The sequence below is a fragment of the Nocardia jinanensis genome (genome assembly GCF_014645735.1).
GTDB lineage: Bacteria > Actinomycetota > Actinomycetes > Mycobacteriales > Mycobacteriaceae > Nocardia > Nocardia jinanensis.
Genome location: NZ_BMMH01000028.1, coordinates 1 through 57671 on the forward strand (window position 1 = coordinate 1; position 57671 = coordinate 57671).

The following is a 57671-nucleotide window of genomic DNA, read 5'->3' on the forward strand; positions in this document are numbered from 1 at the left end:
TCTGGCGCAAGACCGCTGAGGAGATCCTCGACTCCCTCGCCCGATATATCCAACGTATTTCAGGCGTGGAACACTAGCGCCGGGAATCCGTTGCGGTCGGCTGCCCGGCCCGCCCGAGCACCGTTCCCAGGTGGGTGGTGAGGATTTCCCCGAGATCGGCCAGCGCGGCGGTCTGCTCGGCGTCCAGACCCTCGAACACCAGTCGGCGCACCACATCCATATAGCCGGGCGCGGCCTCCACGACCTTCTGGTGGCCTTCCTCGGTGAGCAGGGCGAGCACACCGCGGCGCCCGGTGGCGGCCGTGCGGGTCGCCCACCCCATCCGTTCCAGTTTCGATACCACATGCGAGAGCCTGGATAGCGATGAATTAGCTCTTTGGGCGAGTTCGCTCATCTGCAGTCGGCGGTCCGGTGCTTCCGACAGTAGGGTGAGGACCCAGTACTCGAAATGAGTGACACCGGATTCTCGCTGGAGATCTGTGTCCAGAGCGCCCGGCAGGCGGTTCAGCAGTGCGACCACCGCGCGCCAGGCGCGTCCTTCGACCGGGTTCAGCCAATCCGTCACTAGTCCGCCTTTTCTCCACCCCGGCGACGATTGCGGCAGCGGTCGCTCGGCTATGAAGAGTTTGCCACGATTTCGCTCGGTCGTGTGGCATCTGGGAAACGAAGGTGAGTTCACTCACAGGGCCGCCGGACCGGCCGGTGGATCAGGCTCCGGTCTGCTCGCGCAGGAACTCCAGCGCCTTGTCCGCGTGCACATTCGCGCGCAGTTCACTGCTGATCACTGTGCGTATGTGGCGGTCGGTGCCGATCACGAAGGTATGCCGTTTCACCGGCATGAGCTTGCCCAGCAGCCCGCGCTTCACGCCGTACTGCTCGGCGACCGTGCCGTCGGCATCGGAGAGCAGCGGGTACTCCAGCCGTTGCGATCCCGCGAACCCGGCCTGCACGTCCACAGCGTCGGCACTGATTCCGGCGCAGCCGGCGCCGAGCGCGGCGAATTCGGCGGTGAGGTCACGGAAATGGCACGCCTCGGCGGTGCACACGGGTGTGTTGGCGGCGGGGTAGAAGAACAGGACGAGTGGCCCATCGGCCACCAGGGAATCGAGGGATCGCAGAGTGCCGGTCTGGTCCGGGAGTTCGAACGCCGGGGCGAGCTGGCCGATCTTCATACCCGGACAGTACCTGCGGCGGCGGATCGCGCGGGGTGCGCCGCGACGGCGGGGAACGGAGCTGGAATGATGGTGCGAATGCACGGCGCGCCCACGACTACCTCCCGCGAACGGTTCCTCGAACTCGCCGCCGAGCACCGGGTCGTCCCGGTGACCCGGAAGGTGCTGGCGGATTCGGAGACCCCGCTGTCGGCCTACCGCAAACTGGCCGGTGACCGAGCGGGCACCTTCCTGTTCGAATCGGCGGAGAACGGCCGATCGTGGTCGCGCTGGTCGTTCATCGGCGCGGGCAGCCCGTCCGCGCTCACCGCGGTGGACGGCGCCGCGACCTGGCTCGGCGCCACCCCCGCCGGTGCGCCCGCGGGCGGTGATCCGCTCGACGCGTTGCACGAGACCCTGGAGCTGCTGCGCACCGAACGGCTGCCCGGCCTGCCCCCGCTCACCGGTGGCATGGTCGGTTACCTCGGCTACGACGCGGTGCGCCGGATGGAACGGCTGCCCGAGCAGGCCATCGATGATCTGCGGCTGCCGGAGATGGTGCTGCTGCTGGCCACCGACCTGGCTGCGTTCGACCATCACGAGGGCGCGATCACCCTGATCGCGAACGCGGTGAACTGGAACGACACTTCCGAGAACGCCGACGCGGCCTATGACGACGCCGTGGCCCGGCTGGACCGGATGACCGCCGCGCTGGCCGCGCCCGCGGCCTCCACTGTCTCGGTGTTCGATCAGCCCGAACCGCAGTTCCGGCGGGCCCGCACGCCCGATGAGTTCGGAGCCGGGGTACGCCGCCTGGTCTCGGAGATCGAGGCGGGGGAGGCATTCCAGGTGGTGCTCTCACAGCGGTTCGAGATGGACTTCGGCGGCGCGCCCATCGACCTCTACCGGATGCTGCGCGCGGCCAATCCCAGCCCGTACATGTTCCTGCTGCACATCCCGGACGGGGCGGGCAATACCGCGTTCTCCATCGTCGGGTCCAGCCCGGAGGCGCTGGTGGCGGTGCAGGACGGGGTCGCGACCACTCATCCGATCGCGGGTACCCGGTGGCGCGGGGCCACCGAGGAGGACGATCTGCTGCTCGAGAAGGATCTGCTGGCCGACGAAAAGGAGAACGCCGAGCATCTGATGCTGGTCGATCTCGGCCGCAACGATCTGGGCCGGGTATGTGTACCGGGTACGGTGCGCGTCACCGAGTACCGGCACGTCGAGCGGTACAGCCATGTGATGCATCTGGTCTCCACGGTCACCGGGCGGCTGGCCCCGGGCAAGATCGCGCTCGACGCGGTCCGCGCCTGTTTCCCGGCGGGCACGCTCTCCGGCGCGCCGAAGGTCCGGGCGATGCAGTTGATCGAGGAACTCGAGCCCACTCGGCGCGGGGTGTACGGCGGGGTGGTCGGCTATCTCGATTTCGCCGGTGACGCCGATACCGCGATCGCCATCCGTACGGCCCTGTTGAAGGACGGAACCGCCTATGTACAGGCGGGCGCGGGGGTGGTGGCCGACTCCGAGGCCGAATACGAGGACACCGAATCCCGCAACAAGGCGATGGCGGTGCTGCGCGCGGTGGCCGCCGCCGAAACCGTGCGGGCCTTCGACGAGCAGTCCGAGGCCGATGATCAGGATCGGGAACCCGCTTCCGTCCCCGGAGGCAGCTCATGACGGCGTCGGGCGATCCCGCTTCCGACCCGGTGCGCGGTACCGGTCCCGACGGATCACCCGGCGGCGGCGCGGCCCCCCGCTCCTCGACCGGCGGCCCCCGGCCCGGTCCGGTGGACTGGGGTGACGAGGAACTACCCGCCGCCGAGACCGCCGGGCCCGCCCCGGGCAATCGGTATCCGGTGGCCGCGATCGTATTGCTGGCCGTGGCCGCGGTAGCGCTGTGGGGATCCTCGCGACTGAACTGGGTCACCGTGACCTCGGCGGACGGCCTCACCGAACCGCGCACCGACGAGTTGAACGGTGGCGTCTGGTTCGGTGCGCTGACACCATTGGCACTGGTTTTGCTGGCCGCCGTTGCCGCCGTCCTGGCCACTCGGGGCTGGGTCCGCCGGCTGGTGGGGATCCTGGTCGCGTTGATCGCCGCCGTGACCGCCGTACCGGCTCTGGCGCTGCTCACCGGTTCCGGAGCGACCGAAGAGCGGGCGGCCGCATTGGCCGAGCTACCCGGCCGGGCAGAGGTGCAGGAGCTGGTGACGGCGTCCGGTCCCGCCGTGCTCGCGCTGGCCGGTGCGCTGGCGGCGTTCGGCGCGGGCCTGCTGCTGACCCGGATGCCGGCGGGTGCAAGACGACTCTCCGGAAAGTACGACGCCCCGGCCACGCGCAAGGCCGCCGCGACCCGGGCTGTCCAGGAGGGCACAGTGGGCGGACCACTTCCGGAACGAGTGCTGTGGGACGCCCTGGACGCCGGTGCGGACCCGACCGACCCCGCGGATCCGGAGCCGGAATCGTCCGGCCACTCGCGGGACACGCCCGACCGTATATCGGACATGCCCGATACCCATTCCGGCATGTCCGGAAACATCGGTGGCGGGCGCGTGGCCGCCGAGAACCCGCCGGATACGGCCGGGAAAGCCGGGACGAAGGAATCCGGCGACGCCCCCTAGCAGGGCGGCCGGGGCGGGGTGACCCGCCCCCGGCGTCACGACGCCGCGCCCTTCCATTTACTCTTGTTCAGCATCGGTGAGACATCGCCTGGGGGAATCCTTCAGGCAGTAACTCGCGTCTCCCCAGAAAGGATTCGAGCCAGATGACGGTACTCGACTCGATTCTCGACGGGGTCCGCTCGGATGTAGCCGCTCGGGAAGCGGTGCTGGACTTCCCGGCGGTGAAGGCAGCGGCCGCCGCCGCGACGCCGCCGCTCGATGCGAAGGCAGCGCTTCTCGAAGACGGTATCGGCGTGATCGCCGAGGTCAAGCGGGCCAGCCCCTCCAAGGGGGCACTCGCCGAGATCATCGATCCGGCCAGCCTCGCCAAAGCCTACGAGGACGGTGGCGCCCGCGTGATCAGCGTGCTCACCGAGGGTCGCCGCTTCCACGGGTCGCTGGACGATCTCGACGCGGTCCGCGCCACGGTGAACATTCCGGTATTGCGCAAGGACTTCGTCGTGGGTCCGTACCAGATCCACGAGGCCCGGGCCCACGGCGCGGATGTGATCCTGCTGATCGTCGCGGCGCTGGAGCAGGACACCCTGTCCTCGCTCATCGATCGCACCGAATCGCTCGGGATGACCGCACTGGTCGAGGTGCACACCGAGGAAGAGGCCGATCGGGCACTCACCGCGGGTGCCACCGTCATCGGGGTCAACGCCCGCAACCTGAAAACCCTCGAGGTCGACCGGGACTGCTTCTCCCGCATCGCGCCGGGGCTGCCCACCGAGGTGATCCGGATCGCCGAATCCGGCGTTCGCGGCACCGCCGACCTGCTCGCCTACGCCGGTGCCGGCGCGGACGCGGTACTGGTCGGCGAGGGGCTGGTCACCAGTGGCGACCCTCGCGCGGCGGTATCCGAACTGGTCACCGCGGGCACGCACCCGTCCTGCCCCAAACCGGCCCGGCGGGGGCGATGATGGCCGGGGGCGGCCCGTCGTCCACCAGTACCCCGTTGCCGGCTGCCAGCCGGGGAGTGGCCCAGCGCAGCGACCACGAGCCCGATGAGGGCGGCCACTTCGGTGTCTACGGCGGTCGGCATGTGCCCGAGGCGCTGATGGCGGTGATCGAGGAGGTCACGGCCGAATACGACAAGGCACGGCTGGATCCCGACTTCCTGGCCGAACTGGACCGGTTGCAGCGGGACTACACCGGCCGGCCGTCGCCGGTTTTCGAATGCGTGAATCTGGCCGAGCGGGCCGGCGGCGCGCGGATCCTGCTGAAACGCGAGGATCTGAACCACACCGGTTCGCACAAGATCAACAATGTGCTGGGCCAGGCGCTGCTCGCCAAGCGGATGGGCAAGACCCGGATCATCGCGGAAACGGGCGCCGGTCAGCACGGCGTCGCCACCGCCACCGCGTGTGCGCTGCTGGGCCTGAAATGCATCGTCTACATGGGTGCGGTCGATACCGCGCGGCAGGCGCTGAACGTCGCCCGGATGCGGCTGCTGGGCGCCGAGGTCGTCTCGGTGACAGTGGGCTCGCAGACCCTCAAGGACGCGATCAACGAGGCACTGCGCGACTGGGTGACCAACGCCGACGACACCTACTACTGTTTCGGCACCGCCGCCGGGCCCCACCCCTTCCCGGTGATGGTCCGCGATTTCCAGCGGGTCGTCGGACTGGAGGCCCGCGCGCAGGTGCAGAGCCTGACCGGTCGGCTGCCCGACGCGGTCACCGCCTGTGTGGGCGGCGGCTCGAACGCCATCGGTATCTTCCACGCCTTCATCGACGATCCCGGGGTCCGGCTGATCGGCTACGAGGCCGCCGGCGACGGTGTGGACACCGGCCGCCACGCGGCCACTTTCGCCGGCGGTTCACCGGGTGCGTTCCAGGGCGCCTACTCGTACCTGCTGCAGGACGAGGACGGCCAGACCATCGAATCGCATTCCATCTCCGCCGGGCTGGACTATCCCGGAGTCGGCCCGGAGCACGCCTTCCTGAAGGATATCGGCCGCGCCGAGTATCTGCCGGTCACCGATACCGCCGCGATGGACGCCCTGCTGCTGCTGAGCCGCGCCGAAGGCATCATCCCGGCCATCGAATCGGCGCATGCGGTCGCGGGCGCGGTGGAACTGGGCCGCGAACTCGGCGAGGGCGCGATCATCCTGGTGAACCTGTCCGGTCGCGGTGACAAGGATATGGACACCGCCGCCCGCTGGTTCGGGCTTTTCGACGATCCGGACACCGGCAAGGAGAACGGTCAGTGAGTTCCGAGTCCCGCCTGGGTGCCACCTTCGCCGCCTGCCGGGCCGAGAACCGCGCCGCGCTCATCGGGTACCTGCCCGCCGGCTACCCGGATCTCGAGGGGTCGCGCCGGGCCGTGCGCGCGATGGTCGAATCCGGTTGCGATATCGTCGAAGTCGGGGTCGCCTACTCCGATCCGGTGATGGACGGGCCCACCATCCAGGCCGCGGCCGAACAGGCGCTGCGCGGCGGGGTCCGGGTGCGCGATGTGTTCTCCGTGGTCGAGGCCGTCACCGACGCGGGCGCGCAGGCGGTGGTCATGAGCTACTGGAATCCGGTGCTCAAATACGGTGTAGACCGTTTCGCCCGGGACCTGGCCGGCGCGGGCGGGGCCGGGATCATCACCCCGAATCTCATTCCGGACGAGGCCGGTGATTGGTTCGCCGCCTCGGATGCCCACTCGCTGGACCGCATCTTCCTGGTCGCCCCGTCCTCCACCGAGGAACGCCTGGCCGCCACTCTCGATGCCAGTACCGGATTCGTCTACGCCGCCTCCACCATGGGCGTCACCGGTGCCCGGGACGCCGTCTCGACCATGGCGCCCACGCTGTGCGCCCGCATCCGCGAGCACAGCGATATCCCGATCGGCGTGGGTCTGGGTGTGCGCTCCGGTGCGCAGGCCGCCGAGATCGCCGCTTACGCCGACGGCGTGATCGTCGGTTCGGCGCTGGTATCCGCGGCCGCCGAGGGGCTGGACGCGATCCGGGCGCTGACCGGTGAGCTGGCCGGCGGGGTCCGCGCGGCCACCGTCGCGTCCTGATCCGCGCCCGATCGAGGACACACGGGCGGAGCCCGTACTTGCTCGGATAACCATCTCGACTACGGTTGCCCCGTGACCGTTATCGCCGCACCGGATACCGTCGCGACCGCCGGAACTCCCGGCGGCGCCGTCCCGCACGCCGTCGATCTGCTGGCCTACCTGCCCAGCCCGCCGCAGGGCGTCTGGGATATCGGGCCTTTCCCGCTGCGGGCGTACGCGATCTGCATCATCATCGGCATCATCGTCGCCATCTGGTGGGGCGAGAAACGCTGGCAGAACCGCGGCGGTGAAGCCGGAACCGTGCTGGACGTCGCGGTCTTCGCCGTCCCGTTCGGGCTCATCGGCGGGCGTCTCTACCACGTCGCCACCGACTGGCAGAAATACTTCGGGGCCGACGGAAACCCGGTGGACGCGCTGAAGATCTATCAGGGTGGTCTCGGGATCTGGGGCGCGGTCTTCTTCGGCGCGATCGGCGCCTGGATCGCCTGCCGTATCTACAAGATCCCGTTGCCCGCGTTCGGCGACGCGATCGCCCCGCCGATTCTGCTGGCGCAGGCCATCGGGCGGCTCGGCAACTACTTCAACCAGGAACTGTACGGTCGCGACACCGATCTGCCCTGGGGTCTGGAGATCTATCTCCGATTCGATGATGCCGGCCGGCTCGACATGATGAACGGTGTGTCCTCCGGCGAGGTGCATTCGGTCGTGCATCCCACGTTCCTCTACGAACTGATCTGGAACGTGCTGGTGGTGATCGCACTGGTGCTGATCGACCGGCGCATGCGGATCGGCCACGGCCGGTTGTTCGCCCTGTACGTGGCCGGATACTGCTTCGGCCGTTTCTTCGTCGAACTCATGCGTGACGACGAGGCCACCCAGATCGCGGGGATCCGGATCAATTCGTTCACCTCCGGTCTGGTGTTCCTGGCGGCGGTCGCCTATGTCCTGTTGGCGACCAAGGGGCGCGAGACTCCCGAGCAGTTGAGCCCCGACGCGGGCCCCCGCCCGTGGCCCTGGCAGTTGGGCGCGTTGCGTGCGGCAGGTGCCGCCGGCGCGGGTGCGCCGGCATCCTCCGAGTCCGAGTCCGAAGGCGCCGTCGGCGAGGCGATCGAGGACGACGAATCCGGAAGCGCCGACAAACCTTCCGAGCCCGACGAGGAAACGCCCGGGAAATCCGCCGACGACGGATCGCCCACCTCGGACGCTGTCGCGGACTCCGGTGCGCCGGAGGGCAAGTCCGATTCCGGCGCCGGGACCCGCGCCGAGGAATCGGCGGATACCGAACCCGAATCATCGGATGATTCGGCGGTGGAGAAGGACGGCGCAACCGCCGAATCCACTGCTCCGCGAGGTAAATAGGACTCCGTTCGGCGGTCGGTGCGGGCGTCTGGCAGCATCTTGTCGGAGGGGAGGCGACATCCGGTTGTCCTCCGCTGCCGGGGGCACTCACCGAGGAGGAATCCATGACCGATCCGTACCAGCAGGGCGGACCACAGTACGGCCCACCCGGAACCGGGCCGGACCTGAGCAAATCGCCGGGCGCGCCGGGCTACCCGTCGCAGCCGCAACCGCAGCCCTATCAGTCGCAGCCGTATCCGTCGCAGCCGCAGCAGTACCCGCCGCAGGGCGCTCAGTACGGGGCCCCGTACGGGCAGCCGCAGCCCGGTTACGGCGCGCCGATGGGTCCGGGCGGGTACAACCCGATGGATCCCGAAGCTCCCTACGGCCGGGATATCAACGGCGTACCGTACTCGGACAAGCAGAAACTGACCGCCGGTCTGCTGCAGATCTTCCTGGGCGCGTTCGGCGCCGGCCGGTTCTATATCGGTGATACCGGTATCGCCGTGGCCCAGATCGCGGTCACCTGGCTCACCTGTGGTTTCGGTGGTATCTGGCCGCTCATCGACGGCATCATGATGCTCACGGGCAGCGTGCAGGACCCGCAGGGGCGCCCCCTGCGCGAGAACTGACACCGCGCATTCCGCGGACCCCCGGGGCGGCCCCTCGGGGGTCTTTTCGTTGTCGGCTGTACCGGCGCTCGTCGGGGCGGCCCGGGCGGCCCGGGGGCACGGAGCGCGCTCGCGCGCACCCGGAAGTTCATCGCGGGGTAACGGGGTGATCAACCAGGTGAACCACCATGATTCGGGCAGGCGTTCACTTCCGAGTCCCGCAGGCGTCCGGTCGCGGGCCGGGCGGAACGGGACAACCCGGCAGGATTAGGCTCGACACGTGATGCGACGGACGAAGATTGTGTGCACCCTCGGCCCGGCCACTGCCACCGAGGAACGTATTCGAGAGCTCGTCGAGAGTGGTATGGATGTCGCCCGGCTCAATTTCAGCCACGGCGAGCACTCCGACCACGCCGAAAACTACAAGAAGGTGCGGCAGGCCTGCGAGGATCTCAGCCGCGCCGTCGGCATACTCGCCGATCTGCAGGGCCCCAAGATCCGGCTGGGTCGCTTCGCCGAGGAACGGACCGTCTGGGCGACCGGTGAGACCGTTCGTATCACCGTCGACGATATCGTCGGCAGCCACGACCGGGTCTCCACCACCTACAAGCAGCTCGCCGCCGATGCCAAATCCGGCGACCGGCTGCTGGTCGACGACGGCAAGGTCGGCCTGGAAGTGATCCGCGTCGAGGGCAACGACGTGGTGTGCGAGGTCACCGAGGGCGGACCGGTCAGTAACAACAAGGGTGTTTCGCTGCCGGGTATGGACGTCTCGGTACCCGCGCTCTCCCAGAAGGACATCGAAGATCTGGAGTTCGCCCTCAACCTGGGCGTGGATTTCATCGCGCTGTCGTTCGTGCGGTCGCCGTCGGATATCGAACTCGTGCACGATGTGATGGACCGGGTCGGCCGCCGAGTGCCGGTGATCGGAAAGTTGGAGAAGCCGGAGGCCATCGACAACCTCGAGGCAGTGGTCCTGGCCTTCGACGCGGTCATGGTGGCCCGCGGCGACCTCGGTGTGGAACTGCCGCTCGAACAGGTGCCGATCGTGCAGAAACGTGCGATCCAGATGGCCCGGGAGAACGCGAAACCGGTCATCGTGGCCACCCAGATGCTCGAATCGATGATCGAGAACTCCCGGCCCACCCGCGCCGAGGCCTCGGATGTGGCGAACGCGGTGCTCGACGGCGCCGATGCGGTGATGCTGTCGGGGGAGACCTCCGTCGGCAAGTACCCGATCGAGACGGTCCGCACCATGGCCCGCATCGTGCACGCGGTGGAGAGCGAGTCGACCAATGTTCCCCCGCTGACCCATACGCCGCGTACGAAGCGCGGTGTCATTTCCTATGCGGCGCGCGATATCGGCGAGCGCCTCAACGCGAAGGCGCTGGTCGCGTTCACCCAGTCGGGCGATACGGTGCGCCGCTTGGCACGGCTGCACACTCCGCTGCCGCTGCTGGCGTTCACCCCCCTTCCGGAAGTGCGCAGCCAGCTGGCGCTCACCTGGGGTACCGAAACGTTCATCGTGCCCACCGTGGACAGCACCGACGCGATGATCCAGCAGGTCGATCAAGCGCTGCTGAGCATGAATCGGTACCGCAAAGGCGACCTCGTCGTCATCGTCGCGGGCTCTCCGCCCGGTACCGTCGGTTCCACCAACCTGATCCACGTGCACCGTATCGGCGAGGAGGACCACTGATGATCGAGGCCCGCGGGGTCGCCCGGTGAGCGCGCCGGTCGGCGAACCCGAGACCGCTAACCACTCCGATCTCGACACCCTGCTGGAACTGCTGGATCTCGACCAGATGTCCGAGGACGTCTTCCTCGGACATCATCCGGAGAAGGTGTCCAGCCGGACCTTCGGCGGCCAGCTGGTCTCTCAGGCGGTGATCGCGGCGGGACGTACTGCGGGACATCGCCCGATCCACGTGCTCAACGCCCACTTCGTACGCGGCGGCGATGTGAAGAAGCCGATCGAGTACCACGTGGAGCGGCATCGCGACGGGCGGGCGTTCGCCAACCGCACTGTCACCGCGCTCCAGGGCGGCCAGGAGCTGTTCGTCATGCTGGCGTCGTTCCAGGAGTGGGGCAAAGGTCTCGAGCACGCGCACGAGCGTCCCGAAGTCCCCGATCCGGAGACATTGCCACGGATCCAGGAGAGTTTCGCCGGGTTCGAGGACAAGCTCGAGATGTTCGTCAACGCTCCGCATCCGATCGATATGCGGTACACGAACGATCCCGCCTGGATTCTCAAGGGGACCGGGGAGAAACTCAACCACAATCGGGTGTGGATGCGTGCCGACGGAACTCTGCCCGACGATCCGCTGATCCATGTCGCCGCGCTGAGCTATTCCTCCGACACCACCGTGCTCGATTCGATCATCACCACGCACGGCCTCTCATGGGGCCTGGATCGGATCGTCGCCGCCACGGTGAACCATTCCATCTGGTTCCATCGGCCGTTCCGCTTCGACGACTGGGCTCTCTACTCCACCGAATCCCCGGTCGCCGCGGGATCTCGCGGACTGGCCACCGGCCGGTTCTACTCGCGCGAGGGCGACCTGCTGGCCACCACCGTGCAGGAGGGCGTGATCCGGCACTTCCCGGCCCGCCGCTGAGTCTGTGCCGGCTGCCGGATCAGAGTCGCTCCGGCAGCAGCGGCTCCATATCGAGATCGCTGCGCTGTTCGGCGCGGAAAGTGAACGGAGCGCCGGGGCCCAGTGTGTCCAGGCCCTGGAGCAGCCGGTGTTCGAATGCGGCCAGATAGCTGTCGGTGAGTTCGGCCGGGTCGCCGACCAGGCTCAGCGCGATCTCGAAGGTCGCGCGCCCCTGCGGTTCGGCTCCCGGATTCGCGATACGCCAGCGGTTGTCGAAATCCCGGTGTCGGGAATCGTCCTCGGCGATCGGCAGGGTGAAACGCCACGCGCAGATGTCACCGTCGCCCAGATGCTCGGCCAGTTCCGTTCTGACGGTGTCGACGAGATCTTCCAGGATTTCCGGTGTGACATAAACCTGAAGCGAAACATCCGAAATGCGTTTCGGCATGCCTGATTCCTGTCGTGTGTCGAACCTGCAACGGGATCGGATTCTTCGGATCGATGGTCCGGATGGCGAGTGTAGTGCCCTGAACGTGGAAAGTCAGGGCGCACGTAGTTATTCGTAACTTCCGGGCGGAATCGCGGGCGGATCGCGGGCGTGCGCGCTCGCCGTGCCCGGCACCACCCGGAAGCCGGCACCGCGCGGCCGACGGTCGGACCGGATCCCGGTCAGACCCGTATTCTTGCTTGTGTTCTCACGCGTACCAACCGGTGTGCTGGGCCGCGACCAGCGGCGAGAGCCGGGCCGTGGACGCGGCCGGCTGGACCACCAGCGGCGGCCGGCCCCGATGCCGATTCCCGGGCGTGGCGGCGGGAGCCAGGGCGACCAGCAGCGGAACCAGGGCATCGGCGATCTTGTCGCCGACTTCGCAGTACGCCTTGGCCGACAGCCCCACCGGGTCGGCGATGTTCTCCCGCCCGACCCGGGACAGGTTGTGCCGGTGGCGATGCAGGTCTGCCACGGTGCGGGCGCCGGTCACGCGGGCGATCCGGTGCGCCTCGAGCAACGTGAAGGTCCGCGAGTTCGAGCCGGCGGCCAGCTCGCGCACATCATCACGGATGTTCTCAGTCATGGTGAGTACGAGATCCGCGCGATCGATATGCTCGGGTTCGAGTTTGCGAGCACGGAAACTTCCGGGATTTCCACCGAGTCCGGTGATGGCCTCGGCCGCCCGCGGTTCCACCGGAAACCCGACCAGGGCACGGGTACCGGCGCTTTCCGCGGTGATGCCGGTGAGCCGGTATTCGACCGCGATGGAGCGGGTGAGCCGTTCGGCGATCACCGAACGGCACACGTTTCCATTGCAGACGAACAGGATGTGCATAGCGCAACCGTAATTCGCGCTGCCTGCGCGCAGCAGGGCTGTCTGTGCAATATCACAGCTCTCCGAGTGTTAATTCATCTGTGTGTAGCGTGCCGTACATTAATCCGGCCCGAATTTTCCCTGCGGTACGAAAAATGTTTCCGTGACCCGTCCCTGCTCGGGGGCAGGGAGAGCCGGCACGCGGGGAGCGGAATTCATCCGAGGCGATCCGGCCGGGATGTTCCGGGGCCGGCTCGGGGCCGAACCCTGAACTCCTTTTTCCGGTAGTCGCCCGCGACCTGTTCCCGGTTCACCCGGTCCGGGTGAACCGGGCGCCCGGTCTCGCAACATACGGTCGGGACGGATATGCCCGGAGAAGCTGTCGACCGAGGAAGAGGTATCCGCTGATGGCCGGTCCTGGTCTCGCCGGTTCGACGATGACGCCGCGGCATGCGCGCGCGGTGGCGCGAACGGCTTACCTGTGGGGCTGGCCGCTGGTGAACATACACAACCGGCGGGTTTTCCTGGAGCGCCTTCTCGCGCCGGGTCTGCTGTCCGGGATCGTGCCCGCCGGCCCGCCCGGAACGCTCGCGATGCTGCGCGACTACATCCGGCCCGAGGAGCGGGTCGTCGCGTGTCCCGATCGGGATGTGGTCCACGGGTTCGGGATCCTGGACGGGCAGTTGGAGCCCGTGGTGGTGCAGGTGCCCGAATTCGGCGACCGCTTCTGGGTGTACCAGGCGGTCGACCAGCGCACCGATTCCTTCGTCCGGCTCGGCAAGATGTACGGGACCGTGCCCGGTTTCTATCTGCTCGCGCACGAGTCGTGGGGCGGCGCCGTCCCTGCCGGGATCGCCGGCGTCTTCCGGTACGACACCCGCTCCGGCGTGGTGATCCCGCGTGTTTTCCTCGACGATACGGCCTCCGATCGTGCGGCGATCGAGCCGTTGGTGGACCGGATCTGTATGTATCCGCTATCGGAGTTCGACGGCACCGTGCAGGTCGTGGACTGGTCGGCACTGCCCCTCTTCGACGGCGGTTCCGCGACCGAGGGGCAGGGGGAGAGGCAATGGGTGAACCCGGAGAAGTACTTCTCCGTACTGGGTGAGGTGCTCGACGAGGTGCCACCACTGGCGGGGGAGGAGACTCTCTACGAACGGTTCCGGTCGATTCTCGCCGCGGCCGAGCGGGACCCCGATATCGCCGAGACGCTGCGGCAGACGGCCCTCGACACCGATGCTGTGGTGGGGGAGCTGTTCGAGTTCCGCAATATCGGTATCCCGGTGACCGGAAACTGGACCACCCAGCACAACGGGGCCGCGTTCGGTGCCGATTACCTGTCCCGGACCGCCATGGGGAAAGCCGATATCTTCGTGAACGCCCCGAACGAAACCGCCTGCTACTACCAGGATCTCGACGACGCCGGTGATCGCCTGCACGGTGTACGCACCTACACCGTGCACTTCCCCGCGGGAGAGCTGCCGCCGGTTCGCGGTTTCTGGTCGCTGACGGTCTACAACAAGCAGCATTTCTTCCATTCCAACGAGCTCGACCGGTATGCGCTGGGCAGCAAGAACCAGGACCTCACCTACGGTGACGACGGTTCGCTGACCCTTACCGTCGGTGGGGCCGGCCCCAGCGAGCCGGAGAAGCTGGCCAACTGGCTACCCGCTCCCGGTGACGAGTTCTCGCTCTACCTGCGCGCCTACTGGCCGGCCGCCGCCGCACTCGACGGCAGCTGGCAGCCCCCCGCGGTCATCCCGCAGCGCTGAGCGCCGCCGGCCCTTCTGCTACCTATGTAGACTACGGGCGTGCGAAAAACCCACTCGCTGGTCCGGGTCGCGGTGGCCCTGCTGGCCGAACCGGACGGGCGGCACTGGGGTTATGACCTCGGCCGCCGTTCCGGCGTCCGGTCCGGTGTCCTGTATCCGATGCTCACCCGGATGTTGGACGAGGGCTGGCTGACCGCCGGCTGGGAGGATCCCACCACCCTGACCGAACGGCGTCCGCCGCGGCGCTACTACGAACTGACCGAGCACGGGAAGCTGGAGCTGGCCGGCACGGTCCGCGCGGCCCGGGCCGACCGCCGATTCTCCGCACTCGACCTGGGGTGGGCGTGATGGTGACACTGCTGGACATCGTGGCCTCGTGGCAGGGCTTCACCGCGTTCCTGGTCGCGGTGGCGACCTTCGGTTTCTGTCCCGGCTTTATCCTGCGGATACTGGTGCGGATCTATCCGGCCGACGACCTCCGGCGCCGGGAACTTCCCGCCGAGCTGTACGCCGTACCCCGTCTCGTACGTCCCTTCTGGGTCGCCGAGCAGCTCGAGACGGTCCTGCACGAGGGCAGCGCGCTGCGGTATCGCGCCCGGCGGACCCGGGCTCTCGCGAAACGGCTCGCCGCCGACGGGCTCACCGCGCTGGACGCGGAAGCCCTGCGCGCGATCGAGGAATCCGGCGCGGCCGACGACGAGATGGTGTTCGTCGGTTTCGGAACCGGCGCCCTGCTGGCTCAGCGCGTCGGCGACCTGCGTCGCAGGGGTCCACAGACGATTTCGGAGCGGCTGCGGAACACGATCCGGTGGGCCCTGTTGTCCCGGCGCCGGAAGCACTACATCCGGGAGCTGCGATCCCGGTTGACCGCCCGGGTGGGGCCGCCGGTTTCTCTCATCGGCGCGGCCCCGAGAACTGCCGATCTGTCGTCGGTGCCGGTCCCGCATCGGGCTGTGTCCTCCGCGCGGTCGCGGCCCTGAGGCTCTGACCGGGGGTCGTGACTACGACGTCGGACCATCTTTCGCCGGAAAGGCGGCGGGGACCGGACGATGAGGCATGAGGCGATTGCGGACTCGCCGCGGATTTTATGAGGGAAAGAGGACGGCTCGAACCCGGAAATGCCGTCCGACCTTGGTGCCGAGTGTGGGACTCGAACCCACACGTCCTTTCGGACAACGGTTTTTGAGACCGTCGCGTCTGCCAGTTCCGCCAACTCGGCGCACCGGATGCACATAGTAGCCGTCGGCGGCCGGAACACCGAATCGCGGGGGTCGTAGTACCTGCGGAACCGTGTTACGCAGGGTATATGCAGCGCCGATCACCGTGAAAGGTAGTCTCTACACCACCCGATCGCGTGACGGCGGATCGACGGCCGTGCATCGGCTGAGATCCGCCGTCTGCGCTCTCGGGACGAGGCATCGGAACCAGAGGGGTCGTTTATGAGCACTAGTGCGAACGCCGCGGCGAAACGCGTGGTCGTCGCCGAGGACGAGGCGTTGATCCGGATGGATCTGGTCGAGATGCTGACCGAAGAGGGATACCAGGTGGTGGGGGAGGCCGGGGACGGTCAGCAGGCGGTGGACCTCGCGGTGGAGCACCGGCCGGATCTGGTGATCATGGATGTGAAGATGCCGCGCCGCGACGGGATCGACGCTGCCGCCGAGATCGCCTCCAAACGTGTTGCGCCCGTGGTCATCCTGACCGCGTTCAGTCAGCGCGATCTGGTGGAGCGGGCGCGCGACGCCGGTGCCATGGCCTATCTGGTGAAACCGTTCACCAAATCCGATCTGGTCCCGGCCATCGAGCTGGCGGCCAGCCGGTTCCACGAGATCACCGCGCTGGAGAGCGAAGTCGCGGGTCTTTCCGAGCGGCTGGAAACGCGCAAACTCGTCGAACGGGCCAAAGGTGTGCTCATGCAGACCCAGGGCCTCAGTGAACCGCAGGCCTTCAAATGGATTCAGCGCACCGCCATGGATCGGCGCACCACGATGAAGGCGGTGGCCGAGGTCGTGCTGGAGAACCTCGCCCCGCAGTAGACCCCGCGGCGCGGCGCATAGCGGCCTTAACGCCCCGGAAACACAAGCCGGAAAATAATTGCGACGACATCATCGGAGATGATCCGATTGTGACGCGGGATCAACATACCGGAGTTATGTTTCTCACGAGTCGGCGTGGTCGGCTTCCTCGGCCGGCCGAGGTTGATGAGGAACATAGGGGTAGATCGTGCTCGGTTCGATACGGCTGCCGGGTGTGCCCCGGCGCGGACGCACGGTACGCACAATACTGACTATCGGCGCCGCCGCCGCGCTGGTCCTGACCGGATGTGGCGACAAGACCGCCGGTGATACGGGAACGTCGGGAGCGGGTGGACTGTCCATCCAGCCGCTGCTGCAGATCGACGCGGCGGGTAAAGAAGTGCCGGCCGCCGATACCGCCGCCGCGGCCGATCCGGCCGGTAATGGTGCGGCCACCTGTCCACCCACCACCACCATCGCCATGGCCGGCGCGCTGACCGGCCCCGATGCGGCGCTGGGCATCAATATCGTCAACGGTGTGAAGCTGGCACTGGATCAGCACAACAAAGCCAATCCCGGCTGCCAGATCAAGCTGAAGGAATACGACACCGAGGGCGACCCGCAGAAGGCCAGTCAGGTCATCCCGCAGATCGTCAACGATCCGGCGGTGATCGGCCTGGTGGGCCCCGGATTCTCCGGCGAGACCAAGGCCACCGGCCAGATCCTCAGCGACGCCGGTCTGGTCGCGGTCACCTCGTCGGCCACCAACGCCACCCTCACCCAGAACGGCTGGAAGACCTTCTTCCGCGGCCTGGCCAACGATGACGTCCAGGGGCCGTCGGTGGCCGAGTACCTGGTCGGCACCGCCGGTTACAAGAAGGTCTGTGTGGTTCAGGACAACACCGATTACGGTGTCGGGCTGGCCCAGAGCATTACCGCCGGTCTCGGCGCGGCCGCGGATCCGGCCTGCGCCGCCAGTATCAAGAAGGGCGACAAGGACTTCTCCGCCACCGTCACCAAGATCTCCAGCGCGCAGCCGGACGCGATCTTCTACTCCGGCTACTACGCCGAGGCGGCGCCCCTGGTGCAGCAGCTGCGGTCCGGCGGGGTGGAGGCGACCTTCGTCTCCGCCGACGGCACCAACGATCCGCAGTTCGTCTCCCAGGCCGGCGGTTCGTCGGAGGGCGCGGTGCTCTCGTGCCCGTGTGGTCCGGCGCCGGACGAATTCGCCCAGACCTATGAGAAACTGCACGGCCAGGCACCGGGCGTGTACTCCGTGGAGGCCTACGATCTGGCCACCATCCTGGCGACCGGTATCGATGCCGGGAAGCTCACCCGCCCCGATCTGCTGGAATTCGTTCGCGGATACAACGGGGACGGTCTGGCCCGGCACTACCAGTGGAACGCGGACGGGGAACTGTCCTCGGCGTTGATCTGGGTCTACGAGGTCGGATAACGGACAGTCGGCGGTACGCGCACCGGCGGCGCCGGGAGCGCGTACCGCTCGCTGCTCGGGTGAGGGTCCGATGATGATGAGGGCGGATTACGTATGACAGCATCCTTGCCGGCCGCCGCGGCCGTTCTCGCGCAGGGATCGATCGATTTCAACTACGAAGGCGTGCTCGATCAGTTCTGGCGACTGACGGTCGACGGATTGTCCTACGGTGCGATCTATGCGCTGGTCGCGGTGGGATACACCCTGGTCTACGGGGTTTTGCGGCTGATCAACTTCGCACATTCCGAAGTGTTCATGCTCGGTATGTTCGGGCAGTACGTCGGTCTGATGCTGCTGGGCTTCGCGCCCAGCGGAAATGCCTACAGCCAGGGCGTGATCCTGACGGTGACCTATATGGGCCTGGCGTTGCTCTTCGGGATGGCGGTATCCGGCGCGGCCGCGGTCGGTTTGGAGCGTGCGGCGTACCGGCCGCTGCGCCGCCGTGGCGCCAAACCACTGACCTTCCTGATCACCGCGATCGGTATGTCGTTCGTGCTCCAGGAGTTCGTGCACTTCGTGCTGCCGAAACTGTGGCCGGACCTGGGCGGCACCAACGCACAGCAACCGATCATGCTGGTCGAGCCGACAGTGCAGTTCACCATCGGCGGTGCGGATGTCACCAATGTGACCCTGGTGATCGTGGTGTCGGCGGTGACGCTGGCGGTGCTGGCCGAAGTCGTCATCAACCGTACCCGGTTCGGGCGCGGTATCCGCGCGGTCGCCCAGGACCCCGATACCGCCACGCTGATGGGGGTTTCGCGGGAACGGGTCATCATGCTGACCTTCCTCATCGGCGGTCTGCTCGCCGGCGCCGCGGCGATGCTCTACGTGATGAAGATCCCCAACGCCATCATCTTCTCGGGCGGATTCGTGCTCGGTATCAAGGCGTTCAGCGCCGCCGTGCTCGGCGGTATCGGCAATCTGCGCGGTGCCCTGCTCGGCGGTCTGCTGCTGGGGCTGGTCGAGAACTACGGCCAGATGCTGTTCGGTACCGAATGGCGCGATGTGGTGGCGTTCGTGGTGCTGGTCCTGGTGCTGTTCTTCCGGCCTACCGGCATTCTCGGTGAAAGTCTCGGGAGGGCCCGCACATGAACACGGTGAAAGCCGAGAAGGCCGCGGGGCACGGTCTGGGCGATGAGATCCGCACCTGGTGGGCCGGGCTGAGCCGGCCCGCGCAATGGGCGGTGGGCATACCGGCGCTCGCGGCGCTGGCATTGCTGCCGCTGTTCCCGCCGCCGCTGCTGGATACTCCGGGGACCAGCTTCGGCGGGGTGATGGCCCAGTTCGCCATGTACGCGCTGATCGCCATCGGCCTGAACGTGGTGGTGGGGCAGGCGGGACTGCTGGACCTCGGTTACGTCGGCTTCTACGCGGTCGGTGCCTATACTGTGGGCCTGCTGACCAGCCCGAACAGTCCGTGGAATCAGACCGACGGCGGCTGGCTGAACTCCGACTGGGCGTGGCTGGCCTGTGTACCGCTGGCCATCATGGTGACCGCTGTATCCGGATTGATCCTCGGTTCGCCGACGCTGCGGCTGCGCGGGGATTACCTGGCCATCGTGACCCTCGGGTTCGGTGAGATCGTCCGATTGCTCGCCGACAACCTGGGTGAACTCACCAATGGCAGCCTCGGTCTCTCCGGAATCGCCTATCCGCACTTCGGGGAATCCGAGACTCGCCCGAACGGCGTGTTCTCGGCGGGCAATGTCGGTGCGCCCGGCAGTTCGAATCTCATCGACCGCGCCAACTCCGGCACCTGGTGGTACTGGGTCGGCATGCTCGCCGTGGTGGCGGTCCTGCTGGTGGTCGGCAACCTGGAACGCAGCCGGGTCGGCCGGGCGTGGGTGGCGATTCGCGAGGACGAGGACGCCGCCGAGATCATGGGCGTACCCACCTTCAAGTTCAAACTGTGGGCTTTTATGATCGGCGCCGGAATCGGCGGGCTGTCCGGTGCTCTGTTCGCCGGGCAGGTGCAGTTCATCAATCCGACCGGATTCAACATCATCAACTCGATGCTGTTCCTGTGCGCGGTGGTGATCGGCGGTCAGGGCAACAAACTCGGGGTGATCGTCGGGGCCTTCCTGGTGGTGTATCTGCCGAACCGGTTGATGTCGGTGGCCATCACCGATGACGAGACGACCGGCTATGTGCAGCTCGCGATCACCGTCGCCGTTTTCGCGGCGCTGCTGGTGGGCTGGCGGCTGCGCGCCCGGGCCCTGGCCGGTCCGTGGCGCTGGGTGTACCTCGCGGTGACCGTCCTGGCCGCGGTGTACGCCGTGCTACTGCTCAGCAGTGTGCTCATGTTCTACGCCGGTGGTGCGCAGAGCCTCGGCGATCTCAAATATCTGTACTTCGGTATCGCACTGGTGGTGATGATGATCCTGCGACCCCAGGGCCTGTTCCCGGTCCGGCAGAAATTGCTCGCCTACGGCCGGCAGATCGTCCGGGCCGTCCGCCGCCCCGCGGAGGCGGCGTCGTGACCGGGCCGAACGCGGGTGACGCGCTGTTCGACAACGAAGACCTGGCGGCCGGCTACACGGTCGAGCGCACGATCGAATCGGCCGGTGAGGTCGATGTGACCGCTGTCGATCCGGCGCTGGCCGACGCGGCGACCGTGGCCGAGGTGGTGGCCGCGCACCGGGAGATATACACCGAGGTCGGGGCCCCACTGTTGCGTACCGAGGACCTCACGGTGAAGTTCGGTGGACTCACCGCCCTCGACACAGTGAGCTTCGAGATCCGGCGCGGGGAGATCCTGGGTCTCATCGGGCCCAACGGCGCCGGTAAGACGACCTGCTTCAACGCGATCACCGGGGTGTACCGGCCCGCGGCGGGCACGGTGTACTTCGACGGCACACCGCTCACCAAGAGCAAACGCAATGCGATCACCCGGCTGGGTATCGCCCGGACCTTCCAGAACGTCCGGCTCTTCGGTGAGATGACCGCACTGGAGAACGTGGTCGTGGGCACCGACGCCCGGCACCGGACCTCGGTACCGGGGGCGGTCCTGCGGACGCGGCGGCATCGCCGGGAGGAACGTGACGCGATCGAACGCGGGATGGCATTACTGGAGTTCGTCGGGATCGCCCCGCGGGCGGTGGAGAAGGCCCGCAATCTTTCCTACGGCGATCAGCGGCGACTCGAGATCGCGCGGGCGCTGGCGACCGAACCGAAGCTGCTGTGCCTCGACGAACCGGCCGCCGGGTTCAATCCGAGTGAGAAATCCGCGCTCATGGACCTGATCCGCAAGATTCGCGACGACGGGTTCACCGTTCTGCTGATCGAGCACGATATGCGGTTGGTGATGGGGGTGACCGATCGGATCGTGGTTCTGGAATTCGGCCGTAAGATCGCCGACGGCCTGCCCGAGCAGATCCGGACCGATCCGGCCGTCATCGCCGCGTACCTGGGCGTACCGGACGACGAACTCACCTCGGCGGACCTCTCGGCGTCCACCGCCGCGCTGCGCGCGCAGAAGGACGCGGCGCGGGACGCCGGCGACGGATCGGAGGAGCGGGGATGAGCACAGCACCGGACCGGTTCGCGAAGGATATCGACAGCGAGCCCTTGCTCGAGGTCACCGATATGGTCGTGAACTACGGCAGGATCCAAGCCCTGCACGGTATTTCGCTCCGCGTGGCGCCGGGGGAACTGGTGACCCTGCTGGGCGCCAACGGCGCCGGTAAGACCACCACCATGCGCGCCCTGTCGGGACTGCTGCCGTTGACCCGGGGACAGATCCGGTTCGAGGGCGGCGATATCAGCCGGTTGAAGGCGCACGAGCGCGTCGTCGCCGGACTGGTGCAGGCACCCGAGGGCCGGGGTGTGTTCCCGGGGATGACCGTGCAGGAGAACCTCGATATGGGGTGTTATGCCCGGCCCTTCGCGAAGAAGACCGACTACACGGCCGCCCTGGACCGGGTCTTCGAACTGTTCCCGCGGCTGCTGGAGCGGCGCAAGCAGGTCGGGGGCACGCTGTCGGGCGGTGAACAGCAGATGCTCGCCATCGGGCGGGCGCTGATGGCCCGCCCGCGGCTGCTGCTGCTGGACGAGCCCTCCATGGGGCTGGCGCCGATGGTCATCCAGCAGATCTTCCGGATCATCGCCGAGATCAACGCCACCGGCACCACGGTGCTGCTGGTGGAGCAGAACGCCCGGCAGGCCCTGGCGCGCAGCGATCGCGCCTACATCATGGAGACCGGGGAGGTCACCAAGACCGGACGCGGTCGCGAACTGCTCGACGATCCGGCGGTGCAGGCGGCCTATCTGGGCGTGGGCTGAGGTCGGCCCGGTACGGGTGTGCGCGGGTGTCGGTGGAGGTCCCTAGACTCTCGGGGTGTGACCTCTCCGACCACTGCGCAGCCGACGCCCTCTGCCTCCGCCGCTCCCGGTTCCTCGGGTGAACGGCCCACGCTGCTGCTACTGGACGGGCATTCACTGGCCTACCGGGCCTTCTTCGCGCTTCCCGCGGAGAATTTCCAGACGGTCACCGGGCAGACCACCAATGCGGTGTACGGGTTCACCGCCATGCTCATCAACCTGTTGCGCGACGAGAAACCCACTCATGTGGCGGCGGCCTTCGACGTCTCCCGGCAGACCTTCCGGGTCGAGGCCTACCCGGAGTACAAGGCCAACCGATCCAAGACCCCCGACGAATTCCGCGGGCAGGTCGAGCTCACCAAAGAGGTCCTGGGCGCGCTCGGCATCCCGGTGATGGCGATCGAGGGATACGAGGCCGACGACGTTATCGCCACCATCACCAACCAGGCCGTACCGCAGGGTTACCGGGTGCTCGTGGTCACCGGCGACCGCGACTCGATCCAGCTGGTCTGCGACGACGTGACGGTGCTGTATCCCCGCAAGGGCGTCTCCGATCTCACCCGGTTCACTCCCGAGGAGGTGGAGAAGAAATACGGTCTCACCCCGACCCAGTACCCCGATTACGCCGCGCTGCGCGGCGATCCGAGTGACAACCTCCCCGGTATCCCCGGTGTGGGAGAGAAGACCGCCGCCAAATGGATTCGTGAGTACGGGGATCTGAACACCCTCGTCGACAAGGTCGACGAGGTCCGCGGCAAGGTCGGCGACGCGCTGCGCGCCAATCTGAGCAGTGTGATCCTCAACCGGCAGCTCACCGAGATGGTCCGCGACGTCCCGCTGCCCTACACCCCCGATCAGCTCGCCCAGGGTGCCTGGAACCGGGAGCGGATCCATCAGCTGTTCGACGATCTGGAATTCCGGGTCCTGCGCGACCGGCTGTTCGAGACCCTGGCCCCGCCGACCGTGGAAGCCGAATCGGGTTTCGAGATCAGCGGGCAGGCACTGGAACCGGGCAGTGTCGCGGACTGGCTCGACGAGCATGCGAAATCCGGCGCACGGCACGGGCTTTCCCTGGCCGGTACCGGTACGCCCGCGGCGGGTGACGTGCGCGCACTCGCCATCGCCGCCGCGGACGGCGAATCCGGCTATATCGATATCACGGGCCTCACCGCCGAGGACGAATCGGCACTCGGCGCCTGGCTCACCGATCCGGCGCACCGTAAAGCCCTGCACGAGGCCAAGAGTGCCTTGCACGCGCTGCGTGGTCGCGGCTGGACTTTGGGCGGGCTGAGCAGCGATACCGCCCTGGCCGCGTATCTGGTCCGGCCCGGACAGCGCAGTTTCAACCTCGACGATCTGTCGTTGCGGTACCTGCACCGGGAGCTGCGCACCGAAACCGAGGCGGCGCCGCAGCTGTCGCTGCTGGACGCCGAGGACGCGGTCGACGCCGAACTCGCCCAGAACGAGATGTTGCGGGCCCGCGCGGTAGCCGATCTGGCCGACGCGCTGGACGAGGAACTCGCGAAGATCGAATCCACCCCGCTGCTCGACGAGATGGAGTTGCCGCTGCTCGGAGTGCTGGCCGAACTCGAGGACGCCGGTATCGCCGTCGATACCGATCAGCTCGGGGAACTGCAGCGGCAGTTCGCGGACAAGGTCGCCGAGGCCGCGAACGCCGCCTACGACGTGATCGGCAAGCAGATCAATCTCGGGTCCCCGAAACAGCTGCAGGTGGTGCTGTTCGACGAACTCGATATGCCCAAGACCAAACGCACCAAAACCGGCTACACCACCGACGCGGACGCGCTCGAATCCCTGTACGAGAAGACCGAGCATCCCTTCCTGCAGCATCTGCTCGCACACCGGGACGCCACTCGCCTCAAGGTCACCGTGGACGGTCTGCTGAAATCCGTCGCCGACGACGGCCGGATCCACACCACTTTCAACCAGACCATCGCGGCCACCGGGCGGCTGTCGTCCACCGAGCCGAATCTGCAGAACATCCCCATCCGCACCGATACCGGCCGGATGATCCGCGACACCTTCGTGGTGGGCCCGGGCTACGAATCGCTGCTGACCGCCGACTACAGCCAGATCGAAATGCGGATCATGGCCCACCTGTCCGGCGACGAGGGTTTGATCGAGGCCTTCAACTCCGGCGAGGACCTGCACAGTTTCGTCGCCTCCAAAGCGTTCGATATCCCGATTTCCGAGGTCTCCCCGGAGGTGCGCCGCCGGATCAAAGCCATGTCCTACGGCCTGGCGTACGGCTTGAGCTCCTATGGTCTCTCCGCCCAGCTGAAGATCAGTACCCAGGAGGCGAAGGAGCAGATGGACGTCTACTTCGCCCGATTCGGCGGTATCCGCGACTATCTGCACGCTGTCGTGGAACAGGCCCGCAAGGTCGGGTACACCCAGACCCTCTTCGGCCGCCGCCGCTATCTGCCCGACCTCGACCACAGCAACCGCCAGCGCCGCGAGTCCGCCGAGCGGATGGCGCTCAACGCCCCGATCCAGGGCACCGCCGCCGATATCATCAAGGTCGCGATGATCAATGTGCACACCGCCTTGACGGAATCGGGGCTGCGTTCGCGGATGCTGCTGCAGATCCATGACGAACTCGTCTTCGAAGTCGCGCCGGGTGAGCGCGAACAGTTGCAGGACCTGGCCCGGGAGCAGATGGCCTCGGCCATCGAATTGTCGGTGCCGCTGAGCGTTTCGGTCGGGGTCGGGCGCAGCTGGGACGCGGCGGCCCACTGAGAATCCGCGATCGGCTCGGGGTATCGCGCTGAGGTGTGGCCTATCGAGGAGTTGGGCGGCCGGATTTCTCAGCGGACGCGCAGCGTCGTGGCCGTCGTCGGGCTGTGCGCTTTCGGCCCGCCCCGCCGGTGGGACGGATGTTCGGCATGTCGAGGGCGGTCGGTTCGCTTCGGCCGGAATACTCTGTGGCGGTGGTCGGCCCGGGCGCCTGTGGCAAAGGTCCGGGCCCGGTCGATCCGTGGATGGATTTTCCGGGTGGTCGCCGGATTCGCTCGGTTGTTCCTAGCCGATCCGGAGACTCTGAGCCGATTCGGAACCATGGGGCGTCTGGCCGGGAGTTCGGGTGGAATGTCCGTTTGGCGTGAACCGTGGGTCCGATAGGGGCTTCGATCGGGCCGGAGTATCACAGGGACAGGGATATATCCGGCGCGTGGACACCGCCGCGCGAATGCGGAGGTGTTTATGATGCTCGGCAAGTACTGCGCGTCGACTGTCGGCGAATATCTCGGCGCGGTACGAAAACCGTCTCCGGCCGTTCCGGTCGAAAGCGCGAGTCCGGATCTCTGATCCGTGAGTTCGCGGCGGTCGACGGTGTGGGTGAGCTCGTGTGTGAACTTCCGATCCGATCATGACTGACTGGAGCACGATGAACCGCAAGCATTCGTACCCCTTCGCGGCGCTCGTCGCGGTGATATCGGCCGTTATCGGTGCCGTCGCCGTTGTCGATACAGCGGCCCAGGCGGCGCCCGGGGAAATAAATTCGGGCGGACTGCATATGGTCGCGTCCGCGAATTCCAATAATGTTGTGCCTTCCCCCGATACGGCACTCGGGGTGCCGTTCGCCCATGCGGTGAAGGTATCCGGCGACTTCTCGGTCGCCCTGGACGGCGACTCGCGGCTGCGCGGCGGCGAGATCGTGGCCGGCTATCTGATCGGCTGCGCGATCGATATCGCCAATGGTATCTCGATCGGTATATCGCCCAGTGTCGGTGTCGGTGTCGCGGTCGCGCCCTCGGTCGGCGTCGATTTCGGTGTCGATCTCGGCCTGCAAATAGACGCACCGCCCACCGTCGGCATCGGTGTCGGGGTGGGGGCGGCGCTTCAGACCTCCGTCGGTGTGGATACTGGGCTCGCGGGCGAGCTCGGGGTGAACCTGGCACCCGGTACGGTGACGGCGGCAGTGATCGGTGCGGCGGAACTCGACGAGGAGTCGACGTTCCCCTACACCTTCGCGCACAGTAATACCCCGTTGAACGTCAATGGTTGCCTGTCGCCCGCCTCGGCCATGCCCTTCGTCACCGTCCGCGCCGATTCGAGTAGTGGCAGCGTGCAGACGACGGGGTACGGGGACTCGTTCGGGTTCTGAGACGGTGCCGGATGACGAGGGCCCGGGGCGCTTCGTCCAGGTCCGTGTCCGCCCCGGGCTGTGCAGCGTGTCGCGCCCGGATCGCCGGGACCGATCCCGCGTACCCGGAGCGGCAGAAATGGCACGAGGCCGGAAGCCGTAGATGTCCTCGCTCAGAGCAGCCGATCCGAGCCGGGACGTCGCCCGATGGTCCTGCACGGACGACGGAGGGAACTGGCGCCGACGCCCTGATAGGCGGCCGCCGGGGCCGCGCTGCCGGCCGGATCGGCAGTAGGGGGGAGCGGCCCGCGGCGGCGGATTCCGGTATGGGCGGGAAGCACCGATATCCGTATCCGACCGGCGCCGGTCGCGAGGTGCGTTCGCGGGCCGACGGCCGAGGGCGGTATCCGTATGTAGTGGGGGAGTCTGCTTCGTCACCGGGGTCTGGGCGGGGGATTCCTGGTTGCGTGCCGGTGACCAGGGAGAACAGTACTCGGCAGTAGGAGAAACGGCGGGCGAATATGGTTGCCATCTTCCCGGGGAGTCTCTATTCTCGACCCCGTGCAAATTCCTGCCGACGGCCTGTGTGCCGCGCCGATGGTCGCAGATCGCGACGGTGCGGTGCTCCTCTCGCGTACCGCGGAGTCGGCTCATCGGCTACTTGCCGTAGTAGTAACCCGCCGTAGCGGGGTCTGATCCGGACCGGCCCCCTCGCTGCGGGCCCCCTTTTTCTGCTTTTGCTGGTCCCCCAACCTGCCGACCAACTCTGGGAAGACCTACGTGCTCATGACCACACTGACTCTGGAAAACGACGCCCTGACCACGGCCGCCCCGCGCAGCCTGCGCACCGAATGCGCGGAACTGACGGCCGCCCAATTCCACGACCGCTACGGCGAATGCGCCGGCCCGATCCGGCTCGCGGGCTGGTCGTCCACCGGTGCGCGCGGTGGCGCCTTCACCGCGACCCTCGAATTCGCGGGCTGGTCCCGTTCGGTCGTGGCGGCGGGTAGCCCGATCGCCGCCATGACCTCGGCACTCTACGAAGCCGGCTATCCCGTCGAGATCCTGCGGTTCCACCAACGGCGCACGCCGGCGGGTACCGCGACGTTCGTGCAATGTGAAAGCGAAGGCCGCCGCGGGTGGGGCGCCGCCCTCGCCGCCGACGGTGCCGAATCCTCGGTGCGGGCGATGATCGCCAGCGTGAACCGCCTCGGGACACTGCGCTAGCGGTCGACCGGCAGTCGCGCGGAACAACGACAACGGCGGGCTCCACACCATCCCCGGAAAGTGTGGAGCCCGCCGTTGTTCGTCGATTCTATTCGGCTGCTTCGCCGTTGGCCGCCTGCTGCTCGGCGAGTTGCTTGCGAACCTCGTCCATATCCAGCTCCTTCACCTGGGAGACCAGATCCTCGAGCGCCGTGGGCGGGAGTGCCCCGGGTTGCGCGAAGACGAGCACACCCTCGCGGAAGGCCATGATGGTCGGGATGGACTGGATATTGGCGGCCGCGGCCAGGCCCTGTTCGGCCTCGGTGTCGACCTTGCCGTGCACGACATCGGGATGTTTGTCCGACGACGCCTCGTAGGTCGGGGCGAAACTGCGGCACGGTCCGCACCAGGAAGCCCAGAAATCGACGAGTACCACGTCGTTGCCGGTGACTATGTCGTCGAAATTCTGCTGGGTCAGTGTCTGGGTGGCCATGACGTCCTCTCGTGGTCGGTTTCAGGCTGTAACGCCGGCCCCGGCCGCGGTGTTCCACGGCGGTGTCGTACGCCACCGGCACCCACCCTACGTGGCAGTGTCGGGCCGTGTGTCCGCTCCGCTCAGCCGTGTTCGGCGACCTGCCACGCCCGGCGCTGGTCGCCGTCCCAGCGCCGGATCCCCACTACGGTCGCGATGATGTCGCGGTCCGCCGCGACCGCCGCCACTGCCTCGCCGATGTGCTGCGGCAGGATCCGGCGGGCGAGTGTGACATGCGGCGTCCATTGGTTGGGGCGCAGATTTGCCGGTATATCGGGGCACGGTTCCACCACCTGATGGATGCGCCGATGCCAGGCCAGCAATTGTTCGGAGGGGACCACGGCCCGCACCAGGATCGGCCGTCTCGCTCCGAACACCAGTACCCCGCCGAGGCGTATCGGGAACGGCCGGAAGGGCAACCTGTCGAGGTCCTGTTCGATCCGGGGCCAGATCTGCCGTGCCACCGCCGCGGTGATGTGCGGCCGGTGACTTTCGGTGTCCCCGTCGCGTCGGCCCTGGCCGAGTCCGGGCAGTCCCGCCTCGGCGAGCAGTTCCCACTGCCGCCGGATTCGCTGCTCCGCTGTCTCGTCGAGCAGTAGTTCTACCGACTGCACCATGATCTGCAGACGGTAGCGGGTCGTGCGCCGGAGTACCGCCGGTTCGCCGGACCGATGCCGCGCCCGGAGATCAATCTTGGGTTACTCGGGGTGTTCGGTGTGCCGCTCTCGCCTACTGTGCCTGACAACGTCGACGATCGGTCGAGGGCCGACGATTCTTCACGAGCGGCAGGTGGTGGCGTGTGGTTTATCGATCCAGTGCCCGGATGCGGCGGATGCTGTGCGGGCTGGCCGGTGTTCTGCTGGTGGCCGGGTGCGTGACCAATATCGAGGACACCGGCCCGGTTCCGCCGAAGGTGCCGGTGCGGCCCGTGGCCGCGCTGGCCGCGCGGGTGCCGCCCGATATCGCCGCGGCCGGTGAGGTGGTGGTCGGAGTGAACGTGCCGTATCAGCCGAACGAGTACCGCGACCGGCACGGTGCGATCGTCGGTTTCGATATCGATCTCATGGACGCGGTGACCGCGGTGCTCGGTATCCGCGCCCGCTACGCCGAATCGGCGTTCGAGAAGATCATCCCCGCCGTCCAGGCCGGAACCTACGATATCGGCATGTCCTCGATCACCGATTCGGTGGAGCGCGAGGAACAGGTCGATTTCGTGACCTATTTCAGCGCCGGGGTGCAGTGGGCGCAGCGCACCGGCCACCCTGTCGACCCCGGGAACGCCTGCGGTAGACGTGTCGCAGTCCAGGCGACGACGGTCGAGCACATCGACGAGGTTCCGGCCAAGAGCGAGGCCTGTGTCGCGGCGGGGAGGGATCCGATCATCATCGACGCCTTCGACGAACAGAGCGCGGTGACCAATGCGCTGGTACTCGGTCAGGTCGATGCCATGTCCGCGGATTCCCCGGTCACCGCGTACGCGATCAAACAGACCGACGGCAAGATCGAACAGGCGGGCCCGGTCTTCGATTCCGCGCCCTACGGATGGGCCGTAGCGAAGGGATCGCCGCTGGCGCCGGTACTGCGCGACGCGGTGCAGTACCTGATGGACAACGGGCAGTATCGGCAGATCACCGAGAACTGGGGTGTCCAGGAGGGCGCGTTGCGCGCCTCTGTGATCAACGGCGCGAGGGAGTCCGCACGATGACCGCCGACCCGAACACGACCGCCGGTACGGGAGCCGAACCCGAGCCCATCGCCGCGGTGCCGTTGCGCCGCCCCGGCCGCTGGGCGTCGGCTGTGCTGATCCTGGCGCTCGCCGGGCTGTTCGTCTACGGCGCCGCCACCAATCCCGCCTATCGCTGGGATGTGTATTGGAAGTATCTGCGCGACACCCGGATCGCGGCGGGCGCGGTGGTCACTGTCGAATTGACCGTGCTCGCGATGCTCATCGCCGTCGTTCTGGGGACACTGCTGGCGGTGATGCGGTTGTCGCCGAATCCGGTGCTGCGGGCGACTGCCTGGGTCTACCTGTGGGTCTTCCGCGGCACCCCGGTGTACGTGCAGTTGGTCTTCTGGGGGCTGGTGCCTTCGCTGTACCAGAACGTCGCTTTCGGTGTGCCCTTCGGGCCGCGCCTGCTCGAGGTCGATGTGCAGAGCCTGCAGGCCGGGTTCGCGTTCGCGGTCATCGGGCTCGGGCTCAACGAGGCCGCGTATATGGCCGAGATCGTGCGCGCCGGTATCAACTCGGTCGGGGAAGGGCAGCGCGAGGCCTCGATCGCACTCGGTATGTCCTGGTCACAGACCATGCGCCGCACAGTCCTGCCGCAGGCCATGCGGGTGATCATCCCGCCGACAGGTAACGAGCTCATCAGCATGCTCAAGACCACCGCACTGGTCACCGCCATCCCGCTGAGTACGGATCTGTTCGGCCGGGCCCGCGATATCTACGGGGTGAACTTCCTGCCGATCCCGCTGCTGCTGGTCACCGCGACCTGGTATCTGGCGATCACCAGTGTGCTCATGGTCGGCCAGTACTACCTGGAGAAATACTATTCGCGCGGTATCTCCCGGCAGCTGACCGCCAAACAACTCCAGGCACTGGCCGACGCGCGCGGGGAGGTATCGGCGAAATGACCACCACGAGTTCGGAACCCATGATTCGCGCCGAGCGGGTGTGCAAGAGTTTCGGGGCGCTGCGGGTACTCAACGGTATCTCGCTGGATGTGCGGCACGGGCAGGTGCTGTGCCTCATCGGACCCTCGGGTTCGGGCAAGTCCACCTTCCTGCGGTGTATCAACCACCTGGAACAGGTCGACGCGGGCCGGTTGTACGTGGACGGCGAACTGGTCGGTTACCGCGAGAAGGGCGAGAAGCTCTATGAACTGCATCCGCGTGACGCCGCGCGGCAGCGGCGCGAGATCGGCATGGTGTTCCAGCACTTCAACCTGTTCCCGCACCGCACCGTGGTCGCCAATATCATCGAAGCGCCCACTCAGGTGAAGAAGGTGCGCAAGGCCGACGCGGTGGCGCGCGCGAAGGAATTGCTGGACCGGGTCGGGCTGGCGGACAAGGCCGACGCCTATCCGGCGCAGCTGTCCGGTGGACAGCAGCAACGGGTGGCGATCGCGCGGGCGCTGGCGATGGATCCGAAGCTGATGTTGTTCGACGAGCCGACCTCCGCCCTGGATCCGGAACTGGTCGGTGAAGTCCTCACCGTGATGCGCGAACTCGCCGCGTCCGGGATGACGATGGTCGTGGTCACCCATGAGATGGGTTTCGCCCGCGAGGTGGCCGACCAGCTGGTGTTCATGGACGAGGGAGTCGTGGTCGAGGCCGGAGCACCCGGCGACCTGCTGGCGCGCCCGGAACATGTGCGCACCAAGGCATTCCTGTCACGGCTGTTGTAGCTCCCGATGTTCCATAACTGATGGTTATGGAAAGTAGAAAGAACATCTGTTTCACTTCTCGCCGGTTTCCGGGCATCGTCGAGCGCATGGGAGACAGCGCCGCCGAGATCGCCGAACCAGCCGTCGCGCTCACCGCGGCGGCCGATACCGGACTCGCCGGCTTCGTGGCACCGGTCTTCCGTCCGGGCGAGGACGGATATCTGCGCGAGGTCGCCGGTTTCCAGACCGCCGATCGGCATCGCCCGGCCGTGGTCGTCGCCGCCCGGCACACCGAGGACGTGCGGGCCGCGGTCGAGTTCGCCGCCCGGTACGGCCTACCGGTGGCGGTACAGGCCACCGGTCACGGCCTATCGGTCGCGGCCGACCGGGGCGTGCTGATCAGTACGCGGAAGCTGACCGGCACAGACATCGATCCCGCCGCGACGAGCGCCCGGATCGGCGCCGGAGTGCGGGCGGGCGATCTGATCGAGGCCGCGGCGCGGTACGGGCTCGCACCGCTGAACGGTTCGTCCCCGTCGGTGGGTGTGGTCGGCTACGTACTGGGCGGCGGGGTCGGGTTGCTGGCCAGGAAGTACGGGTATGCCGCCGATCATGTGCGCGCGTTCGAACTGGTCACCGCCGACGGCCGGGCGCGCACGGTACGGCCGGGCGACGAACTATTCGGCGCGGTACTGGGCAGCGGCGGCAACTTCGGTGTCGTGACCTGGATGGAACTGGACCTGGTTCCGGTCACCGCCGTCTACGGGGGACAGCTGGTTTTCGACACGCCCCTGGTGCCACGTGCGCTGGAGATATGGCGGGAATGGACCGCCACCGTGCCCGATTCGGTCACCTCGGCCGTGACAATGCTGGCATTCCCGGATATTCCGCAGATCCCGGAACCGGTGCGCGGCCGCTTCGCCGCCTCGATCCGTATCGCCTTCGACGGCGGCGTCCGGGAAGGCGACCGCCTCGTCGCACCGCTGCGGGCCATCGGCACACCGCTGAAAGACGATCTACGCGGGATGCCCTATACCGAATCACACACCATCCACTCCGATCCCGACCATCCACACGCCTACGCCGCGACCAACGCGCTGCTCGGCGATCTGACACCGGGGGCGCTCGCGGCGCTGCTCGAGGTCGCGGGTCCCGACGCGGGGCTCGGCGCGGTGATCGATATACGTCATCTGGGCGGTGCCCTGCGCAACCCCGGACATACCGATCTCGCGCTGGATCATCGCGGGGCCGGTTACGTGGTCCGGGTCATCGCCGCGCCCGGACCCGATGCCGAACCGGGCGCGCCCGTTCGTGCGGCACTGGCCCCGTGGACCGTAGGCCACAACCTCGCGTTTCTCTACGGTGCTGGGTACGCGGCCGGAGAGGCGCAGACCAGAGACGGTTACAGCGCCGAAACCTACACCCGGCTGGCGGCGCTGAAGGCGGCATACGACCCGGGCAATATGTTCCGTTTCAACCGCAATATCCGGCCGGTGAATTGACGGGACCGCGTTCGCCCCGGCAGGAGGTCATCCGCACCTGAGCTCGACCGCGGGCCGCCGCATTTTCGCTGACGCGGCTGTGCGCCGGGGCCGGGACGGCTGCCGGAGACGATGTCGTATCTTCCGGGCGGTCGGGTACGCCGTCGACGACGCGGCCGCTGAAACGCAGGTCTTTCCTGCTGCCGGCTGTCCAGGGTGATCGCCTGCCCGAGTACTTCGCTGTGCGACAACCGACCCGGTATGTGCGGCAGTCGTTTCGATCAGTCGTTCTGCGGGTGAACGGCTTATCTGAAATGCAGCCGCGCGGTGATCTGTTCGGTGAACTCACCGGTCGACGCCAGTCCGCCGAGGTCGGCTGTGGCGATTCCGGCGGCGAAGGTTGCCGCGACCGCGCGTTCGATCCGCTCCGCCGCCCGGGCGAGCACCGCGCGATCGTGCCGGGCGGCCAGCCAGCGCAGCAGCATGGCCGCGGAGAGGTGCAGGGCGACCGGATTCGCCCGGTTGTGACCCGCCAGATCGGGCGCCGCGCCGTGGACGGCCTGGGCCATGGCCCGGTCGGTGGAACAGTTCAGGGAGGCGGCGGTACCCAGGGATCCACCGAGCTGGGCGGCCAGGTCGGAGAGGATATCGCCGAACAGGTTCTCGGTGACCAGCACATCGAAATCGCCGGGGGAGCGGACCAGGTGGGCGGCGGTCGCGTCGACGTGTTCGTCATCCACCGTCACCCCGGGATACGCCGCCGCGACGGCGTAGCAGGTATCGCGGAACAGTCCCATCGTCAGCGGTAGCACGTTCGCTTTGTGCACGATGGTCACCCGTCCGCGCCGACCGGCGGCAAGCCGGAACGCCTCGTGCGCGATCCGTTCGGAGGCCGCGCGCGTCACCAGCCCGACCGACAGGGCGATATCCGGGGTGGGGCAGAACTCGCCGGATCCGACCGCCATGTTCCGGTCGGCGTAGAAGCCCTCGCTGTTCTCGCGAACGACCACCAGATCGATATCCGGTGCGGCCGCGCCGATTCCGGGGAGCGCTTTGACCGGCCGGATATTGGCGTACAGGCCGAAATGACGCCGGATCGCGCCGCCGGGTGCGATGCGGTGCTCCGGGGGATAGGAGGCGTTGTCGTGCGGGCCGAGTATCCAGCCGTCGGTGTCGAGCAGGCCGGTGAGCGTGGATTCCGGTAGAGCGGTACCGAATTCGCCGATTGCCCGCAGGCCCATCGGCAGCGGGACCCAGTCGGCCGCGGGTGCGCCGGCAGCGGCGAGTGCCTCGTCCACCACCCGCCGGGTCGAACCCACCACCTCCGGCCCTATCCCGTCCCCCTCGATCAGCCCGAGCCGTAGCCGCTCGCCCTGTGCCGTCTGCTCCATGCGCACATGGTCGCAGGACGCCGTCCGGTGACCGGTCGAGGGCCCGCGCGCGCCGCCCGTTCGGGCGGCCGTTATCGAGACGGTGCGCGGAGTGCTATCTTGGTGATATCACTTTGATAGAGGGAGGATGTCATGACATTCCGGAATGCCACGCGGGTCAACGGGTTCGTCGTGCTACTGATCTGGCTGGTGCTCACGATCGCCCTGGCGGCGGTGGCGGTAGCGGGATTCGTGGCATTCGCGCAGCATCAGAACGCCCTGGCGCTGGCCGGGGCTATCGTCGCGTGTGTGGTGGGGGCGATCGTGCTGCTCGGTATCACCGGTCTGACGGTGGTGAACCCGAACGAGGCCAAGGTCGTCCAGTTCTTCGGGCGCTACATAGGTTCGGTCAGCGAACCGGGATTCTTCTCGGTGCTGCCGCTCACCGACCGGCGCAGCATCTCGTTGCGGGTCCGCAACTTCGAGACCCAGAAACTGAAGGTCAACGACGCCGACGGCAATCCCGTGGAGATCGCGGCGGTGGTCGTCTACAAGGTCGTCGACAGCTTCAAAGCCGCCTTCGCTGTCGATGACTACGAGGAGTATGTGGCCACCCAGTCCGAGGCCGCCGTCCGGCACCTGGCCACCACTCATCCCTACGACGCGCACGACGCCGGCCGCACCAGCTTGCGTGATGGCGCCGAGGTCGCCGAGGAACTCACGGTGGAACTGCGCGACCGCACCGAGACAGCGGGTATCGAGGTGATCGAGGCGCGGATCACCCACCTCGCGTACGCGCCCGAGATCGCGCAGGCGATGCTGGTCCGTCAGCAGGCGGCGCAGGTGGTGGCCGCCCGGACTCAGATCGTCGAGGGAGCGGTGGGCATGGTCGGGCTGGCGCTCAACCGGCTCGCCGCCGAGGGAATGGTGGAACTCGACGAGGAACGCAAAGCCAGCATGGTGTCGAATCTGCTGGTGGTGCTGTGCGGTGATCGGCCGACTCAGCCGGTGGTCAATGCGGGATCGCTGTACAGCTGATGTCCGAACGCAAGAAGGTCCTGCTCCGGCTCGACCCCGCGGTTCACGACGCTGTCGCCAAATGGGCGGCCGACGATCTGCGGAGTGTGAACGCTCAGATCGAGTTCGCCCTCCGGCGGGCGCTGGACCAGGCCGGTCGCTCCCCGCGGCCGTCCCGGGGCGACGAGAGCTGAGGGGACCGGACTCCCGGCCCGGAGAATTCCTCCCCGGGCCGGGAACGCGCGCGTTCGTCGCTGTCGAATGTGACCCCTCGCGCCGGGGCCGCCTTTCGGGCCCGTTCCGATCGATCGCGCGCTGTCGCGGAGCCGACTGTCTACGCGGTACCGGAATTACAGCGGCTCGGCGGTCGGCGGCACCAGGCCCGGCCGGGGCGATCTCATCGCGGTCGATCGAGGTCCACGGGCCGAAGTGGTTTATGGGTGACGAAGATCGCCGTCCCCGGAAACAGTTGTCCACGTAGCGGACTCCACTGGCCCCATTCCCGGTCCAGCCATTCCGGCCATTCCGGCTCGACGATATCGTCGAGCACCAATCCGGCCCCTACTATCTCCCGGACCCGGTCACCGATCGTCCGGTGGTGTTCCACATAGGTGCACCGGCCCTCGCTGTCGATTTCGGTGTACGGCGTGCGATCGAAGTAGGGGATCACCGCTTCGAGGCCTTCCGGGCCGGGATCGTCGCGGAAGATCCAGCGCATCGGATGATTCACCGCGAACACCCAGCGACCACCCGGCCGCAGCACCCGGGCGACCTCCCGCATCACCAGGGCGGAGTCGGCGACGAACGGCACTGCGCCGAAGGCCGAACAGGCGAGATCGAACGATTCGTCCGCGAACGGCAGCGCTTCGGCGCCGGCCTGGACCAGCGGCACCCGGGGCCCACCCTCGTCCATGGCCGCAAGCCCCCGCGACAACATGCCCATCGAGATATCCAGGCCCACCGGGTGCGCGCCCTGTCCGGCCAGCCAGCGGGCGCACGGTGCCGAACCGCACCCGACCTCGAGGATCCGTTTGCCGGTGACCTCGCCGAGGAACCGCATATCGCCCTCGTGCAGGCCCTCCGGGCACCAGATGAATTCGCCGCCTGCGCTGTCGGTACCCAGGAATTCTCCGTGCGTATCGTGGTACTGGCCGGCGTCGGCATCCCACCAGCGCCGGTTCGCGCGTTCGCTCTCGGGTGAGTCGACCCGCAGGCGTGCCGCACCCGCGGTCCCCAGCAGTTCGGTGGCCTGAGCGTGGCGATCTTGAACGAGGTCGTCGGACACGATGCGAAGCCTATAGATCCGCTGCGGGGGGTCGTTTGCCCGCCCGGTTCCGGGTCGCGTACGCTGAACGCGCAAGTGATCACACCTGGAGCAGCTGGGTGTATCGCAGCGTACCGAAAGTCTCAATGTCCGCAACCGATCACAATCCGTCCGGAGCAAACCGCCACATGCCCACCACCGTCACCTCGCCGCAGGTAGCCGTTAACGACATCGGCTCTGCGGAGGATTTCCTCGCCGCCATCGACGCCACGATCAAGTACTTCAACGACGGCGATATCGTCGAAGGAACCATCGTCAAAGTCGACCGCGACGAGGTCCTGCTCGACATCGGTTACAAAACCGAAGGCGTCATCCCGTCTCGCGAGCTCTCCATCAAACACGATGTCGACCCGAACGAGGTCGTTTCCGTGGGTGATGAGGTGGAGGCTCTTGTCCTCACCAAGGAGGACAAAGAGGGTCGCTTGATCCTGTCCAAGAAACGGGCGCAGTACGAGCGCGCCTGGGGCACGATCGAGGAGCTCAAGGAGAAGGACGAGGCCGTCCGCGGCACCGTGATCGAGGTCGTCAAGGGCGGTCTGATTCTCGATATCGGTCTGCGCGGCTTCCTGCCCGCCTCACTGGTCGAGATGCGTCGTGTCCGCGATCTGCAGCCGTACGTCGGCAAGGAGATCGAGGCCAAGATCATCGAGCTCGACAAGAACCGCAACAACGTGGTTCTGTCGCGCCGGGCCTGGCTGGAGCAGACCCAGTCCGAGGTGCGCAGCGAATTCCTGCACCAGCTGCAGAAGGGCCAGGTCCGCAAGGGTGTGGTCTCCTCCATCGTCAACTTCGGCGCGTTCGTCGATCTCGGCGGTGTCGACGGTCTGGTGCACGTCTCCGAGCTGTCCTGGAAGCACATCGATCACCCGTCCGAGGTGGTCGAGGTGGGCAACGAGGTCACCGTCGAGGTTCTCGACGTCGACCTGGACCGCGAGCGCGTTTCGCTGTCGTTGAAGGCCACCCAGGAAGATCCCTGGCGGCAGTTCGCCCGGACCCACGCCATCGGCCAGATCGTGCCGGGCAAGGTCACCAAGCTGGTGCCGTTCGGCGCGTTCGTCCGCGTCGAAGAGGGCATCGAGGGCCTGGTGCACATCTCCGAGCTCGCCGAGCGTCACGTCGAGGTCCCGGACCAGGTCGTGGTCGTGGGCGACGACGCGATGGTCAAGGTCATCGATATCGACCTGGAGCGTCGCCGGATCTCGCTGAGCCTCAAGCAGGCCAACGAGGACTACAGCGCCGAATTCGATCCGTCGAAGTACGGCATGGCCGACAGCTACGACGAGCAGGGCAACTACATCTTCCCCGAGGGCTTCGATCCCGAGACCAACGAATGGCTCGAGGGCTTCGACAAGCAGCGCGAAGAGTGGGAAGGCCGCTACGCCGAGGCGGAGCGCCGGCACAAGATGCACACCGCGCAGATGGAGAAGATGGCGGCCGACGCCGCTGCCGAGGCCGTCAACGGCGGCGGTTCGTCGAACTACTCCTCCGAGAGCGGCGGCGCGCAGTCCACCTCCAGCCAGCCGGAGTCCGGTGGCGGGTCGCTGGCCAGCGACGCTCAGCTCGCGGCCCTGCGGGAGAAGCTGTCCGGTAACGCCTGAGCGGCGAATATCGGTAGCCGATAGCTGAACGGAAAGACCCCGGTCCCTGTGGGCCGGGGTCTTTTCACGTCAGTAGCCGACGGTGAACCGGCGCTGTATGTACTGCGGAAGCTGCACCTCGTCCAGTAACGCCACCGCGATATCCTCGGCCGAGATATCGCGTCCACCGGTATCGAGCAGTTGATCGCCGCCTATCCGGAAGCGGCCGGTCCGTTCACCCGGTTCGATCCGGCCCGAGGACGGGCTCAGATAGGTCCAGAGACGATTGGACGTGCGATAGACGTTCAGCGCGTCCCGCAGTGCGGCGACGACACGGCGGTACTCGCGGGGGACACCGAGGCCGGTGGGTAGGTTGTCCGCGAAGTCGGGCTCGTCCACGAGCTGCCGGCCGGGCGCCACCTCCAGACTGCCCGCGCCACCGACCACGAGCACCCGGATCGCCGGATGCCGGTCCAGTGCCGCCACCATCGCCTGCGCGCCCGAGACGAAATCATCTGCCCGCGCGATCGTTTCCTCGATTCCGTGCCCGGCATTGACGGCACTGATCACGATATCCAGGCCCGCGATCGCTCCGGCGATGCTCTCCGCGTCGCGCCAGTCCGCCACCTGCCAGGCGATGCCGTCCCGATCCCGGGGGACGCGGGATTCGTCGGTGGTGAGGGCCCGTACGAGATGACCGCGGCGTACGGCCTCCGCGACCACGCGCGAACCGATGACACCGGTCGCGCCGAAAACTCCGATATGCATACCCACTCCTGCTCCATGCCGTGCATTTACTACACGGCGTTCAGAAACTGCACGGGGAATTTTAGCGGCCCTCTGTAGTGTGTCAACCGTGGCCGAGGTAGTGATGAGTCGCCGGGAGCGCCTGCGCGCGGAAACCACCCGCGAGATCAAGGCGATCGCTTTGCGGCTGCTCGCCGAGGGCGGGCCCGATGCGATAGCGCTGCGGGCGATCGCCCGGGAGATGGGCATGACCGCGGGCGCCGTCTACGGCTACTACGCGACCCGCGACGACCTCATTTCGACGCTGATCGCCGATGTCTATACAGCCTTGGTCGACCGTCTCGAAGCGGCGCGGGACGCCGCCCCGGCGGACGATCCCGGTGCTCGAATAGTCGCCTGGGGCGAAGCGGTGCGCGGCTGGTCGGTGGAGCGTCCCGCGGAATTCCGGCTCGTCTACGGAGATCCGGTCCCCGGCTACCGGCCGCCTCCCGGTGGGCCGGCGGCCGAAGCCGAACTGCGGGCCTGTACCGGTTTGGTCGGTCTGGCAGCGGCGGTCTGGCCCCGGCGACCCGGCCGGCCCGAGGACGGCCAATTCGGCTGGGGCGATTTCGAGCCGGGCCTCACCGCGCACGTCCGGTCGGAATTTCCCGGCCTGCCACCCGCCGGACTCGCTCTCGCACTGCGTATGTGGGGCCGGATGCACGGTCTCGTCGCGCTCGAGGTGTACGGCCATCTGCGTCCCCAGTCGGCCGATCCGGCCAAACTGTTCCGCGTCGAGATGTGTGAGCTGGTCCGCGAACTGGGGCTTCGATAGGCCTGGGCACAACAGTGGCCCGGTCCGAGGACCGGGCCACCGTTGTCCGTCGGGAACTAGCCTGCCGGGACCGGGACCCAGCGCGGCCAGACGATCGACGGACGCGGGCGATGAGCGGCGAGACTGTGGCGTGCTGCGATGGTGAAAACGCGGAACCAGGGGCGGCGGTTCTTCGACAGATAGGCCGCGACGGCCGGGATGGCGAGACAGTGCACCCGGCCCGGCGCCCCCAGCCGGTGCCGGCCTGTGCGGTAGTGCCTGATGCGCATGCTCGTTCCTTTGCTATCCGTGACAGAAGCTGTGAATCGGGGCCTGCACTCAGGCCGAACACTAGCCCAGCATCTGGCGTAATCAGGACATTTGTGGCGTTCCACCGTGGCAGGGCGTGTCGAGAAGGTATAGGGCGGCGGCCTCGCTGCCGGTTCGGTGCCCATGGATGCGAGACTGAGCGAATGTTACGAATCGGCCTCACCGGCGGTATGGGAGCGGGCAAATCGACGGTCGCGCGGGCGCTCGTGCAGCGGGGCGCGGTGCTCATCGATTCCGATGTCATCGCCCGCGAAGTAGTCGCTCCCGGAACGCCGGGCCTCGCGGCCCTCACCGAGGCGTTCGGCACGGATATCCTGGCGGCCGACGGGAGCCTCGATCGTCCGGCGCTGGCGGCCAAGGCTTTTCGCGACGACGAATCCCGTACCACGCTGAACTCCATCACCCACCCGTTGGTCGGGCAGCGCACGGCTGAACTCTTCGCCGCCGCCGCACCGGACGCCATTGTGGTGCAGGACGTTCCGCTGCTGGTGGAGAACCATATGGCACCCTTCATGAACCTGGTGCTGATCGTGGATGTCGCCGCCGAGACCCGGATCCGGCGCCTGGTCGAGTTCCGCGGCGTACCCGAGGCCGACGCGCGGGCGCGGATCGCCGCTCAGGCGACCGACGATCAGCGCTACGCCGCCGCGGATGTGCTGTTGGACAACAACGGGCCCGCCGGAGTGGTCGAACAGACCGTCTACCGGCTCTGGGACGAACGGCTGGTGCCTTTCGAAGCCAATCTGCGGTCCGGCACGGCGGTGCGCCCGGAGCCGCGGATCGTGGAATCGGACCCGCAGTGGCCGGCCCAGGCGCAGCGGCTGATCGCGCGGCTCCGGCTGGCGGCCGGCGCGGCGGCCGTGCGGGTCGACCATATCGGTTCGACCTCGGTACCCGCTCTGCCCGCGAGGGATGTTCTCGACCTGCAGATCACCGTCGCCGACCTGGCCACGGCCGATACGATCCGCGACGCACTGGCAGGTGCCGGGTTCCCGGCGATACCGGAACACACCCACGACAGCCCGAAACCGGCCCTCGGCGACGAATCGGCGGATCCGGTTCGCTGGGAGAAGCGGGTGCACGGCAGTGCGGATCCCGGCCGCCCGGCATATGTGCACGTGCGGGCCGCGGGAAGCCCCGGGCAGCAGTTCGCGCTCGCGTTCCGTGACTGGCTGCGCGCCGAGGCGGGCGCACGCGCGGAGTACGCGGAAGTGAAGCGCGGAGCCGCGGCGGCGGCCGCCGGGCTCGCGGCCCATGAGGCGATGGCGGCCTATCCGGCGGTGAAGGAACCCTGGTTCGATTCGGTGTACGAGCGGGTGTCGCTCTGGCGCGCCGCGCACCCGGAGTAGTGACCGCGCGGCGGTGGGCGCCGCCCCCGCTGGTTTACAGCCAGGTGAGTGGCATATCGAGGGAGGCCGTCCAAGCCTGGAAGTCGTAACCGTGGGCGGCGATACCGGCGATCGCCGCAGTGGCGGTGGCCACCGCCTTCTCCGCGGTCGGCGCGTCGAGCAAACCGGCGGTATGCGCGGCCAGAAGTTCGTCGACGTCCAGTAGCTCGGTTTCGTGTCCCCTTCTGACGACCAGGTCCAGATAATGGTCGACCGATCGCCATTTACCGGGCTCGACCTCGCCGAATTCGCCGATATCGATGTAGTAGTCCTGGTTGCGCATATGCGCCGGATTGAAATGGAAAACCGAAGCGCGCAGATTCACCGAGGGCAGCAGCCACGATTCCAGATAATGGAATTGCGGATGGTCGGCGGTGCGGGCCATGTACAGCCCCCAGGGTTCGAGGTGGTAGCGCTCCACCTCGCGGACGAAACCCTTCGGGTCGGTATTGGTCAGCTCCGCGATATCGAAGTACTCCACCTTGGGCCGATGGACGTCCACGCTGGATACCTGTGTCACAGGTGCCGAATCTACCCACTCGGGACCCTGGCGCGCAGCGGGCAGGTCCGGCGGGTGCCGTCGGCCGGACGACGACTCCGATCCTGTCGGTGACCGCGCCTAGTCTTGGGGCATGGCATTCGCAACCGAACTCCGTGCGGCCGGCGTCACCGGGACCGAGGCCGACGGGGAGACCCCACTGGCCAAATCGGCGTTTCGCCCGGTCGGGGAGATCGAACGCACCGGTGGGCGGTTCGAGGTGGTCAGTCCGCATCAGCCGGCCGGTGACCAGCCGGCCGCGATCGAGGAACTGGAACGCCGGATCAACGCGGGTGAACCCGATGTGGTGCTGCTCGGCGCCACCGGTACCGGTAAGTCGGCGACCACCGCCTGGCTCATCGAGCGGCTGCAGCGGCCCACCCTCGTGATGGCTCCGAACAAGACGCTGGCGGCGCAGCTGGCCAACGAACTACGGGAGATGTTCCCGCACAACGCGGTGGAGTATTTCGTCTCCTATTACGACTATTACCAGCCCGAGGCCTATATCGCGCAGACCGATACCTATATCGAGAAGGACAGCTCGATCAACGACGATGTGGAGCGGCTGCGCCATTCGGCGACCTCCGCGCTGCTGTCTCGCCGCGATGTGGTCGTCGTCGCGTCGGTGTCCTGTATCTATGGCCTGGGCACTCCACAGTCCTATCTGGACCGCTCCGTACTGCTCGAAGTGGGATCGGAAGTGGACCGCGACGCGTTTCTGCGGATGCTGGTGGACGTCCAGTACACGCGCAACGATATGTCGTTCACGCGCGGATCTTTCCGGGTGCGCGGCGATACCGTCGAGATCATCCCCTCCTACGAGGAACTGGCGGTACGGATCGAATTCTTCGGCGACGAGATCGAGGAACTCTATTATCTGCACCCGCTCACCGGGGACGTCGTGCGCAAAGTCGATACGGTGCGTATCTTTCCCGCCACGCACTACGCGGCGGGGCCGGAACGGATGGAGCGTGCGGTCGTCGATATCGAGGCCGAGCTCGAGGAACGTCTCGCCGAACTCGAGCGCAAGGGCAAACTCCTCGAGGCGCAGCGGTTGCGGATGCGCACCCAGTACGACCTCGAAATGATCCGGCAGGTCGGATTCTGCTCCGGTATCGAGAACTATTCGCGCCATATCGACGGCCGGCCCGCCGGTTCCGCCCCCGCCACACTGCTGGACTACTTCCCGGACGATTTCCTGTTGGTGATCGACGAGTCCCATGTGACCGTGCCGCAGATCGGCGGTATGTACGAGGGCGATATGTCGCGTAAGCGCAACCTCGTGGAATACGGTTTCCGGCTGCCCTCGGCGGTGGACAACCGGCCGCTCACCTGGGAAGAGTTCGCCGAGCGGATCGGTCAGGCGGTGTACCTGTCCGCGACTCCCGGCGATTACGAGCTCGGCCGCGTCGGTGGTGAGGTGGTGGAACAGGTCATCCGTCCCACCGGTCTGGTCGATCCCAAGGTCGAAGTGAAACCCACCAAGGGGCAGATCGACGATCTGGTGCACGAGATCCGGTTGCGTACCGAGCGCAACGAAAGGGTCCTGGTCACCACGCTCACCAAGAAGATGTCCGAAGACCTGACCGACTATCTGCTCGGGCTCGGTGTGCGGGTGCGCTATCTGCACTCCGAGATCGATACCCTGCGCCGGGTCGAACTGCTCCGGCAACTGCGGCTCGGCGAATACGACGTGCTGGTCGGTATCAACCTGCTGCGCGAGGGGCTGGATCTGCCCGAGGTTTCGTTGGTCGCCATTCTGGACGCCGATAAGGAAGGGTTCCTGCGCAGTACGAAGAGCCTGATCCAGACCATCGGGCGCGCCGCCCGCAATGTGTCCGGTGAGGTGCACATGTACGCGGACAGAATCACCGATTCGATGCGCGACGCGATCGACGAGACCGAACGCCGCCGCGCCAAACAGCTCGCCTACAACGAGGAGATGGGGATCGATCCGCAGCCGCTGCGCAAGAAGATCGCCGATATCCTCGATCAGGTCTATTCCGAGGCCGGGGACGAGGTCGAGGTCGGTGGTTCCGGCCGCAACGCCAGCCGCGGTCGCCGAGCGCAGGGCGAACCGGGCCGGGCGGTCAGCGCGGGGATCGTCGAAGGGCGCGATATCAAGTCGATGCCGCGGGCGGAACTGGCCGATCTGGTCGCCGAACTCACCGATCAGATGATGAACGCGGCCCGCGACCTGCAGTTCGAGCTCGCGGGCCGGTTGCGCGACGAGATCGCCGACCTGAAGAAGGAGTTGCGCGGTATGGACGCGGCCGGACTGCAGTGACCGGGTTCATCCCGCGCCGTCCCGGATCAGGCCTGGGTGGCCATCCATTCGTTCACGCGGCGTTCGGCTTCCTCCCGGGAGACGTCCTCGACCCGGGTCATGACGACCCAGCGATGGCCGAAGGGATCCTTCAGAGCGCCGTAGCGATCCCCGGTGACGAAGGTGGCCGGGTCCTCGGCGACCAGGGCACCGTGTGCGCGGGCGCGGGCGATCACGGCATCGACATCGGGGCAGTAGTGGACGAGGGAGGTGTGCACCCAGTCACCGGTGGGGGCCAGCACATTCTGGTCCGGCACCGGCAAGCCCAGCTGGATGGTGGAATCACCGATCTTCAGTTCGGCATGGGCCGGCTGTCCGTCGGGCATATCGTTGCGCGAGATCACCTCGGCGCCGAACACCGTCGTATAGAAATCGATGGCGGCGTTGCCGTCGGATACCGCGATGAACACGGTGATGGAGTGGTAGCCCGCGGGGATGGGATCGACTGTTTCGCTCATGGGTACGACTCTGCCGGGCCGTGGCAGCGGATTCTTGTAAGAAGGCGACAGCTCACGACGCTGTGCCGAGAAAGTCTCGGCGGGCACCGGATCCGCAAGCGGACGGGGTACGAGCAGTCGTACGGTACTGTCGATCGCCGCTCGCCCGGGGATTCGCGCGCGGGGCGGGACGGCGGCCGGGTCTCCGGTGCCCAGCGACGCCGTGCGGCGATATTCGCGCGCGTCACCGGGCGGAAGGTTCCTTCCGACAGCGGCCGCGGTCATGGCTGACGCGGCGTTTCCGGCCCCTGAGGTACCCGCGGACGGTGACCGCAAGGCGATTCTGCATCCGCATGAGCAGGAGCGGTACCGCACCCTGAACCGCCTGCCCGCGGGCAGTGCCGTCTCGGACTATGTGGAGTGGTACTGGTCGGTGCGCTGGGATATGCGCGGCCGGGCCCCCTACACGGCCGAGGTGCTTCCGTATCCGTGCGTGCACATCACCTTCGAACGCCAGCGTGACCGATGCGGTGGTTTCGTCAACGGCGTCTGCACCCGGAAGTTCGTCCGTGAGCTCACCGGCCGGGGGGAGACATTCGGTGTCCGGTTCCGGCCCGGCGGGTTCGGTGCCTTCACCGGGCTCGATGTGGGCGCCCTGCGGGATCGCGCGGTGCCGCTGGACGAAGTGCTGCCGGATATCGGTGATCTCGTCGCCCGGGTTCTCGCCGAACCCGCCGATCCGGATCGGCGGCGTCTCGTCGAAGAACATCTGGGTACCCGTGCGCGCCGGGACGATCCGAACTACCGCCTCGTGCTGACCATCGCCGCCGCGATGGCAGGTGATCCCGAACTGACGCGGGTCGATCAGGTGACCCAGCGGTTCGGGGTGCCGGTGCGGACACTCCAGCGACTTTTCCGCCGCTATATCGGTGCGGGCCCGAAATGGGTCCTGCGCCGATATCGATTACAGGACGGTGCCGATCTACTGGCCCGCGGTCGTATCGCGGATCTGGCCGCGCTGGCCGCCGAACTCGGATATTTCGATCAGGCGCATTTCACCCGGGAGTTCACCGCCGAGGTCGGAATGGCGCCGCTGGAATATGCCAAGAATTCGTTACGCTCGCGCGATGAGGTGACCTCCAAGGTGTTGCCGACCTCATAATCGGAGATGGCATCTCACCGAAGCGGTACCCGTCGGCTACAGATGAGGAGCTGTACATGGATGTCGTGGTGTTGATCGGCCGGATGATGTTCGTCGTTCTGTTTCTGAGTTCGGCCCTGGGCCATTTCACCCAGACCAAGGCCATGGCGGGTTACGCGCAAGCCAAGGGCGTACCGATGCCCGCACTGGCCGTGCAGGGGTCCGGGCTGCTCATGCTGCTGGGGAGCATCAGCATTCTGTTCGGGATCTGGGCCGATCTGGGTGCCCTGCTGCTGTTGATCATGCTCGTCCCGACCATGATCATGATGCACAGTTTCTGGAAGGAGACCGCCGCCGAGGCCACCCAGGCGGAGACGGTTCAGTTCAACAAAGACCTCGCGCTCGCGGGTGCCTGCGTCATGCTGTTCGCGTTTTTCGCGCACACCGATGAATTGGGTCTCACGATAACGGGTCCGCTGTTCTCGCTCTGATCCGGTGAAATGGTGCCGGTGTCCATCGCTTCCCGGTGGGCGCCGGTACTGTGAGGAAAATCCCACGGCGCCAACGCTGTTCGATTTCTTGTGACCGTTCACAGGTTTGCCCGGGACGGGGAGGGAACCAGCAGGTAGGCGACGCACCCGCGGTTCGGCCGGGGTGAAATGTGAAACACCACCGCTGTCGGCTACATATGTGATGTACAACGAATCCGGATATTCGGGCCGAGGTTTCCGGCTATGGTCTACGCAGTCGCTGCGCCGCTGCCCGACTTTCTGTCGAGCTTCCGGCGCGGCCGCGTTTATACCCCGCACAGTTGGAGGAGAGAATGACCGCCTACCGGACCATTGTCGTCGGTACCGACGGCTCGGACTCGTCGTACGTCGCCGTGGAAAAGGCCGCTTCACTGGCCGGAGCCGCGGGCTCGACGCTCATCGTGGCCTGCGCCTACTACCCGACCGACGACCGCGACGTCGCCGCCGCGAGCGATATGCTCAAGGACGAGGCGTACCAGGTTCGTGGTTCGGCCCCCACCAACGAGATCCTGCGCACCGCCCGGGACAAGGCGACCGCCGCCGGGGCCACGGAGATCGTCGAGAAGGCCATCGTCGGCGAACCGGTCGAATCTCTGCTGGATCTGGTCCGGGAAACCCAGGCGGATCTGCTCGTGGTCGGTAACCGGGGCCTGAACACGCTGGCCGGTCGGCTGCTGGGTTCGGTGCCCTCCGATGTGGCGCGCAAATCGAAATCCGATGTGCTGATCGTGCACACCGTGCGCTGATACCGCGATCGCGAATACCGCCCCGCCCGGAGCACGGCTTCCGGGTGGGGCGGACGCTTTTCCGCGGGTTGCTCAGCCGGCCAGGCTGCGCAGCTCCGGCGGAAGATCTCCGCTGTGTACCACCGTGAGCCGCTGGGTGGCGCGGGTGATCGCGACGTACAGATCGTTGCGCCCGCGCGGAGATTCGGCGATCACCGCACCCGGCTCCACCAGGTACACCGCGTCGAATTCCAGGCCCTTGGCCTCGGTCACCGTCAGTACCCGTACGGATTCGCTTGCCAGACCGGAGAATTCGGCGACGAGTTCGGAGGGTGTCAGGACAGCGGCGGTACCCGGGCCCTGCTCCTCGGCGAGCAGGGCGGCCAGCGTCGCCACCACCTCCGGCGCGGCCACCCGGTGCGCCCGCGGTCGCCTCCCCGAATCGCGGACCGAACGGGGTACCTCGGCGGTGGGATCGATGGCGGCCAGCACATCCGCGGCCACCGTCATGATCTCCGACGGGGTCCGGTAGTTCACCGTCAGCTCGGTGCGTTTCCACCGTTTCGCCACATAGGGTTCCAACATGTCCGACCAGGAACTCGCGCCCGCCGGATCGCCGGTCTGCGCGATATCGCCGACCACGGTGATCCACCGGTTCGGGATCCGGCGCATCACCATCCGCCAGGCCATTTCCGACAGCTCCTGTGCCTCGTCCACGATCACGTGCCCATAGGTCCAGGTGCGATCGCCCGCGGCGCGTTCGGCTGTGGTCTGCCGGTTGCGCACCTGCTGGCGTTCGGCGAGCTGGCTCGCGTCGATGAGGTCGTAGGCCATCAGGATCTCCGGATCGAGTTCGTCCTCGAGGTCCTGCGGGGCCGATCCGGTGAGGATGTCCAAGGCGTCCTGGGCCTCGGCGAGCTGGGCGCGCCAGCGCCGGCGGGAGCGTTCACGCTCCTCGGCGTCGTCGGTACCCAGCAGTTCGGCGAGTTCGTCCAGCAGCGGGGCATCGGCGGCGCTGAACTCGCCGGCGCCGGTGCGCAGCAGTTCGGCCCGGTCGGCCGGGTCGAGCAGTTTGCCGGCGGCGCGATCGAGGCGATCGGGATCGGCGAACAGCTCACCCAGCACCTGTTGCGGGGTGAGCATCGGCCACAACTCGGCCAGCACACGCTGCACCTTCGGATCGGCGCGTAATTCGTCACTGATCTCGGACAGATCGGCGGAGCTGAGCAGGCTGCGGCCGTTACCGGCCGGATCGGCGCCCATGGTCTGCGCCAGCTGGTCGGTGAGTGCTTCGATCACCATCGACGCGAAGACGGGACGTGCCAGGTTGTGCGGGCGGCGCGACGATCGGGCCCGGCCCCGGGCCCGGGTGACGATCTTGCGGTCCAGGGTCACCGGGTAGCCGTCGAAAGTCAGGGTGATCGGCTCACCCGGCACCTGCTGGCGGTCGCGCACCGCGTTCTTCAGGATCTCGAGCACGCTCGTCGAACCCTTCAGCTCCCCGGCACGCAACGAATCCGTCAGTGTGGCCTTCACCCCGGGATACAGATCGCCGATGGTGGACAGCAACACCCCGGTCTCACCCAGTGACGGCAGCACCTGCCCGATGTAGTCCAGGAAGGTGGCGTTGGGGCCGATGATCAGCACACCGCTCTTGGCCAGCTGCTGGCGGTAGGTGTAGAGCAGATAGGCCGCACGGTGCAGGGCCACCGCCGTCTTACCGGTGCCGGGACCGCCTTGGACCACGAGCACACTCTTGTGCTCGGCGCGGATGATCGCGTCCTGTTCGCTCTGGATCGTCTCCACGATGTCGGCCATCTGGCCCGTGCGCGCGGCGTTCAACGCCGCGAGCAGCGCGCTCTCGCTGCCGACCCCGCCCTCCGAGGCGGTGACGCCGTCCTGCCGCGCTGCCTCCAGATCGAGGTATTCGTCGTTGACCGCGGTCACCCGGCGGTTACGGGAGCGGATATGGCGCCGCCGCAGCACCCCGTCCGGTGTGGCGGTGGTGGCCAGATAGAACGGCCGGGCCAGCGGTGCACGCCAGTCCAGCAGCAGCGGTTCGTAGTCGTTGTCCTCGTCGAGGATGCCCAGCCGGCCGATATAACGCTGTTCCGGATCACTGTGATCGGCCGCCAGATCGATGCGGCCGAAACACAGGCCGTGTTCGGCGGCATCGTATTTGGCGAGATCCTCGGTGTACAGCTGGGTGAACGATTCGCGTTCGGTGCGCGCCTGCGGGGTCCCCCCGCTTTCCAGCAGCACGGTGCGCAGCCGGTTGTCGGCGTAGGCACGCATACCGTCGAGCCGCTCGTAGAGCACCGACAGATACACCTGTTCGTGATCGAGGTCCCGCGTCGCCGGGTCCGGAGGCGCCGCGTCGGGTGCCATCTCGGTGGGGCGTTCCTCGGTGCGGTTGTCGGGCAAGTTCTGACTCCTTCTCACCCACGGCGGGACGGGCTCGGCGGGGCACGGCGGGATGGCGTGCACAGGGTTGTCGATTCTACTGCGGGTTCGTACCGGATGTTGTCTCCGCAGGTCGCAGCGGTGAGATCAGGAGACGTGCGAGTTGTCGCCGCGGATCGCGCGACCCCGCCCACCATCGCGCCGAGTCGGTGATTTCGCCTCGTACATGGCCACATCCGCGTCGTGCAGCACCGCTTCCGGGGTCCGGGTGTCGTCGGGCTCCAGCGTGGTCACCCCGATGGACGCGTTCACCGCGATCCGGTGCCCGCGGGCGACGATCGGCTCGGCCATGGCCGCGCGCAACCGCTGGACCAGCGGTTCGAGCTCCTCGTCGCCGGGCCGCCCGGCCAGCAGCACCAGGAATTCGTCACCGCCGAGCCGGCCCACCAGATCGTCGCCGCGCAGTGCGCGTTGCAGGCGATGGGCCACGATCCGCAGCACAGTGTCGCCGATGGCGTGGCCCATCGTGTCGTTGATCGATTTGAAGCCGTCGAGATCGATGAACATCACCGTGGAGACATCTCGCGTCCCGCTGGCCGCCAGCGCCCCCGACAGCTGGGAAAGGATCAGCGACCGGTTCGCCAGGCCGGTGAGCGGATCGTGGGTGGCCTGGTACTCGAGCTGGCGGCGGCTGGCCAGATATTCGGTGATATCGGTGAACGAACACACCGCCGCGGTGCCCTGTTCGTCGGGATTGAGCAACCGGCTCGATACGGCCAGCCAGCGCCGCTGCCCGTCCGGTCGCACGATCGCGAAAACATACGCGGTGACCGTCTCACCGGTGGACAGCGTCCGGGCCACCGGATGCCGTTCCCGGGGCATCGACCGTCCGTTGGCGTCCAGCAGTTCCAGGGGTAACTCGGTGATGTTGGAGCCCACCAGCGGGGTCCGGTCGTCTATACCGAAGATCCGGCGGGCAGCGGGGTTGGCCGAGGCGATGGTGCCGTCCCGATAGAAGACGGCGACCCCTTCCTCGAGCTGGGAGACCACGGTGGTGAAGTGCTGTTCGGCGCGGCGCTGGGCGCGTTCGGCCGCTTTCTGGGCGGTGAGATCGTGGATCACCACCTGGTAGGCGAGGCGGTCGTGCCAGGCGGTGAGCACCGAGACCGTCTCCACCGGAACCTCGCGGCCGTCCAGCGACAGCAGCACCATCTCGGTGGGTTCGGAGGCGTTACCGGTCGCGGTCAGGCCGGATATACGTTCGTACATGGGCTGACGGAAATCCGGGTGGACGAAACGGGCGATGTGCTGGCCCAGGACCTCGGCCAGATTCTTGGCGCCCATGATTCGCAGGGCCGCGGGATTGGCGTAGACGACGATGCCGCGTTCGTGGACACAGATGCCGTCGGGGGAGTGTTCGACCAGGGAGCGGTACCGATGCGCGAGTTGCTCGGCGGCGGTTGCCCTGCGCTCTCCCATACCAGCCCCCATCGTCGGCGGATCCGGACATTCAAACACGGCTCTACTCCGGTATCCACACGCATAAAATCCGACATAGTGGACGTGATATCTCGATTCACACGCCACTACGTGCTCCCGGCGGTACCGAGGGCCGGGAACCGGCGAGGGAGATTGTCATGGCGGGGACCGGACTCAGCATCGATCTTATGACCATTACCGGGATCGGGGCGGTCACCGGGTACGGATGGGGGCGGGAAACATTCTGGGAGGGGGTGATGAGCGGGAAATCCGCGGCCCGGTTCGAACCCGGATACGGACTGGATCCCGCGACCGGCGGCTGGGCGGCGCTGGTTCCCGAGGGTGGCGATCCCGCGCACGGCACGCGCTATGGGCAGGCGGTGCTCGCGGCGGTCGGCGAGGCGTTCGCCGATGCCCGGGCCCGCGGCTGGGAACCCGGGTCGCGGGTGGGTCTGGTGCACGCGGCGGTACTGGGTGATGTCCGGCATTGGCGAGATTTCTCCGGCCCTGGTGGAGCGGAGTTCCGGGGCCGGGACTTCCTGCGGCTGCTGCCGTCCACGCCGGCCTCGGTGGTGACCCAGGCCTTCGGTTTCACCGGGCCGGTGATCGGGGTGTCGGCGGCGTGCAGCTCGGCGAATGTCGCGATATTGCAGGCGAAGCTGTGGTTCGCCGCCGATTTGGTGGATGACGTGGTGTGTGTGGCATCGGACCTGTCGGCCACGCCGGAGCTGGTGCGGCAGTTCGCGAAACTCGGCGCCGCGGTCGTGGATGTCGAATCGCTGCAGGGATGCCGGCCGTTCCAGGAGGGCAGCCGGGGGTTCAGTGTGGGAGAGGCCGCGGTGGGGTTCGTACTCAGCCGGGGATCCGGCCGGCCCTATGCCACCGTCCTCGGCGGTGCGATGAACAGCGAGGCCCATCACGTGGTGTCCGTGGAACCGAGCCATGAGCGGATCATCGACTGCGCGCGGCGCGCCTTGGCCGATGCCGGGGTCGGCGCGGCGGAGATCGACTTCTTCAACGCGCACGGGACGGGCACGGCCCAGTGCGACCGGGCCGAACGGGACCTGCTCACGCGGGTCTTCGCCGATCGGCCCGCGGTGTATTCGATGAAACCGCTGGCCGGGCACTGCCAGTCCGCGTCGGGCGCGGTGGAACTCGCGGCCGCGGCACTGGGCTATGAGCGCGGGGTCATCGCCGCGCCGCCCGCGGTCGCGCCGGCGCATCCCCGGCTGCTGAACGGTCCGTCCCCGGCCGGACCGGGGCTGACCGCCAAGTTGTCGCTGGGGATGGGCGGTAACAACTCGATGGTGATCCTGGGCCCGGCTGCCTGAGCTTGTGGAGGGGAGTGGCCGGTGCCACGCCCCCTGGACACCTCCGGTTGGCCTACTCTGGAGCGGTGAGCCCGTCCGGCCGGCCTGTGCCGCCGGTTGCCGGAGCTCGCTGCGAGATCTTGCCGGGGCGCCCCCGTGTAAGGGGAGACGCGGCAGTCGGGTCACGCCCCGTAAACCGCCCGGACCGGCTGTCCGGCGAAACTTGTCGGTGGCCGGTCCTACCATCACCGCGGGCCCGCTCTGTGGTCCGGACCGCGGATACCGGCCGGGCGGGTCGGGCCGTTCACCGCGCTGTCGCGGACACGGTGTGAACTCACCCGGTGCGACGGCCGCGGCGGCACTATCGATGACGAACGATGACGAGAAGGGACCGACCTGGTGGCGGAACGCCTGACTGTGCGCGGAGCTCGAGAGCACAATCTCAAGGGGGTCGATCTCGATCTGCCCCGCGACAGTCTCATCGTCTTCACCGGTTTGTCCGGGTCGGGTAAGTCCAGTCTGGCGTTCGACACGATCTTCGCGGAGGGGCAGCGCCGCTACGTGGAATCGCTGTCCGCGTACGCCCGGCAGTTCCTCGGCCAGATGGACAAACCGGATGTGGATTTCATCGAGGGGCTGTCCCCGGCCGTCTCGATCGACCAGAAATCGACCAACCGCAACCCGCGGTCCACGGTCGGCACCATCACCGAGGTGCACGACTATCTGCGCCTGCTGTACGCCCGCGCCGGTGTTCCGCACTGCCCGGTGTGCTCGGAGCTGATCGCCAAGCAGACCCCGCAGCAGATCGTCGACCAGGTCCTCGCCATGGAGCCGGGGGTCCGGTTCCAGGTGCTGGCGCCGGTGGTGCGTACCCGCAAGGGTGAATTCGTCGACCTCTTCGACCAGTTGCACGCCCAGGGCTATGCCCGGGTCCGAGTGGACGGGGTGGTGTATCCGCTCACCGATCCGCCGAAACTGAAGAAACAGGAGAAGCACGATGTCGAGGTGGTGGTGGACCGCCTCGCCGTGAAACCGACCGCCAAACAGCGGCTCACCGATTCCATCGAAACCGCGCTGCGCCTGGCCGACGGCATCGTGGTGCTCGATTTCGTGGACCGCGACGAGCACGCGCACGACCGGGAGCGCCGTTTCTCCGAGAAGCTGGCCTGCCCCAACGGCCATCCACTCGATATCGAGGACCTCGAGCCGCGCTCGTTCTCCTTCAACTCGCCCTACGGCGCCTGCCCCGATTGCACGGGTCTGGGTATCCGTAAAGAGGTGGACCCGGAACTGGTGATTCCCGATCCCGAGCTGAGCCTGGCCGACGGAGCGATCGCGCCGTGGTCGCGCGGGCAGAGCGCCGAGTACTTCGTGCGGTTGCTGTCCGGGCTGGCCGCGGCGCAGGGTTTCGACCTGGACACGCCCTGGCGCGAACTGCCGCCGCGGGCGCGTAAAGCGGTGCTCGAGGGCAGCTCGGATCAGGTGCACATCGTGTACACCAACCGTTACGGCCGGAAGCGTTCCTACTACGCCGATTTCGAAGGTGTCATGCCGTTCCTGCAGCGGCGGCTGGACTCCACCGAGTCCGAGCAGATGAAGGAGCACTACGAGGGCTATATGCGCGATGTGCCGTGCCCGGTGTGCAGTGGCGCGCGGTTGCGGCCGGAGATTCTCGCGGTCACCCTCACCGCGGATTCGGAGCGGAAATCGATCGCCGAGGTCAGCGAACTGTCCATCCGTGACTGCTCGCAGTTCCTGAACGCGCTGACCCTGGGCGAACGGCAGGCGGCCATCGCCGGTCAGGTACTCAAAGAGGTACAGGCCCGGCTCGGATTCCTGCTCGATGTCGGTCTCGACTATCTGACGCTGTCCCGGGCCGCGGCCACATTGTCCGGCGGTGAGGCACAGCGGATCCGGTTGGCCACCCAGATCGGTTCGGGTCTGGTGGGGGTGCTCTACGTCCTGGACGAACCGTCCATCGGTCTGCACCAGCGGGACAACCGGCGGCTCATCGAAACGCTCACCCGGTTGAAGAACCTGGGCAACACCCTGATCGTGGTCGAGCACGACGAGGACACCATCCGGGCCTCGGACTGGGTGGTCGATATCGGCCCGCTCGCCGGTGAGCACGGCGGCCGGGTGGTGCACAGCGGGACCTACGCGGACCTGCTCACCGATGAGCACTCGCTGACCGGCGCCTATCTGTCCGGCCGGGAACGTATCGAGGTCCCGATGATGCGGCGTCCGGTGAACAAGAAGCGGCGGGTCACCGTGGTGGGCGCGACGGAGAACAATCTCCGGGGCATCGATGTGGCGTTTCCGCTGGGCGTGCTCACCGCAGTGACGGGTGTTTCCGGTTCCGGTAAATCCACCCTGGTCAACGACATCCTGGCCACCGTTATGGCCAACAAGCTCAACGGTGCCCGGCAGGTCCCCGGCCGGCATACCCGAGTCAACGGACTCGACCAGCTGGACAAGCTCGTGCGGGTGGACCAGTCGCCGATCGGGCGTACGCCGCGGTCCAACCCGGCCACCTACACCGGAGTGTTCGACAAGATCCGCAGCCTGTTCGCCTCCACCACCGAGGCCAAGGTGCGCGGATACCAGCCGGGCCGGTTCTCCTTCAACGTGAAGGGCGGCCGCTGCGAGGCGTGCTCCGGTGACGGCACGCTCAAGATCGAGATGAACTTCCTGCCGGACGTTTATGTCCCGTGTGAGGTCTGCCACGGCGACCGCTACAACCGGGAAACCCTCGAGGTGCACTACAAGGGCAGAACCATCGCCGAAGTCCTCGATATGCCCATCGAGGAGGCCGCCGAATTCTTCGAACCGGTGACCTCCATCCACCGGTACCTGTCGACCCTGGTCGATGTGGGGCTCGGCTATGTGCGGCTGGGACAGAGCGCGACGACCCTGTCCGGTGGTGAGGCGCAGCGGGTGAAACTCGCCGCCGAACTGCAGAAACGCTCCAACGGGCGAACGGTCTACATTCTCGACGAACCCACCACCGGCCTGCACTTCGAGGACATCCGCAAACTGCTCGCGGTGATCAACGGCCTGGTGGACAAGGGCAATACGGTGATCGTCATCGAGCACAACCTGGATGTGGTCAAAACCGCGGACTGGGTCATCGATATGGGCCCGGAGGGTGGTTCCGGTGGTGGCACGGTGGTCGGCGACGGGACACCCGAGGACATCGCGGCGCACCCGGACAGCTACACCGGCCAGTTCCTGAAAGAAGTCTTGGCCGAGCCCGCGGCGCCCGCGAGTCCGGCGCGGAAAACAGCCGCGAAATCGCGAAAGGCCGCGGCACCGGCGAAGAAGAAGGCAGAGACGGAGGCTGCGGCCGCGAAAGCGCCGGATCCGCAGAAAGCGAAACGTCTGGCCCGCAAGGCCGCCGCCCTGCGTTGATCCATCGTTGTGGTCCGCCGCCCGGCTCGGCCGGGCGGCTCCACGGCAAGGTCAGTGGACCGGGCCGGTGTATTTCTCGCCGGGCCCGGCGCCGGGCGCGTCGGGAACCGCGGAGCTTTCCCGGAACGCCTTCTGTAGCGATTGCAGCCCCTCCCGCAGTGGTCCGGCGTGCGGGCCCAGATATTCCACGGACGAGGTGATCAGCCCGGCCAGGGCGGTGATGACCCGCCGCGCTTCGTCCATATCGCGACGGGGGCTGGTGTCCGGATCGTCATCGGCGAGCCCGAGCTTTTCCGCCGCCGAGCTCATCAGCATGACGGCGGCACGGCTGATCACCTCCACGGCGGGGATATCGGCCAGTTCGCGCACATCGCCTTCGGGCTGTTCGGTCATGCGTCCCAGGCTAGAGAACCGGCGGGCAGGCTCAGCGAGCCGGTCCGGCGGCGCGCAGCATTCGCAACTGGCCGATCTCGGTCGCGTTCTTCATCAGCTCGGCGTTGACCCACGCGGCCAGGTGCGCCACGGTCAGCCCGGCTTCCGCGGGCCAGGGGTAGGACGTCGCGGCATCCAGTTCCGCGTCTCCTGCGCGGTCGAGGACCGCGAGCCATTGCTCGCGCAGCGTGGTCAGCCAGGACAGTGCCGCGGCGGTATCACCCGGCCAGTACACCTCGGTGCGTTCGGGCACCGCTGCGCCCGCGGCATGCGCGATGGCCGAACTCCACCACCAGCCGATATGCCAGGTGAGCCATCCGACGGTCGGGACCGGGATCGGATCGGGCTCGATCTCCGCGAAATCGGGGCGCCACGCCCCGTCGGAACCGCGGTGTACTGTCCAGGTCGCCGCGGCGGGCGCCCAGTGCGTATCGTCGTCGGTCAGGGCCTCGAAATGCAGCTGGGCCAGCGACCACACGAGGTCGAATTGCCAGTGCAGCAGGTCACGTCGGCTGTTCACGGGCGTCGAGCCTGGCAGGGTGCCCGCGCTCGGGCAACCGGTTTTACGGCCGGGCGCCGGGAGCGCGATTCGCCAGATCCGAACCGGAGCTGTTAAACTTTTCGGCGACGACCGCCCCGGTCCTGTCCGGGGCAAACAAGTGGAGCCCGACTCCCACCGTTGCCGGCGATGATCGCCTGGTGAAACGGTCCGGTCGCCCGCCCCATGTGGGTGGGTTTTCACGATCTCGCTTCGGCGAGGTCGGGGTGCAGAGCTACGGCCTGCACGGACCGGTCGACATCGGGCCTCGTGGCGGAGAAATACCGCAACGGGGCTTTCGTGTTGAACAAGGGGTTCATTTCGAGCGGTCGTCGAACGACACCGCTAGACCTAGGAGGCCCCATCAGCACTGAGACCCGCATCAACGATCGCATCCGTGTTCCCGAGGTCCGGCTCATCGGACCCGGCGGTGAACAGGTTGGGATCGTGCGTGTTGAAGATGCACTACGCGTCGCCCTGGAAGCAGATCTCGACCTCGTAGAGGTCGCGCCGGACGCACGTCCGCCGGTCTGCAAGATCATGGATTACGGCAAGTTCAAGTACGAGACCGCGCAGAAAGCGCGCGAGTCCCGGAAGAACCAGGTCCAGACCGTGATCAAGGAACAGAAGCTGCGGCCCAAGATCGACGATCACGACTACGAGACCAAGAAGCGCAATGTGGTGCGCTTCCTGGAAGCGGGGTCGAAGGTCAAGGTCACCATCATGTTCCGGGGGCGCGAGCAGTCCCGGCCCGAACTCGGTTTCCGGCTGTTGCAACGGCTGGCCTCCGACGTGGCGGAATTGGGTTTCGTCGAGACCTCGGCCAAGCAGGACGGCCGCAACATGACGATGGTCCTCGCCCCGCAC

Annotated in this window: 52 protein-coding genes, 1 tRNA gene and 1 pseudogene (1 of these 54 running past the window's edge); 37 read left to right on the forward strand and 17 right to left on the reverse strand. The window is 67.2% G+C overall.

The window, feature by feature from the left end; genetic code table 11:
• Positions 1-73: 73 nt before the first annotated feature.
• A complete protein-coding gene (locus tag IEY68_RS31775) occupies positions 74-565 on the reverse strand; it encodes a MarR family winged helix-turn-helix transcriptional regulator (RefSeq protein ID WP_058856715.1) in 492 nt (163 codons plus the stop codon).
• Positions 566-707: 142 nt separating this feature from the next.
• Positions 708-1172: a peroxiredoxin gene (locus IEY68_RS31780; RefSeq protein WP_058856716.1), complete on the reverse strand. Its 465-nt coding sequence runs from the start codon at positions 1170-1172 to the stop codon at positions 708-710.
• A gap of 78 nt (positions 1173-1250) precedes the next feature.
• Here IEY68_RS31780 and IEY68_RS31785 point away from each other — a divergent pair, with 78 nt between their 5' ends.
• The 9 genes and pseudogenes from IEY68_RS31785 (at position 1251) to IEY68_RS31825 (ending at position 11393) form a co-directional block, all read left to right on the forward strand.
• Positions 1251-2831: an anthranilate synthase component I gene (locus tag IEY68_RS31785; protein WP_058856762.1), complete on the forward strand. Its 1581-nt coding sequence runs from the start codon at positions 1251-1253 to the stop codon at positions 2829-2831.
• Positions 2828-3625 (forward strand): annotated as a pseudogene (locus IEY68_RS36985) (TIGR02234 family membrane protein); the annotation flags it as partial. The gene IEY68_RS31785 and the pseudogene IEY68_RS36985, both read left to right, overlap by 4 nt.
• A gap of 293 nt (positions 3626-3918) precedes the next feature.
• Positions 3919-4737: an indole-3-glycerol phosphate synthase TrpC gene (gene trpC, locus IEY68_RS31795; RefSeq protein WP_058856717.1), complete on the forward strand. Its 819-nt coding sequence runs from the start codon at positions 3919-3921 to the stop codon at positions 4735-4737.
• On the forward strand, positions 4734-6029 hold the full coding sequence (gene trpB / locus IEY68_RS31800; protein ID WP_156426394.1) for a tryptophan synthase subunit beta: 1296 nt from the start codon (positions 4734-4736) through the stop codon (positions 6027-6029). Before trpC ends, trpB begins: the two co-directional genes overlap by 4 nt.
• Positions 6026-6826, forward strand: a complete 801-nt coding sequence (gene trpA / locus IEY68_RS31805) for a tryptophan synthase subunit alpha (RefSeq protein ID WP_058856719.1) — start codon at positions 6026-6028, stop codon at positions 6824-6826. Before trpB ends, trpA begins: the two co-directional genes overlap by 4 nt.
• Before the next feature lie 147 nt (positions 6827-6973).
• The gene (gene lgt / locus IEY68_RS31810; RefSeq protein WP_058856763.1) at positions 6974-8185 is read left to right on the forward strand and encodes a prolipoprotein diacylglyceryl transferase; all 1212 of its coding nucleotides are present in this window, start codon (positions 6974-6976) and stop codon (positions 8183-8185) included.
• Positions 8186-8289: 104 nt separating this feature from the next.
• Positions 8290-8796, forward strand: a complete 507-nt coding sequence (locus tag IEY68_RS31815) for a TM2 domain-containing protein (protein WP_058856720.1) — start codon at positions 8290-8292, stop codon at positions 8794-8796.
• Positions 8797-9055: 259 nt separating this feature from the next.
• Positions 9056-10474 carry a pyruvate kinase gene (gene pyk, locus IEY68_RS31820; RefSeq protein ID WP_082681625.1) on the forward strand — a complete coding sequence of 473 codons (1419 nt, stop codon included), beginning with the start codon at positions 9056-9058 and terminating at the stop codon, positions 10472-10474.
• 106 nt (positions 10475-10580) lie between these two features.
• Positions 10581-11393, forward strand: a complete 813-nt coding sequence (locus IEY68_RS31825; protein WP_082681630.1) for an acyl-CoA thioesterase — start codon at positions 10581-10583, stop codon at positions 11391-11393.
• A 19-nt stretch (positions 11394-11412) separates the two neighbouring features.
• On the opposite strand, the gene IEY68_RS31830 is transcribed toward IEY68_RS31825, so the two are convergent.
• On the reverse strand, positions 11413-11820 hold the full coding sequence (locus IEY68_RS31830) for a hypothetical protein (protein WP_063000685.1): 408 nt from the start codon (positions 11818-11820) through the stop codon (positions 11413-11415).
• A gap of 247 nt (positions 11821-12067) precedes the next feature.
• Positions 12068-12697, reverse strand: coding sequence for an arsenate reductase/protein-tyrosine-phosphatase family protein (locus tag IEY68_RS31835; protein ID WP_058856723.1), 630 nt, complete (start codon positions 12695-12697; stop codon positions 12068-12070).
• Between the two features lie 386 nt (positions 12698-13083).
• On the opposite strand from IEY68_RS31835, the gene IEY68_RS31840 reads away from it, so the two are divergent.
• From IEY68_RS31840 to IEY68_RS31850, 3 genes are read left to right on the forward strand one after another with little or no spacing between them, the layout of a single operon-like run.
• Complete coding sequence (locus IEY68_RS31840; protein WP_058856724.1) at positions 13084-14448, forward strand: DUF1214 domain-containing protein; 1365 nt, start codon at positions 13084-13086, stop codon at positions 14446-14448.
• A 39-nt stretch (positions 14449-14487) separates the two neighbouring features.
• On the forward strand, positions 14488-14796 hold the full coding sequence (locus IEY68_RS31845) for a PadR family transcriptional regulator (RefSeq protein ID WP_058856725.1): 309 nt from the start codon (positions 14488-14490) through the stop codon (positions 14794-14796).
• The gene (locus IEY68_RS31850; RefSeq protein WP_156426395.1) at positions 14796-15428 is read left to right on the forward strand and encodes a hypothetical protein; all 633 of its coding nucleotides are present in this window, start codon (positions 14796-14798) and stop codon (positions 15426-15428) included. The genes IEY68_RS31845 and IEY68_RS31850 overlap by 1 nt, the downstream gene beginning before the upstream one ends.
• 152 nt (positions 15429-15580) lie before the next feature.
• On the opposite strand, the gene IEY68_RS31855 is transcribed toward IEY68_RS31850, so the two are convergent.
• Positions 15581-15667 (reverse strand) — tRNA-Leu (locus tag IEY68_RS31855).
• 220 nt (positions 15668-15887) lie between these two features.
• Between IEY68_RS31855 and IEY68_RS31860 the strand changes: the two genes are divergently transcribed.
• The 9 genes from IEY68_RS31860 to IEY68_RS31900 all read left to right on the forward strand — a co-directional run bounded on the left by IEY68_RS31860 (position 15888) and on the right by IEY68_RS31900 (position 27610).
• Complete coding sequence (locus IEY68_RS31860; RefSeq protein ID WP_058856727.1) at positions 15888-16484, forward strand: ANTAR domain-containing response regulator; 597 nt, start codon at positions 15888-15890, stop codon at positions 16482-16484.
• Positions 16485-16728: 244 nt separating this feature from the next.
• The gene (locus IEY68_RS31865; protein ID WP_058856765.1) at positions 16729-17919 is read left to right on the forward strand and encodes a branched-chain amino acid ABC transporter substrate-binding protein; all 1191 of its coding nucleotides are present in this window, start codon (positions 16729-16731) and stop codon (positions 17917-17919) included.
• Between the two features lie 93 nt (positions 17920-18012).
• Positions 18013-19050: a branched-chain amino acid ABC transporter permease gene (locus IEY68_RS31870; protein ID WP_058856728.1), complete on the forward strand. Its 1038-nt coding sequence runs from the start codon at positions 18013-18015 to the stop codon at positions 19048-19050.
• Positions 19047-20438 (forward strand): branched-chain amino acid ABC transporter permease, encoded by a 1392-nt coding sequence (locus IEY68_RS31875; RefSeq protein WP_058856729.1) that lies wholly within the window; start codon positions 19047-19049, stop codon positions 20436-20438. Before IEY68_RS31870 ends, IEY68_RS31875 begins: the two co-directional genes overlap by 4 nt.
• Positions 20435-21481 (forward strand): ABC transporter ATP-binding protein, encoded by a 1047-nt coding sequence (locus IEY68_RS31880; protein ID WP_229719163.1) that lies wholly within the window; start codon positions 20435-20437, stop codon positions 21479-21481. The genes IEY68_RS31875 and IEY68_RS31880 overlap by 4 nt, the downstream gene beginning before the upstream one ends.
• A complete protein-coding gene (locus IEY68_RS31885) occupies positions 21478-22239 on the forward strand; it encodes an ABC transporter ATP-binding protein (protein ID WP_058856730.1) in 762 nt (253 codons plus the stop codon). The genes IEY68_RS31880 and IEY68_RS31885 overlap by 4 nt, the downstream gene beginning before the upstream one ends.
• Before the next feature lie 57 nt (positions 22240-22296).
• Positions 22297-25038, forward strand: coding sequence for a DNA polymerase I (polA, locus tag IEY68_RS31890; protein ID WP_058856731.1), 2742 nt, complete (start codon positions 22297-22299; stop codon positions 25036-25038).
• A gap of 628 nt (positions 25039-25666) precedes the next feature.
• Complete coding sequence (locus IEY68_RS31895; protein WP_082681626.1) at positions 25667-26404, forward strand: MspA family porin; 738 nt, start codon at positions 25667-25669, stop codon at positions 26402-26404.
• A 765-nt stretch (positions 26405-27169) separates the two neighbouring features.
• Positions 27170-27610, forward strand: a complete 441-nt coding sequence (locus IEY68_RS31900) for a 2-isopropylmalate synthase (RefSeq protein WP_058856733.1) — start codon at positions 27170-27172, stop codon at positions 27608-27610.
• A gap of 88 nt (positions 27611-27698) precedes the next feature.
• Here IEY68_RS31900 and trxA read toward each other — a convergent pair whose 3' ends face one another.
• Positions 27699-28082, reverse strand: a complete 384-nt coding sequence (trxA, locus tag IEY68_RS31905) for a thioredoxin (RefSeq protein WP_058856734.1) — start codon at positions 28080-28082, stop codon at positions 27699-27701.
• 122 nt (positions 28083-28204) lie between these two features.
• The gene (locus IEY68_RS31910) at positions 28205-28738 is read right to left on the reverse strand and encodes a 2'-5' RNA ligase family protein (protein ID WP_058856735.1); all 534 of its coding nucleotides are present in this window, start codon (positions 28736-28738) and stop codon (positions 28205-28207) included.
• A 206-nt stretch (positions 28739-28944) separates the two neighbouring features.
• Between IEY68_RS31910 and IEY68_RS31915 the strand changes: the two genes are divergently transcribed.
• The 4 genes from IEY68_RS31915 to IEY68_RS31930 all read left to right on the forward strand — a co-directional run bounded on the left by IEY68_RS31915 (position 28945) and on the right by IEY68_RS31930 (position 33009).
• Entirely contained in the window at positions 28945-29826 is an 882-nt protein-coding gene (locus IEY68_RS31915) for an ABC transporter substrate-binding protein (protein ID WP_058856736.1), read from the forward strand.
• Positions 29823-30755, forward strand: a complete 933-nt coding sequence (locus tag IEY68_RS31920) for an amino acid ABC transporter permease (protein ID WP_058856737.1) — start codon at positions 29823-29825, stop codon at positions 30753-30755. The genes IEY68_RS31915 and IEY68_RS31920 overlap by 4 nt, the downstream gene beginning before the upstream one ends.
• 20 nt (positions 30756-30775) lie before the next feature.
• Positions 30776-31528, forward strand: coding sequence for an amino acid ABC transporter ATP-binding protein (locus tag IEY68_RS31925; RefSeq protein ID WP_058856766.1), 753 nt, complete (start codon positions 30776-30778; stop codon positions 31526-31528).
• 86 nt (positions 31529-31614) lie between these two features.
• On the forward strand, positions 31615-33009 hold the full coding sequence (locus IEY68_RS31930; RefSeq protein ID WP_082681627.1) for an FAD-binding oxidoreductase: 1395 nt from the start codon (positions 31615-31617) through the stop codon (positions 33007-33009).
• A gap of 284 nt (positions 33010-33293) precedes the next feature.
• On the opposite strand, the gene IEY68_RS31935 is transcribed toward IEY68_RS31930, so the two are convergent.
• Complete coding sequence (locus IEY68_RS31935; RefSeq protein WP_058856738.1) at positions 33294-34379, reverse strand: isocitrate/isopropylmalate dehydrogenase family protein; 1086 nt, start codon at positions 34377-34379, stop codon at positions 33294-33296.
• 132 nt (positions 34380-34511) lie between these two features.
• Between IEY68_RS31935 and IEY68_RS31940 the strand changes: the two genes are divergently transcribed.
• Positions 34512-35396, forward strand: coding sequence for an SPFH domain-containing protein (locus IEY68_RS31940; RefSeq protein ID WP_058856739.1), 885 nt, complete (start codon positions 34512-34514; stop codon positions 35394-35396).
• The gene (locus IEY68_RS31945) at positions 35396-35569 is read left to right on the forward strand and encodes a type II toxin-antitoxin system antitoxin (protein WP_189094613.1); all 174 of its coding nucleotides are present in this window, start codon (positions 35396-35398) and stop codon (positions 35567-35569) included. Before IEY68_RS31940 ends, IEY68_RS31945 begins: the two co-directional genes overlap by 1 nt.
• A gap of 203 nt (positions 35570-35772) precedes the next feature.
• Here the strand turns inward: IEY68_RS31945 and IEY68_RS31950 are convergent, their stop codons facing one another.
• Positions 35773-36660, reverse strand: a complete 888-nt coding sequence (locus IEY68_RS31950) for a class I SAM-dependent methyltransferase (RefSeq protein WP_058856740.1) — start codon at positions 36658-36660, stop codon at positions 35773-35775.
• A 167-nt stretch (positions 36661-36827) separates the two neighbouring features.
• Between IEY68_RS31950 and rpsA the strand changes: the two genes are divergently transcribed.
• Positions 36828-38297 (forward strand): 30S ribosomal protein S1, encoded by a 1470-nt coding sequence (gene rpsA, locus IEY68_RS31955; protein ID WP_058856741.1) that lies wholly within the window; start codon positions 36828-36830, stop codon positions 38295-38297.
• A 69-nt stretch (positions 38298-38366) separates the two neighbouring features.
• Here the strand turns inward: rpsA and IEY68_RS31960 are convergent, their stop codons facing one another.
• Positions 38367-39044 carry an NAD(P)-dependent oxidoreductase gene (locus IEY68_RS31960; RefSeq protein ID WP_058856768.1) on the reverse strand — a complete coding sequence of 226 codons (678 nt, stop codon included), beginning with the start codon at positions 39042-39044 and terminating at the stop codon, positions 38367-38369.
• Positions 39045-39132: 88 nt separating this feature from the next.
• Between IEY68_RS31960 and IEY68_RS31965 the strand changes: the two genes are divergently transcribed.
• Positions 39133-39837, forward strand: coding sequence for a TetR/AcrR family transcriptional regulator (locus IEY68_RS31965; RefSeq protein ID WP_199804998.1), 705 nt, complete (start codon positions 39133-39135; stop codon positions 39835-39837).
• 56 nt (positions 39838-39893) lie between these two features.
• Here the strand turns inward: IEY68_RS31965 and IEY68_RS31970 are convergent, their stop codons facing one another.
• Complete coding sequence (locus tag IEY68_RS31970; protein WP_058856743.1) at positions 39894-40106, reverse strand: hypothetical protein; 213 nt, start codon at positions 40104-40106, stop codon at positions 39894-39896.
• A 183-nt stretch (positions 40107-40289) separates the two neighbouring features.
• On the opposite strand from IEY68_RS31970, the gene coaE reads away from it, so the two are divergent.
• Positions 40290-41495 (forward strand): dephospho-CoA kinase, encoded by a 1206-nt coding sequence (coaE, locus tag IEY68_RS31975; protein ID WP_058856744.1) that lies wholly within the window; start codon positions 40290-40292, stop codon positions 41493-41495.
• Positions 41496-41529: 34 nt separating this feature from the next.
• On the opposite strand, the gene IEY68_RS31980 is transcribed toward coaE, so the two are convergent.
• Positions 41530-42054 carry a ribonuclease FAU-1 family protein gene (locus IEY68_RS31980; protein ID WP_058856745.1) on the reverse strand — a complete coding sequence of 175 codons (525 nt, stop codon included), beginning with the start codon at positions 42052-42054 and terminating at the stop codon, positions 41530-41532.
• 112 nt (positions 42055-42166) lie between these two features.
• On the opposite strand from IEY68_RS31980, the gene uvrB reads away from it, so the two are divergent.
• Positions 42167-44359, forward strand: coding sequence for an excinuclease ABC subunit UvrB (gene uvrB, locus IEY68_RS31985; RefSeq protein WP_308435005.1), 2193 nt, complete (start codon positions 42167-42169; stop codon positions 44357-44359).
• Between the two features lie 26 nt (positions 44360-44385).
• Here uvrB and IEY68_RS31990 read toward each other — a convergent pair whose 3' ends face one another.
• Positions 44386-44856 (reverse strand): VOC family protein, encoded by a 471-nt coding sequence (locus IEY68_RS31990; protein WP_058856770.1) that lies wholly within the window; start codon positions 44854-44856, stop codon positions 44386-44388.
• A gap of 262 nt (positions 44857-45118) precedes the next feature.
• Between IEY68_RS31990 and IEY68_RS31995 the strand changes: the two genes are divergently transcribed.
• The 3 genes from IEY68_RS31995 to IEY68_RS32005 all read left to right on the forward strand — a co-directional run bounded on the left by IEY68_RS31995 (position 45119) and on the right by IEY68_RS32005 (position 47252).
• Positions 45119-45997: a DUF6597 domain-containing transcriptional factor gene (locus IEY68_RS31995; protein ID WP_058856746.1), complete on the forward strand. Its 879-nt coding sequence runs from the start codon at positions 45119-45121 to the stop codon at positions 45995-45997.
• Positions 45998-46053: 56 nt separating this feature from the next.
• Positions 46054-46467 carry a DoxX family protein gene (locus IEY68_RS32000; protein WP_058856747.1) on the forward strand — a complete coding sequence of 138 codons (414 nt, stop codon included), beginning with the start codon at positions 46054-46056 and terminating at the stop codon, positions 46465-46467.
• Between the two features lie 332 nt (positions 46468-46799).
• Entirely contained in the window at positions 46800-47252 is a 453-nt protein-coding gene (locus IEY68_RS32005; RefSeq protein ID WP_058856748.1) for a universal stress protein, read from the forward strand.
• Between the two features lie 72 nt (positions 47253-47324).
• Here the strand turns inward: IEY68_RS32005 and IEY68_RS32010 are convergent, their stop codons facing one another.
• Positions 47325-49619, reverse strand: a complete 2295-nt coding sequence (locus IEY68_RS32010) for a HelD family protein (protein ID WP_058856771.1) — start codon at positions 49617-49619, stop codon at positions 47325-47327.
• 162 nt (positions 49620-49781) lie between these two features.
• Positions 49782-51113, reverse strand: coding sequence for a diguanylate cyclase domain-containing protein (locus IEY68_RS32015; protein WP_058856749.1), 1332 nt, complete (start codon positions 51111-51113; stop codon positions 49782-49784).
• Between the two features lie 188 nt (positions 51114-51301).
• Here IEY68_RS32015 and IEY68_RS32020 point away from each other — a divergent pair, with 188 nt between their 5' ends.
• Both IEY68_RS32020 and uvrA read left to right on the forward strand, forming a co-directional pair.
• On the forward strand, positions 51302-52444 hold the full coding sequence (locus IEY68_RS32020; RefSeq protein ID WP_058856750.1) for a beta-ketoacyl synthase N-terminal-like domain-containing protein: 1143 nt from the start codon (positions 51302-51304) through the stop codon (positions 52442-52444).
• Between the two features lie 378 nt (positions 52445-52822).
• Positions 52823-55834, forward strand: a complete 3012-nt coding sequence (uvrA, locus tag IEY68_RS32025; protein WP_058856751.1) for an excinuclease ABC subunit UvrA — start codon at positions 52823-52825, stop codon at positions 55832-55834.
• Positions 55835-55885: 51 nt separating this feature from the next.
• Here the strand turns inward: uvrA and IEY68_RS32030 are convergent, their stop codons facing one another.
• Both IEY68_RS32030 and IEY68_RS32035 read right to left on the reverse strand, forming a co-directional pair.
• Positions 55886-56227: a DUF1844 domain-containing protein gene (locus tag IEY68_RS32030; protein WP_058856752.1), complete on the reverse strand. Its 342-nt coding sequence runs from the start codon at positions 56225-56227 to the stop codon at positions 55886-55888.
• A gap of 31 nt (positions 56228-56258) precedes the next feature.
• On the reverse strand, positions 56259-56786 hold the full coding sequence (locus tag IEY68_RS32035; RefSeq protein WP_058856753.1) for a DinB family protein: 528 nt from the start codon (positions 56784-56786) through the stop codon (positions 56259-56261).
• A gap of 336 nt (positions 56787-57122) precedes the next feature.
• On the opposite strand from IEY68_RS32035, the gene infC reads away from it, so the two are divergent.
• Positions 57123-57671: the 5' portion of a translation initiation factor IF-3 gene (gene infC / locus IEY68_RS32040; RefSeq protein WP_058856772.1), read on the forward strand. 96 nt of this gene lie beyond the right edge of the window; only the first 549 of its 645 coding nucleotides appear in the window; the start codon lies at positions 57123-57125; its stop codon lies beyond the right edge, outside the window.

Bases quoted from the DNA above. Each gene is read 5' to 3' on its own strand.
- IEY68_RS31835 (WP_058856723.1), bottom strand. From the start codon at position 12,697: ATGCACATCCTGTTCGTCTGCAATGGAAACGTGTGCCGTTCGGTGATC.
- IEY68_RS31875 (WP_058856729.1), top strand. From the start codon at position 19,047: ATGAACACGGTGAAAGCCGAGAAGGCCGCGGGGCACGGTCTGGGCGAT.
- IEY68_RS31815 (WP_058856720.1), top strand. From the start codon at position 8,290: ATGACCGATCCGTACCAGCAGGGCGGACCACAGTACGGCCCACCCGGA.
- IEY68_RS31930 (WP_082681627.1), top strand. From the start codon at position 31,615: ATGGGAGACAGCGCCGCCGAGATCGCCGAACCAGCCGTCGCGCTCACC.
- IEY68_RS32010 (WP_058856771.1), bottom strand. From the start codon at position 49,619: ATGGCACCCGACGCGGCGCCTCCGGACCCGGCGACGCGGGACCTCGAT.
- IEY68_RS31885 (WP_058856730.1), top strand. From the start codon at position 21,478: ATGAGCACAGCACCGGACCGGTTCGCGAAGGATATCGACAGCGAGCCC.
- trpC (WP_058856717.1), top strand. From the start codon at position 3,919: ATGACGGTACTCGACTCGATTCTCGACGGGGTCCGCTCGGATGTAGCC.
- IEY68_RS31940 (WP_058856739.1), top strand. From the start codon at position 34,512: ATGACATTCCGGAATGCCACGCGGGTCAACGGGTTCGTCGTGCTACTG.
- IEY68_RS32015 (WP_058856749.1), bottom strand. From the start codon at position 51,113: ATGGGAGAGCGCAGGGCAACCGCCGCCGAGCAACTCGCGCATCGGTAC.
- IEY68_RS31860 (WP_058856727.1), top strand. From the start codon at position 15,888: ATGAGCACTAGTGCGAACGCCGCGGCGAAACGCGTGGTCGTCGCCGAG.
- IEY68_RS31995 (WP_058856746.1), top strand. From the start codon at position 45,119: ATGGCTGACGCGGCGTTTCCGGCCCCTGAGGTACCCGCGGACGGTGAC.
- IEY68_RS31915 (WP_058856736.1), top strand. From the start codon at position 28,945: ATGCGGCGGATGCTGTGCGGGCTGGCCGGTGTTCTGCTGGTGGCCGGG.
- IEY68_RS31825 (WP_082681630.1), top strand. From the start codon at position 10,581: ATGTCCGAGGACGTCTTCCTCGGACATCATCCGGAGAAGGTGTCCAGC.
- IEY68_RS31850 (WP_156426395.1), top strand. From the start codon at position 14,796: ATGGTGACACTGCTGGACATCGTGGCCTCGTGGCAGGGCTTCACCGCG.
- IEY68_RS31840 (WP_058856724.1), top strand. From the start codon at position 13,084: ATGGCCGGTCCTGGTCTCGCCGGTTCGACGATGACGCCGCGGCATGCG.
- IEY68_RS32020 (WP_058856750.1), top strand. From the start codon at position 51,302: ATGACCATTACCGGGATCGGGGCGGTCACCGGGTACGGATGGGGGCGG.
- trxA (WP_058856734.1), bottom strand. From the start codon at position 28,082: ATGGCCACCCAGACACTGACCCAGCAGAATTTCGACGACATAGTCACC.
- IEY68_RS31895 (WP_082681626.1), top strand. From the start codon at position 25,667: ATGACTGACTGGAGCACGATGAACCGCAAGCATTCGTACCCCTTCGCG.
- IEY68_RS31990 (WP_058856770.1), bottom strand. From the start codon at position 44,856: ATGAGCGAAACAGTCGATCCCATCCCCGCGGGCTACCACTCCATCACC.
- IEY68_RS31925 (WP_058856766.1), top strand. From the start codon at position 30,776: ATGATTCGCGCCGAGCGGGTGTGCAAGAGTTTCGGGGCGCTGCGGGTA.
- IEY68_RS31900 (WP_058856733.1), top strand. From the start codon at position 27,170: ATGACCACACTGACTCTGGAAAACGACGCCCTGACCACGGCCGCCCCG.
- trpB (WP_156426394.1), top strand. From the start codon at position 4,734: ATGATGGCCGGGGGCGGCCCGTCGTCCACCAGTACCCCGTTGCCGGCT.
- IEY68_RS32000 (WP_058856747.1), top strand. From the start codon at position 46,054: ATGGATGTCGTGGTGTTGATCGGCCGGATGATGTTCGTCGTTCTGTTT.
- coaE (WP_058856744.1), top strand. From the start codon at position 40,290: ATGTTACGAATCGGCCTCACCGGCGGTATGGGAGCGGGCAAATCGACG.
- IEY68_RS32030 (WP_058856752.1), bottom strand. From the start codon at position 56,227: ATGACCGAACAGCCCGAAGGCGATGTGCGCGAACTGGCCGATATCCCC.
- IEY68_RS31780 (WP_058856716.1), bottom strand. From the start codon at position 1,172: ATGAAGATCGGCCAGCTCGCCCCGGCGTTCGAACTCCCGGACCAGACC.
- IEY68_RS31960 (WP_058856768.1), bottom strand. From the start codon at position 39,044: ATGCATATCGGAGTTTTCGGCGCGACCGGTGTCATCGGTTCGCGCGTG.
- IEY68_RS31935 (WP_058856738.1), bottom strand. From the start codon at position 34,379: ATGGAGCAGACGGCACAGGGCGAGCGGCTACGGCTCGGGCTGATCGAG.
- IEY68_RS31830 (WP_063000685.1), bottom strand. From the start codon at position 11,820: ATGCCGAAACGCATTTCGGATGTTTCGCTTCAGGTTTATGTCACACCG.
- IEY68_RS32005 (WP_058856748.1), top strand. From the start codon at position 46,800: ATGACCGCCTACCGGACCATTGTCGTCGGTACCGACGGCTCGGACTCG.
- IEY68_RS31920 (WP_058856737.1), top strand. From the start codon at position 29,823: ATGACCGCCGACCCGAACACGACCGCCGGTACGGGAGCCGAACCCGAG.
- IEY68_RS31785 (WP_058856762.1), top strand. From the start codon at position 1,251: ATGCACGGCGCGCCCACGACTACCTCCCGCGAACGGTTCCTCGAACTC.
- uvrB (WP_308435005.1), top strand. From the start codon at position 42,167: ATGGCATTCGCAACCGAACTCCGTGCGGCCGGCGTCACCGGGACCGAG.
- IEY68_RS31970 (WP_058856743.1), bottom strand. From the start codon at position 40,106: ATGCGCATCAGGCACTACCGCACAGGCCGGCACCGGCTGGGGGCGCCG.
- IEY68_RS31910 (WP_058856735.1), bottom strand. From the start codon at position 28,738: ATGGTGCAGTCGGTAGAACTACTGCTCGACGAGACAGCGGAGCAGCGA.
- IEY68_RS31945 (WP_189094613.1), top strand. From the start codon at position 35,396: ATGTCCGAACGCAAGAAGGTCCTGCTCCGGCTCGACCCCGCGGTTCAC.
- IEY68_RS31870 (WP_058856728.1), top strand. From the start codon at position 18,013: ATGACAGCATCCTTGCCGGCCGCCGCGGCCGTTCTCGCGCAGGGATCG.
- rpsA (WP_058856741.1), top strand. From the start codon at position 36,828: ATGCCCACCACCGTCACCTCGCCGCAGGTAGCCGTTAACGACATCGGC.